Raw genomic sequence first — 47943 nt, 5'->3', positions numbered from 1 at the left:
CGCCCGCGGGGGGGCTCGCCCCCCGGTGGGGAGCCGGGGGGCCGCGCGGCCCCCCCGTGCCGGGTGTCGGCCCCCGCCCGGCCACGGGGTCGCGAAACGGGGATCAGCCCTTCACCGCGCCGGTGATCACGCCCTTGGTGAAGTGCCGCTGCACGAACGGATAGATGATCACCGCCGGGATGACCGTCACCACCACCACCGCCATCTTGACCGCGAGCGTCGGGGGGTACGCGGTGACCCCGGGCAGGCTCACCGACGCGCCGGAGACGTTAGGTGACTGCCCGGCCAGGATGTAACTCTGCAGCACCCGCTGGATCGGGAACTTGTCGTTGGAGTCGATGTAGAGCACCGCGTTGAAGTACACGTTCCAGTAGCCGACCGCGTAGAAGAGCCCGACCACGGCGATCACCGCCTTGGACAGCGGCAGCACGATCCGGGTGAGGATGCGCAACTCCCCCGCGCCGTCGATGCGGGCGCTGTCGAGCAGTTCCGCCGGCACGTTCATGAAGAACGCGCGGATCACCACCAGGTTGAACACGCTTATCGCGCTGGGCAGGATCAGTGCCCAGATGCTGTCCTTGAGCCCCAGCCCGGTCACCACCAGGTAGCTCGGCACCAGCCCCGGGAAGATCAGGAACGTCAGCAGGAAGTAGAACAGCAGCCCCCGGTGGGCCACCGAGCCCGGTCGGAACAGCCCGTACGCGGCCAGCACGGTGAGCACCAGGCTGACCGTGGTGCCGAGCACCGTGACCAGGGTGCTGATCCACACCGCCCGGGTGACGTCGCCGCCGCTGAAGATGGTGATGTACGCCGACGGGTCGAACTCCCGAGGGATCATCACCATGCCCCCCGCCTCGTCGATGGTGCCCCGCGAGGCGAGGCTGGTGACCAGCACCGCCCAGAGCGGCACCAGCACCGCCGCCACCAGCAGCGTGAGCACGACCCCCTTGCCGATGGTCAGCGACGTCGACGGGCGGCCCGCCCACACCGGACGACCGGGGTGGCGTCGCCGCGGCGGTGGCGTCGGTGGCCCTGCCGTGGTCGGTGCCGCCGGCACCGGCCCGGCACCACTGAGTTGTGCGGTCATGATTTCGCGTACACCCCCTGCTCACCGAGCCGATGGGCGATCTTGTTCGCGGTGAGGATCAGCACCAGCCCGACCACCGCCTTGAACAGGCCCGCCGCGGCACCGAGCCCCCACTGCTGGGTACTGATCGCCTGGTAGTAGACGAACGTGTCGAGCACCTCGGCGGCCTCCCGGCCGACCGCCTCCCGTTGCAGGATGAACTGTTCGAACCCGACCGAGAGCGCGTCGCCGAGCCGCATGATGAGCAGCAGCACGATCACCGGACGCAGGCCGGGCAGGGTGATGTGCCACAACCGTCGCCACCGGCCGGCTCCGTCGGCCGCCGCCGCCTCGTACAGGTTCTGGTCGATGGCGGACAGCGCGGCCAGGAAGACGATCGCGCCCCACCCGAGGTCCTTCCAGACCGCCTCGGCGGTGACCAGCACGATGAACGTGTCCGGGTTGGTCATGATCCCCCAGGGTTCCAGCCCGGCCTGGCGCATCTCCTGGGCCAGCAGTCCGGCCCCGCCGAACATCTGCACGAAGAACGTCACCACCAGCACCCAGCTGAAGAAGTGCGGTAGGTAGACGACGCTCTGCACGAAGCCACGCAGCCGCCCGGAGACGACGCTGCTGAGGATGAGCGCCAGCAGGATCGGCAGCGGGAAGAAGAACACCAGCTGGAAGGCGGTGATGCTCAGGGTGTTGCGGACCGCGTCCCAGAACAGCGGGTCGCGGAAGAGTGCCTCGAAGTTGCCGAAGCCGATCCACTCGCTGTTGAGGAACGCGTCCAGCGGGTCGTCGCCGACGAACGGGTTGTAGTCCTGGAAGGCGATGATGTTGCCCAGCGTGGGCAGGTAGTGGAAGACCAGCAGCAGCGCCGCCGCCGGCGCGGCCATCGCCAGCAGCGGCCAGTCGCGGCGCAGCCGGACCCGCAGGCTGCGCCGCCGGGGACGCCGCGGTGACGGCGTACGCCCGGCGGGTGGCCGCGTGTCCACGGCGCCGGGGGCACTCACGATCGCACCCCGGCACCGGTCGGCGGCGCACTCACCCGCCCGCTCATCGGCCGTTGTCGGCGAGCGCCTTCTCGTGGAACGCGCGGCCCTCCTCGCCACCGGTGTCGAGGAACTCCTTACGAACCTGGGCCAGGTCGCTGACCGGGCGACGGCCGCGCAGGATGTCGCGGAGCTTGTCGTCGGTCGGCTGGATGATCTTCGACCAGTTCGCCGGCAGCTCCAGCTTGATCCCGGCGAACAGGTCCGGCTCCATCTGGCCGATGTGGTTGCGGTAGTACCCGATGTAGTCCTGCACGTAGTTCGGGGTGTCGCCGCTGCGCACCTTGACCGGCACCCGACCACCGATGTGGGTGTACTGCGCGCCGAGTTCCTTACGGCCCAGCTCGGTGAGCGCCGGCGTACCGTCGGCGCCCCGGGTGAAGTGTTGTCCCTCCACGCCGTACTCGCGCAGCTCGAACTCCCGGCTGCCGAACGGGGCGGCACACCAGTTGAGCACCCGCAGCACCTCGTCGACCCGCTCTGCGGGCAGGTCCTTCTTGAGGAAGGTGTAGAAGATCGGCTTCTCGCTGCCCCAGATGACCGGTTGGGCGCCCTGCGCGCCGAAGACCGGCAGCGGCTGCATGTCGAAGGTGGGCAGCTCCTTGACCCGTTCGCTCTGCATGCCCTGCCAGGCGCCGAGGCCGTCGCGGTACATGAGGATCTTGCCGGAGTTGAACAGCTGTTTCTCGTCGGCACCCTTGCTGGCCACCGTGTCCGGGTGTACGAGGCCCTCGGTGAAAAGCCGGGCGGTGAACGCCAGCGCCGCCTCGAACGCCGGGTCCTCGAACTTGTGCTGCAGACCGCCGTCGGGCTTCTTGCGCCAGGTCTGGTGGCAGCCGAAGTACTGCTGGACCATTTCGAAGACGCTGCCGAAGGCCCACACGCCCTTGGCCGGGTCGGTGGCCTTCTTGCCGAACTCGTACAGCTCGTCGGGGCTGGTGGGGGTGGCCAGCCCGGCGGCGCCGAGCAGATCCTTGCGGTAGAACATGGCCCAGGCGAACGGACCGTCGGTGGGGAACGGCACGGCGTAGAGCCGCCCGCCCCAGACCGAGTACTCCCAGGCACCGCTGGGCAGTGCCGCCAGGTACGGGTACTTCGCCGCGTTGTCGCCCTGAAGGTGGTCGGTCAGGTCGGTGAACAACGCCTTGACCGCGTCGGAGAACCGGGCGACCTTGTCCACCTCCCAGTTCGGCGCGGACAGCAGCTCCGGCACGTCGCGGGCACCGAGCATGGCGTTGAGTTTGTCGGCGTAGGTCAGGCCGTCCTGCAGGCTCGGGTTGACCTCCACGCCGAGCTTGCCGTTCACCGCACCCAGGTAGGAGTTGCGGCCCAACGGCGGTGGGGTCGGACCCCACCAGGGGCTCATCGTCTGGATCGGCGGGCCACCCCGCCCGGGCGGCTCGGTGACCGCGTCGACGAGTTCACGCGGATAGCTGAGGTAGCCGTGCGGGATCGGGCCCTCGCCGGGGATGTCCGGCTTGAGCAGCTCGGCCGGCTTGTAGGTGGGCAGCACCGCCTTGATGGCGTCGGCGTTCGTGGCGCTGCCCTGGCTGCCGGCTTCCTTGCTGCAACCGGCCAGCGCGCCGCCGCCCACGGTCGCGGCGGCACCGAGGCCGATCAGCCGCAGCATGGTCCGGCGGTCGGTGGACGTGCGCGCAGAAGGCGTCACGGCGCGCTCCCTTCGTCGTCGATAACGGTTTGCGGAGCGGGGGACTCCGGCTAGGATTAGTTGGGGTTCTAGCCGAACAAACTAATCGACGGCAATGCGTCCCACAAGACAGCGCGGGCGGCCTGGTCGGTCCCGCCAGCGCGGTACGCGATGATGGACGCGCGCCACGACACCGGCGCAGGGAGCGGGCAGAGCGTGATCAGCATCCACAACGAACCGCAGCCGACCGACCTCGGTGACGTCCGCGTCGCCAACCGGGCGGTGGTGCTGCGGCACGTACGCCTGCACGCCCCCTGCTCCCGCGCCGACATCGCCGCGCGCACCGGCCTGAACAAGGCCACCGTCTCCAGCCTGGTGACCGAGCTGATCGACCAGCGGCTGGTCCGCGAGACCGGGCTCACCGAGAACCGGGTCGGTCGCCCGGCCACGATGCTGGTCCTCGACGGTGAGCCGTACGCCGCGCTGGGTTTGCAGATCGGCGCCGACGAGCTGGTGGCCGTCGCCGTCGACCTCGGCGGCAACCGGCTGCTGACCTGGCGCCGGGCCTTCGCCGCCAGCACCGTCACCCCCACCGAGACACTGCGCGCCCTGACCGCGCTCGCCCGGCGAGCGATCGGGCGGGTCACCGCCCAGGGCCGCACCGTCCTGGGCCTCACCGTCGGCGTACCCGGCCTTGTCGACCCGTCCGGCGCGGTACCCCTGGCCAGCGCCCTGGACTGGCGTGATGTACCACTCGCGGCGGAACTGCGCGCCGCCCTGCGGGATCCGGAGTTCGCCGTAGGGGTCGACAGCGTCGCCAACCTCGCCGTCCTCGCCGAGCAACGGCACGGCGGATACGCGGCCACGAGCGACCTGGTGCACCTGACCGGCGGGCTCACCGTCGGCGCGGGCATCATCGCCGCCGGACGACTGCTGCGGGGCGGGCGCGGCTTCGCCGGCGAGATCGGACACCTGACGGTGGATCCCGCCGGGCCGCCCTGCCGCTGCGGCACCCAGGGCTGCCTGACCGCACTGGTCGGCCTGCCCGCCGTGGTACGCCGGCTGCTGCCCGACGTCGAGGCCGACGGCCCGGTCGTCGACTACCTGCCGGAACTGACGCGGATCGTGGCGCTCGCCCAGCAGGACGACCCCGGCGTGTGCAGCGGCCTGGCGGAGACCGGCCGGCACCTCGGTCGTGGTGTCGCCGTCCTGGCCGACCTGCTGAACCCGGAGACCGTCGTGCTCGGTGACCACTTCGCCACCCTGGCACCCTGGCTGCTGCCGGCGGCCCGGTCGGAACTGGCCGCCCGGGCGCACGCCCCGGGTGCCGGCGGGTGCCGACTGGAAGCCTCCACCCTGGACACCGCAGGCGCGCTCGGCGGCGCCACCGCCGCCCTGGCCACCATCGAGGCCGGGCGGCTACCCGCCCGCTGAACGACGGCAAAGCTGCCGGTCGATGCGTGCCCAGCCGGTCGGAGTCTTGACCCGACCCGCCGAGGGTGCCAACCTCGAAGCGAGCCGCTCCGCACGGGCACCCGGGGCGGCTTGTTCTCCACGGTTTGTCGAAGCGCTTCGCCAGCGTCCGGGCCGACGACCGTCACCCCACCATGACCTGCGAGGCCGCTCGGCCATCCGCCGTCGAAGCGCTTCGACCTCCGGCGCGCCGGGCACTGGAAGGCGATCCACCATGACCGACCGCACCACACCCCCGATCCGGGACCGGGTCGAGGACCTGCTGACCCGGCTCACCGTGCCGGAGAAGATCGGACTGCTGCACCAGTGGCAGGCCCCCGTCCCCCGGCTCGGCCTGCCCGGCTTCCGCACCGGCACCGAGGCGCTGCACGGCGTCGCCTGGCTCGGCCCGGCGACCGTCTTCCCCCAGGCCGTCGGCCTGGCCAGCACCTGGAACCCCGACCTGGTACGCGCCGTCGGTGACGCCGTCGGCGACGAGGTACGCGCCAAGCACCACGCCGACCCGCAGCACGTCGGCCTCAACGTGTGGGCGCCGGTGGTCAACCCGCTGCGCGACCCGCGCTGGGGACGCAACGAGGAAGGCTGGTCGGAGGACCCGTGGCTGACCGGTCGACTCGCCACCGCCTACGCGTGGGGGCTGCGCGGCGGGCATCCCGAGCGGCTGCGTACCGCCCCGACGGTCAAACACTTTCTCGGCTACAACAACGAGACCGACCGGGCCACCACCTCCAGCGACCTGCCACCCCGGGTGCTGCACGAGTACGAGCTGCCGGCGTTCCGCGCCCCGCTCGCCGCCGACGCGGCGGTCGCCGCGATGGCCAGCTACAACCTGGTCGACGGGGTGCCGGCGCACCTGAGCCCGCTGATCGACGGTGAGCTGCGCCGGTGGGCACCCGGCGAGGTCCTGGTCGTCGGCGACGCGGGGGCGGTGAGCAACATCGCCGGGGTGCAGGGCCACCTGCCCGACCACGTCGAGGGGTTCGCCGCGGCGCTGCGCGCCGGCATCGACAGCTTCACCGAGGACGACGCCGACAGCGCACCGACCCGGCGGTATCTCACCGAGGCCCTGAACCGTGGGCTGATCACCGAGTCCGACCTGGACCGGGCGGTCCGTCGGGTGCTCACCGTCCGGCTGCGGCTGGGCGATCTCGATCCACCGCACACCGACCCGTACGCCGGGACCGGACCGGAGGTGATCGACTGCCCGGCGCACCGGGACCTGGCCCGGGAGGCCGCCCGGCAGTCGGTCGTGCTGCTGCGCAACCGTGGCCTGCTGCCACTGTCGCCCGGCCTGCGGATCGCGGTGCTCGGTCCGCTCGCCGACGCCGTGCACACCGACTGGTACAGCGGCACGCTGCCCTACGCGACAAGCACCGTCCAGGGGTTGGCGCGGCGGCTGCCGGAGCTCACCAGCGACCCCGGAACCGACCGGATCACCCTGCGGGTGGGTGACCGTTACGTGGGATGCACCGACGGGGCCGACGGTGGTCCGTTGACCGTCGGCGCCGACCCGGCCGCGTTCGACGTGTTCGACTGGGGTCGGGACACGGTCGCGTTGCGGGCCGTCGGCAACGGCCGTCACGTCGGCGTCGACGACGACGGCGGGCTGGTCAACGACCGGTCCGGGCCCGGCGGCTGGGTGGTGCGGGAGACCTTCCAGTTCGATCCGCTGCCCGACGGCAGCGTGCTGCTGCGGCACCTGGCCACCGACCGCTACGTCACCGTCGACGAGCACGGCCGGTTGCGGGTCGACGGCGACGACCGGGCCGGCACCGGCTTCGGCATCGACGTGGTCACCGACGGCGCCGCGCGGGCCGCCGAGCTGGCCGCCGCCGCCGACGTGGCGGTGGTGACGGTGGGCAACCATCCGATGGTCAACGGACGCGAGACCGAGGACCGCCTCGACCTGGCCCTGCCGGCCCGGCAGGAGGCGATGCTGCGCGCCGTGCACGCCGCCAACCCGCGCACCGTGCTGGTGGTCACCAGCAGTTACCCGTACGCGCTGGGCTGGGCCGGGCGCCACCTGCCGGCGGTGCTCTGGTCGGCGCACGGCGGGCAGGAGCACGGCAACGCCCTCGCCGACGTGCTCCTCGGCGACGCCGACCCGGGCGGTCGGCTCACCCAGACCTGGTACGCCGACACCGCCGAGCTGCCCGACCTGCTCGACTACGACGTGATCGGCGCGGACTTCACCTACCTGTACTACCGGGGTGAACCGCTGTACCCGTTCGGGCACGGGTTGTCCTACGCCGAGTTCGACTACCGTGATCTGCGGCTGAGCGCCACGACGGTCGACGTCGGCGACGATGTCGAGGTGAGCGTGGACGTCACCAACACCAGCGACCGACCCGGGGTGGAGGTGGTGCAGCTCTACACCCGGCAACGGCGCTCCCGGGTGAAGCAGCCACTGCGGCAACTGCGCGACTTCGCCCGGGTCGTGCTCGCGCCGGGTGAACGGCGTACCGTCACGCTGCGGCTGCGCAGCGACGAGCTGAGCTGGTGGGACACCGACCGGGAGGGCTTCGTGGTGGAGGATGCCACCCATACCGTGCTGGTCGGCCGGTCGGCCACCGACGTGCGGCTGGTCGGCGCGGTGGCCGTACGCGGTGAGCCGCCGGCCCGGCCGGCCCGGCCACACGCCGCCAGCGGGGTCCGGTGAGCGGGCGGGGCCGGGTGCCGTCCGGTCAACCCACCATCGCCGACGTGGCCCGGCACGCCGGTGTCGCGGTGAGCACCGTGTCGTATGTGCTCAGCGGCAAGCGGGCCATCTCGGAGCTGACCCGCAACCGGGTGCTGGCCAGCGTTCGGCTGCTCAACTACCACCCGAACGCGGGCGCCCGGGCCCTGGCCAGCCGACGCGCCAACGTCATCGCGTTGGTGCTGCCGCTGCGCTCGGGCATCCAGGTGCCGGTGGTGATGCAGTTCGCCACGGCGGTGGTGACCGCCGCCCGCGGTCACGACCACGACGTGCTGCTGCTGACCTCCGACGAGGGCCCGCAGGGGTTGCACCGCATCGCCGCCGGCGCCCTGGTCGACGGGGTGCTGGTGATGGACGTGGAACTGCACGACGCCCGGGTGCCGCTGCTGCGCGCGCTGGGCCGGCCCAGCGTGCTGATCGGGCTGCCCGCCGACACCGACGGCCTGACCTGTGTGGACCTGGACTTCCACCGTGCCGGGCAGGTCTGCGTGGAGCATCTGGCGGGGCTCGGACACCGCCGCGTCGCGCTGCTCGGCGCGCCGGCCGCCGTCTACGAACGCGGCACCGGGTTCGCCCACCGCACCCGCGCGGGCGTGGTCGAGGCGGCGGCCCGGCACGGCGTCGAGGCGGTCACCTTGCCCTGTGAGGAGAACGCCGCGCAGGTGCACGCCCGGGTGGTCGAGCTGTTCGCCCGGCAGCCGGAACTGTCCGGTCTGGTGGTGCAGAACGAGGCGGCGGTGGGCCCGGTGCAGGCGGCGCTGGCCGCGCTGGGGCGACGGGTGCCCGACGACGTGTCGGTGGTGGCCGTCTGCCCGGACCAGTTCGCCGAGCACGCCAGCCCGCGCCTGACCTCGGTGCCGGTACCCGCCGAGGAGATCGGTCGACAGGCCGTGTCGCTGCTCATGCGTCACCTGCGGGACGAGCCGACCCCGCAGGTGACGCTGCTGGAACCCCGGCTGACCGTGCGGGACAGCACGGCCGCGGCGACCGGCGCGACGGCGTCGTACGTCGACCGGGCGGCGGCCCGGTGACCGGTCCGGTTCACCGGATCTGGGACACCGCACCGGCGGACGACTGGCCGGACGCCCTGCTCGCCGGCAACGGCGAGTACGGGATCATGGTGCACGGCCGGCCGTGGGCGGAACGCATCGTGGTCAACCATCACCGGTTCGTGCTGCCCAACGGCACCCACGACGCCCGCCCGCCGCGGCTGGCCGCGCTGCTGCCCCGGATCCGGCGGTTGATCCTGGCCGACCGCCGCGCGGAGGCGAGCCGGCTGCTGGCCGGTGACGGCGAGCTGCGCTGGACGCAGTCGTTCCATCCCGGCTTCGTGTTGACCGTCGACGCCGACGCCGGGCCGGTGGAGGACTACCGCCGGTACGTCGACTTCGCCACCGGCGAGGTCGTGGTGCGGTGGGCCGGTGGGAGCCGCCGGTCGTTCGTCTCGCGCACCGACCGGCTGATCGTCACCCGGCTGGACATGGGCGCCTGTCGGATCGGCGTGACCGGCGACCTGCCCGGCCGCCCCGCGGGGCTGCGCTACACGGTGTCGGCGTACCGCCACGACGGGTTGGTCTTCCTGCGGGCGCGGGCCCGCTACCCGACGGCCGGCACCGCGTACGGCTTCGAGGGGTTGACGTTGCTGCGTGGCGCGGTCGAGATCGACGGCGACGGAGTGCGGGTCGACGGGCCCGCCCTGCTGGTGACGGTGCTCGACCGCCCGCACGGCCGGTGGCGTACCGGGGGGTTGCAGCGTCGACTGACCGGCCACCGTGACGCCCGCTACGGCGATCTGCTGGCCCGGCACACGGCCCGGCACACCCCGGCGTACCGGCGGGTGGAGCTGGACCTGGCGGTGCCGGCGGCGCAGCGGGAGTTGCCCGTCGGTGAGCTGCTGGCCCGGCAGGCCGCCGCCCCGCACACGCTGGACGCGGCGCTGCTGGAGCGGCTGTTCCACGCCGGGCGTTACCTGCTGCTCAGCGCCAGCGGCGTGCTGCCGCCCCGGCTGACCGGGTTGTGGCTCGGTTCGTGGGACGCCGCCTGGGCCGGCGACTTCACCACCGACGCCAACCTGAACCTGCAACTGGCCTCGGCCAACCTGGCCGCCCTGCCGGAGGTCACGCAGGCGCACGCCCGGCTGGTCCGCGCCCAGGTCGGACACTGGCGGCGCAACGCCCACGCCATCTACGGGGCGCGCGGGCTGTTGGCCCCGAGCCGCACCGACGGGGAGCACGGTCACCTGTTCCACCTGCATCCGGACTGGCCGTTCGCGGCCTGGTTGCCGGGCGCGCACTGGCTGCTGTTCCCGCTGTACGAACGGCATCTGGTGACCGGGGAGCCGTTGGGTGAGGTGGCGGGTTGGCTGGTGGAGGCGGCCGAGTTCCTCGCCGACGTGCTGACCACCACCGGCGACGACGGGACGTGCGGGTTCGTGCCGTCGTACTCGGCGGAGACCGGGCCGCTCGACGCCTCGGGTACGGCGGTGCACGTGGCGGTGAACGCCACGATGGACATCGCCGCGGCGCGGCACGCGTTCACCGTCGCCGCCGCGCTGACCGGCGACCGGCGGTGGACGCGGTTGGCGGCGCGGCTGCCGCCGTACCGGGTCGACGCCGACGGGGCGTTGACCGAGTGGGCCTGGTCCGGTTACCGGACCGACGACAACCACCGCCACGTCAGCCACCTGTATCCGGTGTGGCCGCTCGATGAGATCAACCCCGAGGACACCCCGGAGCTGGCCACCGCCGCGCACCGGGCGCTGCGCCGCCGGGGCGACGAGAACCTTTCCGCGCACGGCAGCCTGCACCGGGCGCTGGCCGCCGCCCGGCTGCACGACGGGTCGCTGGTCGAGGCGAACCTACTCAAGATCGTCGGCAACGACATGTTCTTCCGGTCGCTGATGAGCGCCCACAACCCGGGTCGGGTCACCTACAACGCCGATGCCGCGCACGCGCTGCCGGCGGTGCTGATCGAGTCACTGGTGCGGGGACGACCCGGTCGGCTGCGGCTGCTGCCGGCACCGCTGCCGGGGCTGCCGCGCGGCAGCCTGCGTGGGGTGCGCTGTCCCGGGCGGGTCACCGTCGAGGAGTTGACCTGGCGGCCGGGTGCGGTGCGGGCCCGGCTGGTCTCGGCGGTCCCCCGACGGCTGCGGGTCCGCAGCCCGTACGGCGAGACGGTCCGGCAGGTGGCCGCCGGCGTACCGGTCGAGGTGTCGTTCACCGGGTAGCCGGCATCACCGCGACCCGGTTGGCGGCGCTGGCCGGGCACTAGACTGCCCGCTCGATGGACGTTGAGTCGACTTCAGCCGCCGAGACCCGCGCCTGCGCCCACTGTGGGCGCGACGTGCCGCAGCGGGCCGGTGCCGGCCGCCCGTTCCGGTACTGCCGGGACAACGACGGTGCCTGCCAGCGGGCCTCCCGCAACAACCGGATGCGGCACCGCAACGCCCCGGGCCTGCCCGGGCAGGTGGCCCGGACCTGGGAGGCGGTTGACCGGCTCGACCAGATCGTGGCCACCCTGACCGAGGCGCTGCACGCCGAGTTGTCTCCCGCCGGGGTGCAGCGGCAGTTGTCACAGCTGCGTGCGGAGACCGCCGGGGAGATCGCGGCGGCGCAGACCGAACGCGACGAGGCGCTGCGGGCCGCCGAGGACGCCGCCGCCCAGGCCGAGCGGCAGCGTCGGCAGGCCCAGGCGGCGACCGTCGAGCGCGACAGCGCCCGCGACGAGGCCGCCCGCGCGGCCGAGCAGGCCGAATCGGCGGTGAACCGGGCGCAGGATGCGCAGACCGCCCGGGACGAGGCGCGGCGGGAGGCCGCCGCCGCGCAGGCGTTGCGGGCCCAGGCCGAGGCGGACCGGGACGCCGCCCGCGCCCAGGTGACCTCGGTACGGGCCGACCTGGCCGCCGAACGCCGCCGCAGCGGCGACCTGACCGCGGAACGCGACGCCGCCCGTACCGACGCGCAGCGGGCCGTCGACAGCGCCGCGGCGGCCCTCGCCGAGGTCGACCGGCTGCGGGCCGAGACGGACCAGGCGCGGGCCGCGGCCGAGCGAGCCCACGCGCAGGCCGAGCAGGCCCGGACGGAGACCGAGCAGGTTCGGGTCGAGGCTGCGCAGGCTCGGGCGGAGGCGGAGCGGGCGCGGACGGAGGCGGCCTCGGCCCGAACGGAGGCCGAGCGGGCGGAGCAGGCCCGGACGCGGGCCGACGCCGACCGGGAGCACGCCCAGGAGCAGGCCCGGCAGGCCGGTGAGCAGCGGGCCGCGCTGGCCGCCCGCGTCGAGGAGTTGGGTGCGGAGCTGACCGGCCTGCGGGCGACGCTCGGCGCCGCCGAGAGCCGGGTGAGTGAGCTCACGGTACGCCTTCGCGCCACCGAGGCCGACCGCGACGACGCCCGCGAGCGGGTGGCCCAACTCGCCGCCCAGGTAGCCGACCTGGCCACCGCCCTCACCCGCCCCACCCGCTGACCTCCGGCCCTCCCCCGTCCCGCGCCGATCATGCAGTTGTGGTGCCCCAGAAAGCGCTCAGTTCGGACAAATCGACCGCCATAACTGCCTGATCGGCGGGCCTGGATGCGGGAGGATGGCGGCATGGGTAGGACGCATGAGCGCATCGAAGGGCGGCTACGGGAGTTCATCGAGGCACAGCCGATGTTCTTCACCGCGACCGCGCCGCTGGCCGGCGACGGCACCGTCAACCTCTCCCCGAAGGGCCTGCGCGGCTGTCTCGCCGTCCTCGACGAGCAGACGGTGGCCTATCTGGACTTCGCCGGCAGCAACGCCGAGACCATCGCCCACCTGCGCGAGAACGGCAGGATCACCCTGATGTGGTGCGCCTTCGCCGGCCCGCCGAACATCGTGCGGATACACGGCCAGGGTGAACCGGTCTTCCGCGACGACCCCCGCTTCCCCGACCTGCTGACGCACTTCCCGGACATCGACACCACTCAACACGGCCTGCGGGCGGTCATCGTGGTGCGCGCCCGGCTGATCCGCGACACCTGCGGCTACGCGGTGCCGTTCATGACCTACGACAATGACCGGGACCTGCACGCCCGCCGTTTCGCCCGAGAGGACGACACGTCGCTGGACGCCTACTTCGCCGGCAAGGACGACATCGCCACCAGCATCGACGGCCTGCCGGGCCTGCCGTTGCCGCTGCCGCCGACGCCGCGGACCGGCTGACCGCACCGGGTGCACCACGACACCGGCGCAGCCCTGCCCGGCGCGTCGACCCGCCGCGTCGCCGCACCGAGACCTGGGCCGGTTACCATTCCCGCTGGCGGTGACAGTCCGCCGAGACGACCCGGCCGGGACGACCCCCGCCGGGCGTACGTGATGGCCGGCTACCCTGGACTGCGCACCCGGCTGTACGGGTTGTCGAGGCCCGGGATCGGGAATGACCCGGCGGAGACGGACCGTTACACCGTTAGGACCTGCACCACCGAAGAGGGGAAGTCGATCATGGGCGAGCGTATGCTGCGCGGAAGCCGGCTGGGCGCGGTCAGCTACGAATCCGACCGCAACACGGAGCTCGCGCCGCGGCAGACCCGCGAGTACCTGTGCGCCAAGGGTCACCAGTTCGAGGTGCCGTTCGCCGTCGACGCCGAGGTGCCGACCACCTGGGAGTGCAAGTTCGACGGCAGCGTGGCCCGGCTGGTCGACGGCAGCGAGCCGGAGCAGAAGAAGGCCAAGCCGCCGCGTACCCACTGGGACATGCTGCTGGAGCGACGTTCGATCGCCGAGCTGGAGGACATCCTGGCCGAACGGCTGCAGGAGGTCCGTACCCGTCGCGGTCGCGCCTGACCCGATACGTCGACGGTGCCCCCGGGATTCCCGGGGGCACCGTTTCGTTGTGCGTCAGCGTGGTTCGACGATCTCACCCTCGATGGCCTCGCCCTCCGCCGGACGCGTCCCGGTGGCAGACGTCAGCGGCGACGTCGTCGGTGCCTGCGGCGGCGGAGCCTGCCCCGGCTGCTGCGGCCCGCCCCGGTACACCCGCACCCGCCGGGGGCCGAACAGGTCACCGGCGGTCATCGACGACACCCGGCGCTCCGCGGCCCGCTGCACCCCACCCCGGGCCAACCGGCGCACCGGCGGCACCAGCAGCAGCACCCCGACCAGGCCGCTGACCAGACCCGGGGTCGCCAGCAGCAGCGCACCGAGCAGCCCCACCAGCCCGTCGGTCACCTGCCGACCGGGCGGCCGACCCGACTGCGCGGCCTCCCGGAAGCCCCGCCACGCCCGTACGCCCTCCCGGCGCAGCAACACCAGGCCCAGCATCGAGGCCGCGAACACCAGCAGCGTCGCCGCACCGAACCCGAGCGCCCGACCCACCACCACGAACACGGCGATCTCCACGGCCGCGGACACCAGCAGAGCCAACGGTACGAACCTCAGTGCTCGGCGCATCTCACCCCAACCGCCTCACGGCGCCTCGTCATCTCGGCCCCGCCCCGGCGGGCGCAGCCGTCCCGTCCGTCCAGCATGACACGCCGCCGCTCAGCGCAGGTTCGCGGAGCCGCGCCGGCAGCGTCGCCGCCGACCCGGCCGGGTCGCTCTCAGGGCCACCGCGCCTGCCCGGCCGTGGCCGCCCGCATTCCACGCCGCACCGCCGTACGACGGTCGCGCACCGCCCAGCCGGTGATGCGCCACAACGCCTCCACGACGATCAGCGGACTCATCTTGCTGGCGCCACGCTCCCGCTCGGCGAAGGTGATCGGCACCTCCACGATCCGCGCTCCCGCCCGGTGCGCCAGCCGCGACAACTCCACCTGGAACGAGTACCCCTGCGAACACACCGAGTCCAGGTCCAGGGCGTCCAGCACCCCGGCCCGGTAGACCCGGTAGCCGCCGGTGGCGTCGGCGACCGGCATCCCCAACGCCAGCCGCGCGTACAGGTTGCCGCACCGCGACAGCAGCAGCCGCCGCAGCGGCCAGTTCACCACCCGGGCACCCCGGGTCCACCGCGATCCGATCACCACGTCGGCGTCCCGGGCCGCGGCCAGCAACGCCGGCAGGTCCTCCGGGGCGTGCGAGCCGTCGGCGTCCATCTCGACCACCGCGTCGAAGCCACGCCGCCGCGCCCACGCGAACCCCGCCAGGTACGCCGCACCGAGTCCCTGCTTCCCCTCCCGGTGCAGCACGTGCACCCGCTGGTCGGCGCGGGCGATGCCCTCGACGATCGCACCCGTGCCGTCGGGGCTGTTGTCGTCGGCGACGAGAATCTCCACCTGCGGCGCGGCCCGCCGGACCCGCCGCACGATCGCCGTGACGTTGTCGGCTTCGTTGTAGGTGGGAATCACCACCAGCACCCGACCCACACCGGGCACCCCGGTCGTCACCGGACGGATGTCGGTTCCGCGTACCACCGTTGCCCCCTCACCCCGGGTGGGCGGCCCCCGGTTCGGGCCGGCCGTCCCGCCGGCGCCGCAGCACCGCCGCGCCGACCACCGCGGCCACGGCCAGCCCCGCCAGCACCACCTCCGGCAGCACCCCGACCCGGGTGGCCAGCGTGCGTCCCTCGGTCAGCCGCAGCTGCCGCACCACGACCGCGCGGGTGTTGAACCCGGTGGCGTCGCTTACCCGCCCGTCCGGGGTGACGAACCCGGACACCCCGACCGTGGAGGCCATCAACGCCGCACGCCCGTGCTCGACCGCCCGCAGCCGCACCATGGCCAACTGCTGACGCGCCTCGGCCTCGTCGAAGGTGGCGTTGTTCGTCTGCACCACCAGCAGCTGCGCCCCACCGACGACGGTGTCGCGGACCAGCCCGTCGTAGGCGACCTCGAAGCAGATCACGTCCCCGAGCACCGCCGGGCCGCTGTCGATCACTCCCGGCTCGGCGCCGGCCACGAAGTCGGCCCGCACCCGGTCCACCTGGTCGCTGACCATCCGGGCGATCCGGCGCAGCGGCACGTACTCGGCGAACGGCACCGGATGACGCTTGACGTACAGCTGCTCCAGGTCGGCGCCGCTGCCCGGACGCCACAGCACCCCGGCGTTGCGCACCTGTCCCCGCTCCGGCCCGCGCAGCACGGCCCCGACCAGGATCGGCACCCCGACGGCGTCCGCGGCGGCGGAGATCCGCGCCCCGGCCGAGGGGTTGCGCAGCGGGTCGATGTCGCTGGAGTTCTCCGGCCACACCACCAGGTCCGGTCGGGGCCGGGTGCCGGCGGCGACCTCACCGGCCAGCGCGATGGTGGCCTCGACGTGGTTGTCGAGCACGGCCTGCCGCTGGGCGTTGAAGTCCAACCCGAGTCGCGGCACGTTGCCCTGCACGATCGCCACCGTCACACCCGCCGCGTCACGGGTGGTGGACACCGGCACCAGCAGCCCACCGGCGAGCAGCAGCAGCACCGCCGCGGCGCACCCGGCCGCCGGCGCCCACCGCCGGGCACCGCCGCCGCGGCGCGCCCGGACCGTCCACCACGCCCCGGCGACCAGCGCCCCACCGGCCAGCGCCACCGCGAACGTCACAAGTGGCGCACCGCCGAGCGCGGCCAGCCGCAGCAACGGCGAATCGTCCTGACCGAACGCCAACCGGCCCCACGGGAACCCGCCGAACGGTGTCCGGTCGCGCAGCGCCTCCTGCCCCACCCACAACACGCCGGTCACCGCCGGCCACATCGCCGGGAACCGGTCGACCAGCGGCGACACCCACGCCGAGGCCAGCCCCAGCACCGCCAGGTAGCCGGCCTGCAGCAGTGACAGCAGCACCCACGGCAGGTAGCCGGTGTGCAGGTTCGTCCAGGCCAGCAGCGGTGCGAACAGGGTCAGACCGGTCAGGAAACCCAGACCGGCGCCGGCCCGCAGCCGCCGCCGGTGGGTCGCGGCGGCCAGCAGCGCCACCCCGACCGGCGCCAGCGGCCACCACCCGTACGGCGGAAAGGCCAGCAGCAACGCGAGGCCGGCGACCACCGCCATGGCGACGGCCACCGGCAGGCGCACCAGGCCCGCCGGCACCTCACCGGGCGGCGGCGGTTCGGGCCCGGCGGCGCGGTCCACGGTCGTCACGGGCGGGTCGGACGCGATCACGCGCCGAAGGCTACCCGCCCGCCGGCACCACCCGCCCGCCCGCCTGCCCGGATGGCCGGTCGGCGGCAGGCGGCCGTCACCGGCGGCCGGCCTGCGTCACAGCCCCGACCAGCCGCGACAATCGACAAGTAATGTTGCTGATGTGGCAAATGAGGAGGCGGCGGTGCTGGCAGCGGTCGGACCCCGACTGCGAGCCCTCCGCAAACAACGCGGCACCACCCTGAACGACCTCGCCGACACCACCGGCATCTCGGTGAGCACCCTGTCCCGGCTCGAATCCGGGCAGCGCCGCCCCACCCTGGAACTGCTGCTGCCACTGGCCCGCGCCCACCAGGTGCCCCTGGACGAACTGGTCGGCACCCCCGCCGTCGGCGACCCCCGGGTCCGCCCCCGCCCCATCGTCCGCAACGGCATGACGTTCCTGCCGCTGACCCGCCGCACCGGCGGCCTGCAGGCGTTCAAACAGATCCTGCCGCCACACACCCCCGCCGACGCGCGACCACAGTCCCACGAGGGCTACGAGTGGCTGTACGTGCTCTCCGGCCAGCTACGCCTGCGCCTCGGCGACCACGACCTGCTCCTCAACCCCGGCGAGGTCGCCGAGTTCGACACCCGGGTGCCACACTGCGTCGCCAACCCCGGCCCCGAACCCACCGAAGTGCTCAACCTGTTCGGCCCGCAGGGCGAACACCTGCACGTACGTGCCCGCCCCGCCAGCGGCGGCACCAGCGGCCACGACGAAGTCGGGGCGCGGCATACGCCGCGCCCCGATGCTCCCAGGCCCCTCCCGGCCGGTGCGGCGGAATGCGGCACGCCGACCTTCGGACCGACCCGACGGTGACTGGCTGTCCCCGCCTGGCCGTTGTCTACTGGCCGTGCACCCCATCCTGCCCGTACACCGGTAACCGCGGCCGGTTCGCGCCGCCCCGCCGACCCCCGCCCGCTGGACCTGGCCGCCGCGACTGAACATGCACCGTGTCGCTCGGCCAGCGGACGAAGGGACGAAGCGAACAACAGCCGCTTCCCGTGGTAGGACTCAAAGACGGTACGTGGCCCACCCCCGACCTTGTCAACCCACCCCCGACGAGTCGTCGCCCCGATCCGGCGTGTCGGGGCGGCCACCACCTCGCCGACACCCCGGCCACCGCAACCATCCACCCCGGTCAACCGAGCAGCGAGCGCAGCAACCCCCGGGCCGCCACCTGATGCTCCTCGGCCAGCATCCCGGCCGCGGCCAGCACATAGTCGGTGTCCACCACCGACCGGGCCGCCCTCGGCAACGCCCACCCACCGGCATGGTCGGTCAACACCGCGTCCAACACCCCGGCCGCGTCGTTGTCCGAGGCGTGCCGCAGCACCCCACCCGAGCCGACAAGCAGCCGCACGTCCCGCAGATCCCGACCGGCCCGCTCACCGGTGCCCACCCCACGGGCATGGCGACGCAACGCCACCGTCGCCGCCAACGCCGCGATCCGCGCGTCGACCACCCGACCGGCGGCATCCGCCGGCAGGAACCCGGGATCGGCTGCCCGCACCGCGGCCTTCGCCGCCAACCCGTCGGCCTCGGTCACCGCGACCAGCCGTTCCTCGACGGCCGCCCGCACCACCCCCGGCGCGCTCCACCGCACACCCAGATCCCCCTCGACCGTCCGGGCCCGCCACAGCTCACCAGCCACCTCCCGACCCGGCCCGGCGGCCCGCTCGTCCGGAGTGAGCACCGAGTACACATCCGTGGTCGCGCCACCCACGTCGACGACCACCAGGTCACCGCCGGCCACGTCGGCGAGCACCTCCACCCCCGACAACACCGCGTCCGGCGTCGCCGCCCGCACCAACCGGGTGAACCGGCCACCCCGCGACAACCCCTTACCACCGATCACGTGCCGCAGGAACACCTGCCGGATCGCCGAACGCGCCGACACCGGCGCCAACACCCCGATGCGGGGCAGCACATTGTCGGCCACCGTCACCGGCACCCCCGCCCCAACCAACAACCCGTGCAGGTCGTCGCGGACGTCACCGTTGCCGGCGAGCACCACCGGCACCCGCCACCGGGCCCGCGCCAGCCGCGTCGCATTGTGCGTGAGCGTCTCCGCGTCCCCGCCGTCGGTGCCACCGACCAGCAGCACCACGTCCGGACGGGCCGCCCGCAACGCCGCCAGCTCCGCCCGGCCCAACCGCCCCGCCGCCACGTGCACCACGTCCGCACCCGCCGACAGGCCGACCCGCCGACCCGCCTGCGCGGTCACCAGCGGCTCGTAACCGATGACCGCCAGCCGCAACCCACCACCCGCCGACGAGCACACCAACCACGGCACCTCACCCGAGGTGAGCCCGACCGTCGCCGCACCCACCGCCGCGTCCAGGCCGTGCAGCACATCCGACCCCACCGTGGTCGGCGCCGCCGCCGCCGACACCAGCCCACCACCGTCGAGGTCGACCACCGCCACCTTCGTGTACGTCGAACCGACGTCGGCGCAGACCGCGACGTTCACACCGCAGCGGGCACGACCACCGTGCCGGTCGCCGTCACCGCCACCAACGGCTCAGCCAACACCTCCGCCGCCGACCCGCCCCGATCCGGCCGACCCCGGCACACCACCCGGGCCTCGAAGTCGATGGTGCGACTACGGGTACCCACCCGGGTCACCGTCGCCACCACCTCCACCACGTCACCGGCCCGCACCGGCGCCCGGAACTGCACATCCGAGTACGACGCGAACAACCCCTCGTCACCGTCGGTACGGATACACACCTCGGTGGCCACATCCCCGAACAGCCCCAACGCGTACGCCCCGTCGACGAGATCGCCCGCATAGTGCGCGTGCGCGTACGGCACATACCGCCGATGCGTCACCGTCACACCCAACCGACGGTCAGTCATGCCACCCTCGCCCTCCTACCCGTGATCAACGCGTGGACCAGATAGGACGCCACCTCACCCGGGGTCGTACCCCGACCGAAGATCCGATCCACCCCCAGCTCCGCGGCCTGCGACTCGTCGAACCGCGGCCCACCCACGATCAACAACGGTCGCCGGGCCGCCGGCAACGCCTCCCGGAACGCCGCCGACATCTCCCGCGTGTTGTGCAGATGGGCATCCCGCTGCGTCACCACCTGCGACACCAGTACCGCGTCCGCCCGCGCCACCCGCGCTGCCTCCACCAACTCCGGCACACTCACCTGCGCACCCAGGTTCGTCACCGACAACTCCCGGTAGTACTCCAGGCCCTTCTCCCCCGCGATCCCCTTCACATTCAAGATCGCGTCGATGCCCACCGTGTGCGCGTCCGTACCGATACAGGCACCCACCACCGACAACTTGCGCCGCAACCGCCGCTTGACAACCGCGTTGACCTCCTTGGCGCTCAGCAACGGAAAGTCCCGCTCCACCACCCGCACCGCCGACAGGTCCACCAGATGGTTCACCCGCCCGTACACCACGAAGAACGTGAACCCGTCACCGATCGGCTTCGCGTGCACCAGCAACGCCGGATCGATACCCATCCTGTTCGCCAACTGCACCGCCGCACCCTCGGCCCGCTTGTCATGCGGCACCGGCAACGTGAACGACACCTGCACCATGCCGTCACCGGTGGTGTCCCCGTACGGCCGCACGACACTACCGCCCGTCATGCCGGCTGCTCCAGGATCTCCGTGGCCGGGTTGAAGTAACCCACCTCGTGCCGCGCCACACCGCCCAGACCCTTACCCCGATCCGCCGGCCGCTTCATGATCCCGAACGTGCCCTCGGCGATCGCCGTCAACAACGACTGCTCACCGATGCGCTCCAACAACTCCACCGCCTCGGCCAGCACCCGGTTCGCCCGCTGCTGAATGAACCCACCCGGCGCCGGCACGAAATCCTCGTGCAACCCGCCCGCCGCGCCGAGCACGTACCGCACGTTCTGCAGGGCGATGTCCCGATCCGACAACCACGGCGTCACCACCGCCTCCGTCATCATCCCCACCAGCAGGATCCCCTGCCCGGTCATCGTGCCCACCAGATTGAAGAACCCGTCCAGCAGATTCCCCCGGAACACGTCCCCCGTCATGTGCTTCGTCGGCGGCATCCACTTCAACGGCGCATCCGGGAACAACTCCCGCGCCAGCAACGCGTGCGCCAACTCCAGACGGAACGACTCCGGCACCTCAGGGTTGATCTCGAAAGCGTGCCCCAGCCCCAACTGCCAGTCCGCCAACCCCGCCTCATGCGCGAAATACTCGTTGAGCAACTGCGACACCGTCACCGTGTGCGCCTCGTCCACCGCATCCGCGGTGGTCAGATAGTTGTCCTCACCGGTGTTGATGATGATCCCCGCCCGCGCGTGCACCTGCCGCGAGAACCGCTGGTCGACGAACGTACGCACCGGATTGATGTCCCGGAACAAGATCCCGTACATCGAGTCGTTGAGCATCATGTCCAACCGCTCCAGGCCCGCCAGGGTCGCCATCTCCGGCATGCACAACCCCGACGCGTAGTTCGTCAGCCGCACATACCGCCCCAACTCCTTCGACGACACGTCCAACGCCGCCCGCATCAACCGGAAGTTCTCCTGCGTCGCATACGTGCCCGCGAACCCCTCCCGGGTAGCGCCCTCCGGCACGTAGTCCAGCAGCGACTGCCCCGTCGACCGGATCACCGCGATCACATCCGCACCCGCCCGCGCCGCCGCCTGCGCCTGCGGAATGTCCTCGTAGATGTCCCCCGTCGCCACGATCAGATAGATCCACGGCCGCCGCGGCGGATCACCGAACCGCTGCACCAGACGGTCCCGCTCGACCCGACGCCGATCGATGCGCCGAATCCCCGCACCAACCGCCCGCCGAGCCGCCCGCCGAGCCGCGGTAGCCGCCCGGCCAGCGGGAACGGTGAACCGCACCGAACCGGCGGCAGCCTTCTGCGCCAGCAGCGTCACGTCACCGACCTGCTCACGCGCCAGAGCGTCGAACACCGGCAACGCCACCCCGTGCCCCAGACCGACATCCGCCACCACCGCGTCCACCAGCCGGTTCACCCACGGAATGCCGTCCGGATCCGCACCGGCCACCCCGGCCAGCCGCAACACCGCCCGCTCCACCGACACCGTGGTGTGGCCACGCGCCAACTCCACCACCGGTCGGCCGGCCCGCCGCGCCAACTCCCGCGCCCGCGCCACCAGCACCGGATCCAGATCAAGCTTTCCCGTCACGCGGACCCTTCCTCATAGATCACCTCACCGCGCAGCACCGTGCGCCGGCACACCGGCAACGGCGTCGGATCATCCGCACCACGCGCCTCCGGATCCGCGGCCTGCAACACCGGCAACCCCCGCTCCACCCCCGCCGGCGTGGACCACACCGCGAACGTCGCCGGCGCACCCAACGCCAGCACCCCCTCGCTGTCCAGATGCACCGCCCGCCAACCACCCCGGGTGTGCGCCGCGAACGCCGCCCGCACACTCATCCGCTGAACCGGATTGTGATGCGCCACCGCCGCCCGCACCGAACCCCACGGATCCAACGGCGTCACCGGCGAATCCGACCCGAACGCCAACGCCACCCCGACACCGTGCATCGCACCCATCGGATTCGACGCCAACGACCGCGCCAACCCCAACCGCGTCTCGTACATCCGTCCCGCGCCACCCCACAACCGGTCGAACGCCGGCTGCATCGACGCCACCACCCCGTACTCCACGAAACCCGCGATCAACCGCCGATCCACGATCTCCGCGTGCTCCACCCGATGCCGCGCCGCCCGCAACCGGTCCGTGCCCAGGTGCCGCGCCGCGCCCGCGAAACCCTCAAGCACCGTCGACACGGCCGCGTCACCGATCGCATGGAACCCGCCCTGCATCCCGTGCGCCGCACAGTCCAACAAATGATCACGAACCTGGTCCGCGCTCAGATAACCGTGACCACACCCGTCACCATCGGCGTACGGCTGCGACAGATGCGCCGTCCGAGACCCCAACGCGCCATCGGCGAACAGATCACCACCGGCACCGACCGCCCCCAGCTCCCGCGCCCGCGCCGCACCACCCAACTCACCCCAGTACCCGTACACCTCCGGCACCCCCGCACCGGAGATCGCCAACAGGCCGGTGAAGTCCTCCTCGTCGGAGATCTCCGGCCCACCGCACTCGTGCACCGCCGCGATCCCCACCGACGCCGCGTGCCCCAACGCCACCCGCTGCGCCGCCACCCGCTGCGCCCGCGTCACCGACGCCCGCGCCACCGCCCGCACCACATGATGCGCGTCCCGACGCAGCCAACCCGACTCGTCGTAGCCCGGCGCGGTCACCGCCTCCGGACACGCCGCCAGCAACGCCTCCGACACCAACGCCGAATGGATCGACGCCTGCGACAGGTACACCCGCCGACCGTCCGCCGCCCGACCCAGCTGCGCCGCCGACGGCGGCTGCGCCACCGGCCACGTCGACTCGTCCCACCCGTGCCCCAGCACCACCGCGTCCACCGGCAGCCCCGCCGCGTACGCCGACACCGCCTCCAACAGCTCACCGGCCGAACGCACCCCGGACAGATCCAGCCCGGACAACACCAACCCGGTGTCGCTGACATGCACGTGCGCGTCCACGAAAGCCGGCGTCACCAACGCACCGTCCAGCTCCACCACCCGATCGGCCGGCGGCGCGTCGGCATCCGAACCCAGCCACACGATCCGCCCGTCACGAACCAGCAACGCCGTAGCGGACGGATCCGCCGGGCAGTGCAGCACACCGGCGCGGTACAACGTCGAGGGGATGTTCGTCATGGCCTCAGTCTGCCGCCAGCCGCGCCTCGAACAGCCCACGCACCCCCGGCTCGCCCCGCAACAACCCCAACGCCAACTCCGCGTGCCCCGGCACGTACCCGTTGCCGACGAGCATCGTCACGTCCGCCGCCAGACCCTCCGCACCCAACGCCGCCGCCGCGAAACTCGTCGCCATCGAGAAAAAGATCACCGTGCCGCCGTCCGCCGTCGCCAACACCGCGCCGTGCTCACAACCCGGCACGTCCACGCACAGCACCGTCACGTCCGCCGGCACCCCCAACGCAGAGGTCACCGCCGTCGACAACGCCACCGGATCACGGGCATCGGCCACCACCACCGCATCGGCCAGGCCCGCCGCCACCAGCGCGTCACGCTCCGCGGCCACCGGCACCACCCCGACCGTACGGCCCGCACCCGCCCGCCGCGCCGCCGCCAGCGACAACGAACCGCTCTTGCCCGCGCCGCCGACCACCGCCACCGTCACCGGCCGGGCGTCCCCCTCGGCCGCCCGCTCCGCCACGTGTCGGGACACCACCCGCGACGTCAACGCCGGCGCACCGCACACGTCCAGCACCGCCAGGGACAGCTGCGGGTCCAGGTCCTCCGGCAGCACCGCCGCGACCGATCGGGCGAACAGGATCGCCCACCCCGCACACGGCACCTGCTCACTGCGCCCGTCCCAGCCGGCCAACCCGTCGGTGACCACCAGCGGGGTCAACGTCAACGACACGAGCGTGGCCACCCGCTCGCCCGCCTTGAGCCCCAACGGTGAACGCCGACCCGCCTCCTCGACCGTGCCGATCAGCATGCCGCCCGACCCGGTCACCGGGTTCTGCATCTTTCCCCGGGTCGCGATGATGTCGAGCACCTCGGCCCGGATCGCGGCGCCGTCCCCGTCGTGCTTGACGGACAACTGCCGGAAACTCGCCGCGTCCAGGTTCAAGCGCTCCACCCGGATCCGCACCTCGTTCGGCGCGATCTCCGGACGCGTGTCGAGCCGCCAGGCGGCCTGTGGCAACACGCCCGCAGGCTCCACGACACGGTGCAGTCCCACCGGTGACGTCACACCCACCTCCCCTGTCCGGCCGCCTGAAGCCTCGCCTTGGACTCGCATGGCGGGAAAACTTACGGCAGAATAATTTCTCTACCGAAATTTTTCCAGTAGCCTTCGGGTCGCTGATCATCCAGGCAGACCAGAGGAGGGGCCGTGACCCAGACCCGACCGCCGGTGCAGACCATCCCGGCACCCCCGCCGGCCCCCACCACCCGCACCGGCCAGCCCTACGAATACCGCCGCAGCCCCCTCGTCGAACCCGACTGGACCCGCTTCCCCGGCTGGCGCGAGGTCACCCGCGACCAGTGGGAGAGCGCCCAGTGGCAACGGGTCAACTGCGTCAAGAACATCAAGCAACTGCGCACCGTGCTCGGTGACACGGTCGACGACACCTTCTACGCCGACCTCGAAGCCGACCAGCGCGCCCTGGCCACCATGTCCATGCTGGTGACCCCACAGATGATCAACACAATGGCGCCGTACGGCCCACCCACCACCGAGACGCTGCTCGCCGACCCCATCCGGCGCTACATGATCCCGGTCGCCTCCGACCGCCGCACCGACTGGCCGTCCCACCCCTACGCCACCCGCGACTCACTGCACGAACACGACATGTGGGTCGCCGAAGGCCTCACCCACCGCTACCCCACGAAGGTCCTCGCCGAACTGCTCTCCACCTGCCCGCAGTACTGCGGGCACTGCACCCGCATGGACCTGGTCGGCAACTCCACCCCCACGGTGGACAAGCTCAAGCTCAGCCTCAAGCCCGTCGACCGCTACGACGCCCACATCAGCTACCTCAAGGCCCACCCCGGTGTGCGGGACGTCGTCGTCTCCGGCGGCGACGTGGCCAACGTGCCCTGGCGCAACCTCGAGTCCTACCTGATGCGGCTGCTGGAGATCGAAACCATCCGGGACATCCGGCTCGCCACCAAGGCCCTGATGGGTCTGCCCCAGCACTGGCTGCAACCCGACGTCGTCGAGGGCCTGGAACGAGTCGCCCGCACCGCCGCCCGCCGCGGGGTCAACCTCGCCATCCACACCCACGTCAACCACGCCCAGTCGCTCACCCCGCTGGTCGCCAGGGCCGCCCAGACCGCCCTCGACATCGGCGTGCGCGACGTACGCAACCAGGGCGTCCTGATGCGCGGCGTCAACGCGACAAGCACCGACCTGCTCGACCTCTGCTTCGCTCTGCAGGGCGAGGCGGGCATCCTGCCGTACTACTTCTACATGTGCGACATGATCCCCAACGCCGAGCACTGGCGGGTTCCGGTCTGGCACGCCCAGCAGCTCCAGCACGACATCATGGGCTACCTGCCCGGCTACGCCACCCCACGGATCGTCTGCGACGTGCCCTTCGTCGGTAAGCGCTGGGTACACATGGTCACCGAGTACGACCGCGAGCGCGGCATCTCCTACTGGACGAAGAACTACCGCACCTCCATCGAGTCCGCCGACCTGGAGGCGCTCAGCAAGCGCTACGCCTACTACGACCCGATCGACACCCTCCCCGAGGCCGGTCAGCAGTGGTGGCGCGTCCACCGCGACGACTGAACCCGACCGGGCGGCGCCTCTTCGCCGACCTGTGCCACACCGCGAAACGGGCCGCCGGATCATTCCGGCGGCCCGCTCGCGTACCGGCCGATCACTTCGTGAAGGCGTCCTTCGTGTTACGACCGGCCTCCTTGACGTTCTCACCGGCCTGCCGGGTCCGGGCATCGCTCTGCTGGCTGGCGCCCTCGGCCCGCATGCGCTCGTTGTCGGTCATGTCGCCGATCCGCTCCCTGGCGGCGCCGCTCAGTTCCTCGACCTTGTTCTTCGCCTTGTCGGTGAAGCTCATGTCGCCTCCCTGCCTACCTCGGCGGTTGGCGGAGCGGACCGCTCCGCTCTCCTTGGTGTCCCCCCGTCCTGAGACCTGAAACGGCTCGTCGGACGACGTTTGTGGTGCTCGGCGGAGCGTCCTGCCCTGGTGTGCGAGACACACCCGCTAAGGCGTCCTAGGACACTAGGTATGGCCGCCGGGTTGTCCCGTCGGTCCGGCCAGATCGAGCGGGAGGGTCGGCCCCGAAAGTCCACCCCCGGCCATCGGGACAGCGGCGACGACAACGCCCGGCCGCGGCCGATCCCGTCGCCGCCCGGCAGCGGGCGCAGCGGCCTGGTTGACTGGGGGCATGCGCGAGCACGTCAGGGTCGGCACGGTGGGCACGCACCGTGCCGCGGAGCGGAGCGGTACGGCGACGTGAACGAGATCCTGCTCATCCGGCACGGCGAGACCACGTGGAGCGCCAGCCGCCGCCACACCTCGTACACCGACCTGTCGCTCACCCCCGACGGTGAGCGACAGGCCCGGGCGCTCCAGCCGGCCCTCGCCGGGCGTCGGTTCGTCGCGGTGCTGACCAGCCCACGCACGCGGGCACTGCGCACCGCGCAGCTGGCCGGGCTGACCGTGACCCGCTGCGACGACGATCTCGCCGAATGGCACTACGGCGACTACGAGGGCCGTACCACCGCCGAGATCCAGGACGAACACTCCGGCTGGAGCGTCTGGACCGACGGCTGCCCGGGCGGCGAGTCGCCCAGCGAGGTCGGTGAGCGCCTGGACCGACTGCTCGCCAAACTGCATCCCCTGCTCGACCGCGGCCCGGTCGCATTGGTCGGTCACGCGCACGCGCTGCGCGTGCTGGGCGCCCGGTGGATCGGCCTGCCGCCCTCCGCCGGCGGGCTGCTCCGGCTGGACACCGCCACCCTCAGCCTGCTCGGCCACGAACACGGCCGGCGGGTGATCCTCCGCTGGAACCAACCCGTCACCCAGCCCTCCGGGCCCGCGCGGGAGCCGACGGCCCGGCACTGACCGGCCGGCAAGCGGTTCCGGGCGGCGTCGAGCCGGTAGGTGGAGCCTCAGAGGTGGCGCGACGCCTCGTCCAGGAAGTGCTGGGCGTACCGCTCCGGCGGGATGTCGCCGAGGTAGTACTTCTTGAGGTCGTGCCGGATGGGAGCCAGGGGGTCGGCACCGAGGAAGTCGTCGAGGATCACGTCGAGTCCCTGCACCCGGCCACTGTGCGCGTCGATGATGTAGCCGGCCCGTCCCAACGGGAACTCGTCGGTGAACGTCACCGCCGACGTCGAGACGGCCACCATCGCGAAGGGCTTCTCCGAGTACAGATAGTCGGCCACCACACTCGACACGTCCGACACCATCGCGTCCGAGGCGTTGAAGCAGTCGACCACCGACATCTTCACCTCGGCCTGGTTGCCGAAGACGTGCTGCCGCCCGTTGACCCGGCGGTCCTCGTCCAGCAGCGCCTGGATCCGGTCACACTCACGGGCCAGCGCCGGGGACCGGCGGCTGTACGGGTGGGGCCGGAAGACGATGCTGCAACCGCGCGCGACCAGGGCCTTGACCATGTCGTAGCCGACGTGCAGCGAGGAGTAGTTCGAGTCGGCGTAGAAACCCGCCCAGGTCGGTGCGTACAGCACCCGGGGGTTGGCGATCGAGGCGATCGGCTTGGCCGCCACCGCCACGTTCTCCACCTGGGGCCGCCCGACGACGGTGAACATCTCCATCGGCATGCTCACCCCGTTGGCCGCGAACCGGTCGATGGCGGCCTGGCCGGCGACGAAGTTCTTGTCGTACATCCGGAAGACCGGGTTGTGACTCGGCACCTTGTCGCTGTCGCCGTGGTTGAGCTGGATGTGCGTCAGCTTCGTGTACCGGATGAGGTGGTTGTTCCTCGTCGCGGTGTTCACATAGAAGGCGACCCGCAGGGACGGGGTGACGACGGCGTCCAGGTCCTCCAGGGCGGTCCGGAGCACCACCGGGGCCTTGGTGAGCGCCGCGACCTCGTTGAAGTTGGCCTCGCTGCGGACCAGCACGAAGAACCTCCGACCGAGGCGCTCCAGGTACGGCAGCCACATCGCGATCTGGTACGCGGTGCCGGCGGGTGCGTTCCAGTGCACGACGAACGCCGGCTCGTAGGCGGACAGCGCGGTGAAGAGGTTCTGCTCGCTGGTCCGCCTGGCCCGTACCCTGGTCAGCGCCTGCCACGAGGTGAACAGCGCCAGGCCGAGCGCGGCCGCCGACACCGCCGCGGAGATCACCCCGAGGGCGCCGGTGAACGCGCAGCCGAGTGCCACCAGCACCGCGGCACCGTTGACCAGCACGACGCGGCTGGTGTTCGGGCGTCGGTAGGGTCGTGCCCCGATCCCCGGCAGGTTGGCGGTGACCGGGTAGGCGGCACGGGACATGAGCCCCAGCGGCGCCTCGCCGAGCACCGCCAGACCGGCCAGGGCAACGCCGACGGCGAGCGCGGGATCGACGCCGCCGTGCACCACGCCGAGCAGGTACGCGCAGGCGAGCAGGAGTACCCGCGGCACGACCGCCTTCGCGGTGGGCACCGCGCCCCCGCGCAACGCACCACGCCACGTCCAGGCCAGCAGGACGGCCGCGAGCAGGGCCGGCGGCAGTGCCCAGAGCCGGGAGCCGCCCACCGCCGCCAACAGCAGCGCGACGAGGGCCGACACCTCGATCGTGGTGGAGACGAATCGCGCTCCCGCCTTCGAGGTCAGCAAGACCCTCAACCCGGACTTCTCCGGATCAGCCATCGTCACCGTCGGCCCCCGATGGACAACGGGTTGATCCGCAGGACACGCCCCATCCGACCCCGCCAGTTCGCCAGCGATGCCTGCTGCACCTTGAGTTCCTTCTCCAACTCGGTTACCCGCTCCTCGAGCGACTTCTTTCCGCGCGGTTCGCGGAAGGGTGGTTCGAATTCGTAGGCCGGACGTTCCAGATCACCTTCGTGCCCCTGGCGCAGCCAACGCAGCCGGGACATCACCTGGCGCCGCCCGACGACGTCCGAGGCCATCAGCGTGTGCACCGGGCCGGGGAACTTGGCGGCGGCGAGCGCCTTGTCGTAGGCAGGGTTCTCCTTGCCCGGCTGGAACACGTGCTCAAGGTCGTTGTGCTCGAGGAATCGCACGTAGGTGTCGAAGGTCTCGGCCTGACGCGGCCCGAAGGCGTCGAAATCCGCCTCCTCGTAGAGCCGCTGCGCGTCGACGTCCGGCGGCAGCTCCGAGTAGAGGCGGTACGGAATGCCGTGGTACTCGGAAAGCTCGACGGTGCGGGAGTCGTGGGCCAGCACCACCGACGGTGTGCCCGCCAGCACGCCCGCGACGTTGCCGTGGATGCGGGTACCGAAGGCGAAGTGCTGCTCGGCCATGAACTCGACCCAGGTCGACGCGTCCACGAAGAAGCGCATCCGGTCGTTCTCGTACAGCGGATGGTCGGTGTGGATGGGCATCCGCTTGTTGGGAACCTTGGCCGGGTTCTCGCCCCACAGCATCAGCGCCAACCGGTGATGCTGCTGCGGCACGATGACGCTGTTGGGGTAACGGTTGGTGTTCGCCTCGACCAGCCGGTCCACCCCCTTGACCTTCGGGGTGTACGAGATGGCCATCGGGCTGTCGTAGGCCAGCCGATCCACCTTGCGCACCAGGGGCCCCAGCGGCCCGTTGCCGAACATCGACGGGCAGCCGATCACCCGCACGTGCTCGTCACCGAAGCCCAGGTACTTCAGCAGGCGGGCCGTGTACTCGCCGCGTACGCCGATGGACGCCGACCGGTCGAGCACGGCCCGGGTGAACCGGGTGACGATCTTCTTGTAGTCGTCGGGTAGCGAGCTGAACTCGGTGCCGTACGGCAGCTGCGCGCCGATACCGACCACCGTGACCGGAATCGTCAGCCGTTCGATGACCTTGGCGAGACGTTCCAGGTGCGGCAGGAAGGTGTCCCGGTACGAGTTCGCCATCGGCAGGACGAACCGGTCGAACTCCTCGTTGGTCCGGTTGATGTAGGTGCCCAGGTGAACCGGGCGTTCATGCACGTAGGAGTTCGCGACCACCTCGGCGTCGGGCACGCTCAGCACCCGGAACACCGCGCTGTAGAACAGCATGTTCCCAGAGTTCGACCCGAAGACACCCAACCGAGAGGTTGACAGGCTTTGCTCATGGGACAGCACTGTCAACGGACTCTTGCCGGCGCGGATGAGGATGCGTGTCATGGGCGGACCCCGGACGCCGTCTGGCTGGAGCGCGATCGCATCGATCGATTCACCTCATCCTCCCCTTCGAGACACGCGACGTGACCGGGACGGGGCGGCACGAATCGGCCCGGCGTCCGGTCATAATCCGGGTCTCACTTTCCGCTGAATCAGGGATGGATCCTAGCCGCGTCTCCGGCGCCGCGGCAGCACGGGGTGTCCCGGGTCAGCCCGCCTGCCGGCTCGCCACCTCGGGCGACACGTCTCAGGGGCGGTGGTGGTTTGCCGGGTGGCCGACGACCTTGGGTGGCCGGTGCTCGTACGGGGTGGACAGCACCACGGTGGTGCGGGTGGTGACGTTCGCCGACGTCCTGATCTCCTGGAGCACCCGTTCCAGGTCGACCGGGCTGGCCACCCGGACCAGCAGCAGGTAGAAGTCCTCCCCCGCCACCGAGTAGCAGGAGTCGATCTCCGGTAAGTGCGCCAGCCGCTCCGGCGCGTCGTCCGGCTGCGACGGATCGAACGGCCGGATCGCCACGAACGCCGTCAAGGGCAGGTTCAGCGCCTCGAACGAGACCCGGGCGGCGTAACCCTTGATCACCCCGCGCTGCTCCAGCCGCCGTACCCGCTGATGCACCGCGGAGACCGACAGGCCGACCTTCTCCGCCAGATCCGTGTACGACAGTCGGCCGTCCGCGGTCAGCGCCACCACGATGGCGCGGTCGATCTCCTCCACGGCGTGCAACCTACCGGGTACGGCCGGTCGACGCGACCGACAAGCCCGCCCGCCGTCGCGGTCGGTCGGCGGGTGCTCGCGTACGGTCAGCCCTTCGCCAGCGCCCGGGAGATCACCAGCCGTTGGATCTGGTTGGTCCCCTCCACGATCTGCAGCACCTTCGCCTCCCGCAGGTACCGCTCGACCGGATGGTCGGCGACGTAACCGGCACCGCCGAGCACCTGCACCGCGTCGAGGGTCACCCGCATCGCCACGTCCGTGGCGAACAGCTTCGCCTTGGCCGCCTCGACCGAGTACGGCCGACCGGCGTCGCGGAGCCGGGCCGCGGCCAGGGTCAACGCCCGGGCGGCGGAGATCTGGGTGGCGAGGTCGGCCAGGGTGAACCCGAGCCCCTGGAAGTCGATGATCGACCGGCCGAACTGCTCGCGCTGCCGGGCGTAGTCCACCGCGTAGTCCAGCGCCGCCTGGGCCAACCCGACCGCGCAGGCCGCGATGCCCAGGCGACCGGAGTCCAGGGCCGACATGGCGATGGTGAACCCCGCCCCGTCGCCGCCGATCAGCCGGTCGGCCGGCACCCGGGCCTCGTCGAAGACGATCTGCGCCACCGGGGAGGAGCGCAGCCCCATGGTGCGCTCGGCGGCCTGCGGGTGCAGACCCGGTGTGGCGCGGTCGGCGAGCAGGCAGGAGATGCCCTTCGGGCCCGGGCCGCCGGTGCGGCAGAAGACGTTGTAGAAGTCGGCCACCCGGGCGTGGGTGATCCACGCCTTGGTGCCGGTGACCAGATAACCGTCGCCGTCGCGCACCGCCCTGGTGGTCAGCGCCGCGGCGTCCGAACCACCCTGCGGCTCGGACAGGCAGTACGCCCCGAGCAACTCGCCGCCGATCATGTCGGGCAGCAGCTTGCGCTGTTCCTCGCTGCCGAAGGCGGCGACCGGGTAGCAGGACAGGGTGTGCACGCTCACCGCCTCGGCGACCGCGAGCCAGCGGCCGGCGAGGATCTCCAGCACCTGGAGATAGACCTCGTACGGCTGGGCGGCGCCGCCGTACTCCTCCGGGTACGGCAGGCCGAGCAGACCCGCCCGGCCCAGCGTGCGCAGCACCTCCCGGGGGAACTCGGCCCGCTGCTCGTGCTCGACCACCTTCGGCGCGAGTTCCCGGTCGGCCAGTTCGGTGGTCAACTCCAGCAGGTCGCGAGCCTCGTCGGTGGGCAGGATCCGGTCGACAGTCATAGCGCGATGAGCTCCGTGGGGATGGTGTTCAGCCGTCGTACGCCGTCCGTCGTGCAGACGACGATGTCCTCGATCCGGGCGCCGTGCCGCCCGGCCAGGTAGATGCCCGGTTCGACGGAGAAGGTCATCCCCGCCGCCAACGCGCGGTCGTTGCCGGCCACCACGTACGGCTCCTCGTGGCCGTCCAGACCGATGCCGTGGCCGGTGCGGTGCAGGAACGCGTCGCCGTAACCGGCCGCCGTGATCGGTGCGCGGGCGGCGGCGTCGACGGCCTCGGCGCTCACCCCGGGGCGGACCGCCGCCACGGCGGCGCGGTGCGCCTCGTGCAGCACCGCGTAGTAGTCGACGAACGCGGCGGGTGCCGGCCCACCGCTGACATAGGTGCGGGTGCAGTCGGAGCGGTAGCCCGAGGGCATGGTGCCGCCGATGTCCACCACGACCGGCTCGCCCGCGCCGATCGGCCGGTCGGCGGTGCCGTGATGCGGGCTGGCGGCGTTCGGGCCGGCTGCCACGATGACGAAGTCGACAGTGACATGGCCGGCCGCCCGGATCGCGGCGGCGATGTCGGCGGCCACCTCCACCTCGGTCCGTCCCGGTCGCAGCCACCGCCCCATCCGGGCGTGCACCGCGTCGATCGCCGCGCCGGCCTCGGCGAGCGCCGCCACCTCCGCGGGCGACTTGTGGACGCGCAGCTCCCGCAGGACCGTCGAGGCGAGCCGCTGCCGGGCGTCGGGCAGCAGCGCACGCAGTGCCAGCACCTGCTCGGCCCACATCCGGTCGGCCAGCCCGACCGCGCCGACCGGCCCGCCGAGCGCGGCGGTCACCAGTGGGTACGGGTCCGTGCCGTCCGCGTGGTCGACGATGCGTACCCCGGTGGCCGGCGCCGGCGACGCCTCGGCCGCCGGCCGTTCCAGGGTCGGCACGATCAGCGTCGGCTCGCCCTCGGCGGGCAGCACCAGCAGGGTCAGCCGCTCACCGGCGTGCGCGTCGTAACCGGTCAGGTAGCGCAGGTCGGAGCCGGGGCTGAGCAGCAGCGCGTCCATCCCGGCGGCGGCCACGGCACGCTGCGCGGCGGCCAGCCGCCCCGGCGGATACAGCTCCTCGAACCCCACTCCGCTAGCTTAACGGTCGTTTGGGCCAACCGGCGCTGGCGGTGCCGGGCCGCCACGACGCACCGGTCAGGAATCGAGAAGCACCGACCAGCCGGACGTCACTAGCTTGACCAGGGTAGATACCCGGCCGGGCAGCCGCTCGGGCCGGTGCGCAGTGTCACCCGGGAGGTTCGTGATGAGTGGAAGCAACTGGATCCGGCAGACCCATCGGTGGCTGGCGATCGCGTTCACGGTGACCGTCGCCGTCACCTTCGTCGCGCTCGCACAGGAGGATCCGGTCGAGTGGCTCGCCTACCTGCCGCTGCTGCCGCTGGCCCTGCTGATGCTCACCGGCCTGTACCTGTTCGTGCTGCCGTACGTCACCAAGCGGCGCCGTCGGCGGGCCACGGCCGGCGCGAGCTGAGGACGCCGCGGGGTCAGTCCGTCAGCCAGAGGCAGAACGGGTGGCCGTCCGGGTCCAGGCAGACCCGGACGTCCTCCTGAGGCTGGAAAGCGGCGAGCGTCGCCCCGCAGGCCAGCGCGTGCTCCAGCGCGGCCGGCAGGTCCTGCACCCCGATCTCCAGGTGCATCATCATCTGCTGCCGGCCGGGCTGCGCCGGCCAGCTCGGCCGCACGTACGCGCGTTCCCGCTGGAAGGACAGCCCGACCCCACCGTCGGCGGCCCGCAGGATCACGTCGTCGGCCTCCTCGACCGCGATGTCCCAGCCGAGCAGGCGCGCGTAGAAGCGGGCCAGGGCCGCCGGGTCCGGGGTGTCGAGATTCACCGTGGTCAGCGTCAGCCGGGTCGGTACGGTCATCGGGCCCTCCCTCGTCGCGCCGACGGAACGCACCGCCGACCTGCCGTACGTCGTGAACGTCGGTGCGGTGTGCCAGGCTGTCGGGCGTGACAGCGCAGACCCCGATCATGCTCATCGACGCGCCCAGTCTCTACTTCCGGGCATACTTCGGCATCCCCGAGGCCGCCGCGAAGACCGCCGACGGCCAGCCGGTGAACGCGGTGCGCGGTTTCCTGGACATGCTCGCCCACCTGGTGCGCACCCGCCGGCCGGGGCGGATGGTGTGCGCGATGGACCACGACTGGCGGCCCGACTGGCGGGTCGCGCTGCTGCCGTCGTACAAGGCGCACCGGGTGGCTCCGGAGGGTGGCGAGGTGGTGCCGGACACCCTCTCCCCGCAGGTGCCGATGATCCTGGAGGTGCTCGACGCGCTGGGGGTGACCGTGGTCGGCGCGACCGGCTACGAGGCCGACGACGTGCTGGGCACCCTCTCGGTCACCGAGCCCGGTCCGGTGGAGGTGGTCTCCGGTGACCGCGACCTGTTCCAGCTGATCGACGACGCCCGGGGCGTGCGGCTGCTCTACGTCGGGCGAGGAGTGGCCAAGCTGGAGGACTGCGACGACGCCGCCGTGCGCGCCCGCTACGGGGTACCGGCCGACCGGTACGCCGAGTTCGCCGCGTTGCGCGGCGACCCGTCCGACGGGCTGCCCGGGGTGGCCGGCGTCGGCGAGAAGACCGCCGCCCGGCTGGTCGACAAGTACGGCGACATCGCCGGCATCCTCGCCGCCCTGGACGACCCGGCCGCCGGTTTCGCACCCGGGCTGCGCACCAAGCTCGCCGCGGCCCGGGACTACCTGGCCGTGGCGCCGAAGGTGGTCCGGGTCGCCCTGGACGTGCCGCTGCCACCGCTGTCCACCGAGCTGCCGGTGTCGCCGGCCGACCCGCAACGGTTGCTCGACCTGGCCGAGCGGTGGAACCTCGCCGGCTCGACCCGGCGCCTGGTCGACGCGCTCGCCACCCGCACCGCGACGAGCTGACCCGCGCCGGGCCAGCAGGTAGCCCGGGGGCGACGGCGACCGTGGACCGGTAGCGGTGGTCCCGTCCGGTGCGGTGACGGTGAACAGCAGTTCCCCTGCTGGCCCGGCTGCGCGCCGGCAGCCGCCGTCACGGCCAGGCTGAGCAGCTCCGAACCCCAGTCGCTGTCGATGGTCAGCTCGCAGGTGATGACCGCGACGCCCCCGGGCTCAGGTGACCTCGCGCAGGTAGCCGTCGATGGCGGCGGCCAGGATCCGCTCGCCGGGACGCGCCCAGACCTCGGCGTTGAAGACCTCCACCTCGATCGGGCCGGTGTAGCCGGCCGCGTCGACCGCCTCGCGCAGCCGGCGCAGCTCGATGCAGCCGTCGCCGGGCAGCGCCCGGCCGAGCAGCACCCCCTCCGGCAGCGGGGTGACCCAGTCGCAGACCTGGAACGCGGCGATCCACTCCCCCGCGCGGGCGATCTGGTCGTACACGGTGTCGTCCCACCACACGTGGTACGCGTCCACCACCACACCGACCACGCCCGGATCGAACCGTTCGGCGATGTCCAACGCCTGACCGAGGGTGGCGATGACGCACCGGTCGGCGGCGAACATCGGGTGCAGCGGTTCGATGGCCAGGGTCACCCCGGCGGCGTCGGCGTGCGGCGCGAGTTCGGTGATCGCGTCCGCGACCCGGGCGCGGGCGCCGTCGATGTCCCGGCTGCCGGGGGGCAGGCCGCCGGAGACCAGGACCAGCACCGGGGCGCCGAGGGTGGCCGCCTCGTCGATGGCCCGCAGGTTCTGCTCCCGCCAGTCGTCGGCGGTGAAGAACCCGCCCCGGCACAGGGTGGTGACCGTCAGCCCGGCGTCACGGACCAGCTTCGCGGTGCGGCCGAGACCGTACCCCGTCACCGGTTCCCGCCACAGGCCGATGCCCGGTACCCCGGCGGCGACACAACCGGCGACCACGTCGGGCAGCGGCCAGTGCTGGGCGGTGGCCTGGTTGAACGAGAACCGGCGCAGGGCCGCCCGGCTCGCCGGGCCGGTCACCGGGTCACCCCGGCCACGGTGAAGAAGGCCCGGGCGCGGGCGGCGGCCAGCTCGGCGTCGGGCAGCAGGCCGGCGGCGTCGGCGAGGGTGAGCAGGGTGCCCAGGTGCTCGGGTGTCCGGCCGGACTGCAACCCACCGACCATCGTGAAGTGCTCCTGGTGCCCGGCGAGCCAGGCGAGGAAGACGATCCCCGTCTTGTAGTACCAGGTGGGTGCGGCGAACAGGTGCCGGGCCAGCGGCACGGTCGGGGCGAAGATCTCGTCGTACCGGTCCAGGTCACCGCGGTCGAGGGCGGCGAGCGCGGCCGACGCGGCCGGCGCGATGGCGGCGAAGACCCCGAGCAGCGCGTCGGAGTGGCCGGTCCCGTCGCCCCGGATCAGCTCCGGGTAGTGGAAGTCGTCGCCGGTGTAGAGGCGTACGCCCGCCGGCAGCCGGCGGCGCAACGCCACCTCGCGCCCGGCGTCGAGCAGCGACACCTTGATGCCGTCCACCCGGGCCGCGTGGGCCTTGAGCAGCTCGACGACGGTGTCGGCGGCCAGGTCCAGGTCGGTGGTGCCCCAGTAGCCGGACAGGGCCGGGTCGAACATCGGACCGAGCCAGTGCAGCACCACCGGCTGGTCGGCGGCGTGCAACAGTTCGTCGTACACCCGCAGGTAGTCCTCCGGGCCACGGGCGGCGGCGGCCAGGTGCCGACTGCACATCAGCACCGGCACCGCCCCGGCGGCCCGCACGTCGTCGAGCTGTTCCCGGTAGGCGGCGGTGACCTCGGCGAGCGTCGCCGGGCCGGGCGGCAACTGATCGGTGGCGGCTCCGGCGACGATCCGACCACCGACGGACCGCGCCTCGGCCGCGCTGCGGCGGATCAGCTCCCGGGTCGCCGGGTAGTCCAGACCCATGCCGCGCTGCGCGGTGTCCATCGCCTCGGCCACCCCCAGGCCGTAGGACCACAGGTGGCGGCGGAAGGCGAGGGTGCGGTCCCAGTCCAGCACCGCCGGGGCGCCGGGGGTGTTGTCGCCGGCCGGGTCGGCCACCACGTGGGCGGCGGCGTACGCGACGCGGGTGCGCGGCGGGGCCTCGGGGCGCGGATGCCCGCTGCCGCCGGACAACCGGATCCGCCGGCCGCCGGGCAGGGTCACCTCGGTGCCGCTCACGCCGCCGCCTCGCTCCGCTCGCCGGCGGCGCGAGGCGCCGCGCTACCGAGCCTGCTGGTTCGCTCGCTTCGCTCGCTCACAGGGTCAGCTCCGGCACCTCGACACGGCGGCCCTCGCGGGCCGACAGCAGGCCAAGCTCGGCCAGCTGCACGCCCCGGGCACCGGCCAGGAAGTCCCACGGGAACGGCTCGCCGGTGGCCACGTGCCGCAGGAACGCCTCCCACTGCACCTTGAAGCCGTTGTCGAAGTCCTCGTTGTCCGGCACCTCCGTCCACTGCGACCGGAAGTCCTCGGTGGCGGGCAGGTCCGGGTTCCAGACCGGCTTGGGGGTGACCGCCCGGTGTTGCACCCGACAGCGCCGCAGCCCGGCGACCGCGCTGCCCTCGGTGCCGTCGACCTGGAACTCGACGAGCTCGTCGCGGTGCACCCGGACGCACCAGGACGAGTTGAGCTGGGCGATGACGCCGCCCGCCAGCTCGAAGACGCCGTAGGCGGCATCATCGGCGGTGGCCTCGTAGGGCCGCCCGGCCTCGTCGACCCGACGGGGGATGTGCGTGGCGACGGTGGCGGACACGGCGCGTACCTCACCGAACAGTTCCGCGAGCACGTAGTGCCAGTGCGGGAACATGTCCACCACGATGCCGCCGCCGTCGGCGGCCCGGTAGTTCCACGAGGGGCGTTGGGCGGGTTGCCAGTCGCCCTCGAAGACCCAGTAGCCGAACTCGCCGCGAACCGAGAGCACCCGGCCGAAGAAGCCAGCGTCGAGCAGCCGCTTGAGCTTGCGCAGCCCCGGCAGGAAGAGCTTGTCCTGCACCACGCCGGTGCGTACGCCGGCCGCCCGGGCGGCACGCGCCAGGTCGAGAGCGGCCGCAATGTCCTCGGCGAGGGGCTTCTCGGTGTAGATGTGCTTGCCGGCGTCGATGGCCTGCCGGATCGCCTTCTCCCGCTGCTGGGTCACCTGCGCGTCGAAGTAGACCTCGGTGTCGTCGCGGGCCAGGGCGGCGCTCAGGTCGGTGGTCCAGTCGTCCAGGCCGTGGCGCTCGGCGATCTCGCGCAGCTTGGCCTCGCTGCGGCCGACGAGGACGAGGTGCGGCCAGACGGTGGTGCCGTCGGCCAGCGGCACCCCACCGGCGGACCGGATGGCCAGCAGGGAGCGCACCAGATGCTGCCGGTATCCCATCCGGCCGGTGACGCCGTTCACGATGATGCCGATCGACCTGCGGGTCATGGGGGTCCTTCCGTCGTAGGCGCTCGGACCGGGTGAGGTAAGCGCTTTCCCGCCCAGATTAGGCCGCCCCTCCGAGGCCAGGCAAGGGCTTACCCGACGACGGCGCGTCCGGCCTCGGCGGCCGATGGCGGGCCGAACAAAGCGCTGGCCACCTCGCCACCGCAACGAGGACCATCAGTGGATGGATCGCCAGTCCGACGAGATCGTCGCGTACTACACCGAGCGGTACCGCGAGGACCTGCGGCTCGCCGCACGGCCGCAGGCTCGGCTGGAGCGGGCCCGCACGCTGGAACTGCTGCGCGAGTACCTGCCCGCGCCACCTGCCCGGATCCTGGACGTCGGCGGAGGGACCGGCGAGTACGCCCGGGCCCTCGTCGCCCTCGGCTACCGGGTACGCCTGCTCGACCTGGTGCCCGCGCACGTCGCCCAGGCCCGCGCCGGCCACCCCACCGTCGACGCGGACGTCGCCGACGCCCGCACGCTGCCCGAGCCCGACGACGGCTACGACGCCACCCTGCTGCTCGGGCCGCTCTACCACCTGCCCCGGCGCGCCGACCGGTGCCGGGCCCTGGCGGAGGCGGTCCGGGTCACGCGGCCCGGCGGTCGCGTCCTCGCCGCCGCGATCTCGCGATTCGCCGGGCCGCTGGACTTCGCCGCCACCGGTCGGCTGGACGACCGGATGGTCGAGGAAGCCGCGGTGCTGCTCACCGACGGCCGGAACGACGCGCGTCTCGGTTTCACCCACGCCTACTTCCACCGGGTCGAGGAACTGCTCGACGAATGCCGGACCGCCGGCCTGGTCGACCTGGTCGTCGACGGTATCGAGGGGCCGGCCTGGATCGCCGCCGAGGCGGCCGCGCACGGGCCGATGGCGGAGACCGTGTTCGCCGCCGCGTTGCGGCTCGCCCGCGTCTATGGGCGGGAGCCCGCTCTGGTCACGGCGAGTGCCCATCTGCTCGCCCGGGGCACCGTCCGCGATCCGTCGGACATCGGGCGGGACCGGCCGGACCTGCGGGCTTGACCTGCGCTAACCACGCCCCGATGCGGGCCCCCGCCCTGGGGTACGGTGTCGCTGGTCGCCGCTACAGCGGCCGGCGCGACGCGTGAGGGGGCGGGTGTGGCGACGCTGTCCGATGTGGCCCGACGGGCCGGTGTCTCACCCGCCACCGCCTCGCGCGTGATCAACGGCAGCAGCAAGCCGGTCACCGAGGAACTGCGCGAACGGGTGCTGCGCGCCGTCGCCGAGCTGCAGTACGTGCCCAACGCCCACGCCCAACTGCTGGCCCGGTCGCATCGCGGCGCCGTCGGGGTGATCGTGCACGACGTCTCCGATCCGTACTTCGCGGAGATCACCCGGGGCCTGCAACGCGTCGCGACCGACCAGGGCCGGTTGTTGATGATCTGCAACAGCTACCGCGACCCGGAGCGGGAACTGGAGTACGTCGAGCTGCTGCGGGGCCAGCAGGTCGCCGCCATCATCCTGGCCGGTTCCGGGTACCACGACGCCGACTTCACCCGGCTGCTCAACGGCAAGCTCGCCGCGTACGAGGCCACCGGCGGTCGGGTCGCGGTGATCGGCCGCCACGAACACTCCGGTGACGCGGTGATGCCGGACAACCGGGGCGGCGGCGAACTCCTCGGTCGGGAACTGTGCCGCCTCGGCCACGAACGCATCGGTGTGGTGGCCGGTCCCCGGGTGTTGACCACCATCACCGACCGACTCGCCGGGTTGCGCGCGGCGCTCGCCGAGCACGGCCGGGAGCTGCCGGAACACCGCGTCCGGTACGCCGACTTCGACCGCGACGGCGGCGCCGAGGCCACCGCCGCGCTGCTCGACGCCGAGCCCGGGCTGACCGCGATCGCGGCGCTCAACGACTCGATGGCCATCGGCGCGCTGGCGCTGCTACGCGCCCGTGCGGTGCCGGTGCCGCAGCAGGTGAGCGTGTTCGGTTTCGACGACATGCCGGTGGCCCGGGACGTCACCCCGGCGCTGACCACTGTCCGCCTGCCGCTTGTCGAGATGGGCGCCCGCGCGATGGCCCTGGCCCTGGACCCGGGAGCCGCAGGTCCCCGGATCGAGTCGCTCGCCGCCGACCTGGTCCGTCGGGACAGCGCCGGTCCCGCCCCGGGCTGAGCCGGCGGGCCGCTGGCCGACCGGTGCGTACCCGCGCGACGCCGACGACCTGCCGAGGGCTCGTCCACCGGCACCGAAAACGTTATCGTAGGTGATCATCGTAAGGAGTCTCATGCCCCGCGCGCACCTCACCATCAACCCGGCGTTCACCATCGGGCCGGTCCGTCGACGACTCTTCGGCGGCTTCGTCGAGCACCTCGGCCGGCACATCTACGACGGCATCCACGAGCCCGAGCATCCCAGCGCCGGGCCGGACGGATTCCGGCGTGACGTCATCGAGCTGGTCAAGGAACTGGGCGTCAGCACGGTCCGGTACCCGGGCGGCAACTTCGTCTCCGGCTACAACTGGGAGGACGGGGTCGGGCCGGTGGCCGAGCGACCGCGTCGGCTCGACCTCGCCTGGCACTCCACCGAGACCAACCAGGTCGGCCTGCACGAGTTCCAGCACTGGCTCGACCTGGTGGGCAGCGAGCTGATGCTGGCGGTGAACCTCGGCACCCGCGGCCCGAAGGAGGCCGTCGAGCTGCTGGAGTACACGAACCTGCCGGCCGGCACCGCCCGCGCCGCGCAACGGGCCGCCAACGGACGGGAGAAGCCGTTCGGCATCGCGATGTGGTGCCTCGGCAACGAGATGGACGGCCCCTGGCAGCTCGGCCACCGCGACGCCACCGACTACGGCAAGCTCGCGTCGATGACGGCCAAGGCGATGCGCCAGGTGGATCAGAACCTGGAGCTGGTCGCCTGCGGGTCGTCCGGCCGGGGCATGCCGACCTTCGGCGAGTGGGAACGCGTCGTGCTGAACCACGCCTACGACGACGTCGACTACATCTCCTGCCACGCCTACTACCAGGAACACGACGGTGATCTCGCGAGCTTCCTCGCCTCCGGCGTCGACATGGACACCTACATCGAGGCGGTGGTCGCGACCGTCGACCACGTACGCACGGTCAAACGGTCGTCCAAGCGGGTGGATCTCGCGTTCGACGAGTGGAACATCTGGTACATGAGCCGGTGGCAGGAAAAGGCACGTACCTTCACCATCGACGAGTGGCCGGTCGCACCACGCCTGCTCGAGGACCGCTACACCGTCGCGGACGCCGTCGTCCTCGGCGGTCTGCTGATCTCCCTGCTCAACCACGCCGACCGGGTCACCTCGGCGAACCTCGCGCAACTCGTCAACGTGATCGCACCGATCATGACCGAGCCCGGCGGTCCGGCCTGGCGGCAGACGACGTTCTTCCCGTTCTCGGTGACCTCGCACGCCGCCCGGGGCGACGCGCTGCGGGTGCTGGCCGACGCCGACGAGACGACCACCGCGACCTTCGGCTCGGTGCCGGTGGTGTCCGCGGCCTCGACCAGCGACGGCACCGGGCTGTCGGTCTTCCTGCAGAACCGGCACCTCACCGAGGCGACGACGGTGACGATCGACCTGCGCGCCTTCCAGCCGACCGGTGCGGTCTCGGCCCGGGGCATCTGGGACACCGACGTGCGCGCGGCCAACGACCTGCGCGACCCGCACCGGGTCGGGCTGCGGAACAACGACACCGCGCGGCTCTCCGACGGCCTGCTCACCGTCGAACTGCCGCCCGTGTCGTGGACCGCGCTGACGATCCCGCAGGCAACCCCGTCCGGCGAGTCCTGACCGTACCCACGGTCGGCCGTATCCTTTCGCAGTGACCTCGGCGCTCGGGAAGCTGACCCGGCAGCAGCAGACGCTGCTGGCGCGGTGGCTTCCCGGGGCGAGCGTCGAGGCCGATCACAGCTGGGGGTTGGTGGCCACCACCGTCCTTGAGGTGACCTGCGCGGGTGCGCGATTCATCGTCAAGGCCAGCGCAGAGGACGACCACGGCATCCGGCGCGAACTGGACGCCCATGCCAACTGGTTGCGGCCCTGGACCGATCGGAATCGCGCGCCGACCCTCTTGCACGGCGACGCCGACGCGAAGCTGCTCGTCACCCGTCACCTGCCCGGCCGGTTGGTGCTGGGCAGCGAGCACGCCGGGGATCCCCGCCTCTACCGGCAGGCCGGCGAGTTGCTGGCGCTGCTGCACGCCCAACTCGCCGTCACCGACGACGACCACGAGAGACGCGAGAAGGAGAGGTCGTTGGCCTGGCTGGGCCGACCACATCGGATCGCCCCGCACACCGTGCGGCGGCTCCGGGCCGAAATCGCCTCCTGGCCGACCCCGTCCGCGTCCCTGGTACCCACCCACGGTGACTGGCAGCCCCGGAACTGGCTGGTCCACGACGGCGTGCTCGGTGTGATCGATTTCGGTCGCGCCGCGCTGCGTCCCGCGTACACGGACCTCGGTCGACTGGCCGCCCGGGAGTTCCGTGGTGATCCGACGCTCGAGGCGGCCTTCCTCGACGGGTACGGACCCGACCCTCGTGAGCCGCACGCGTGGCACCGCAACCAGATCCGCGAGGCGATCGGCACCGCGGCGTGGGCGTACCGGGTGGGCGACGAGGCGTTCGAGGCCCAGGGCCACCGCATGATCGCCGAGGCGCTCGGGGATGCCCGGGGCTGATGGCCACGCGATGCGATCATCATGGCCATGCGCAAGATTGTCGTGACGACGGCCGCTGTCCTGCTGGTGTCGGGTTGCACCGGCGGATCGGCGGGCACGGGCACCTCGGCCCCCTCCGACGGACCACCCGACGCCGTCGCCGCCGACGCGCCGGCACCGGGTTGGCGGCTGGCCACGCTGCCGGAGCTGGCCGGGCCCACGAGCGTGCTGTGGGACGTGGTGTCGGTGGACGCGAGGCACGCCTGGGCCGTCGGTAGCGAGGCTTACTCGCCCGACCAGCCGAACGACACCGGCACCCCGTTGGTCCTTCGGTGGGACGGAACGAACTGGACACGAGCGGTCGTGCCGGCGACCTCCTGGCACGGCCGGCTCGACCTCGTCGCGGCCGACTCGCCGGCGAATGTCTGGGCGGTCGGCAGCACGGCCGCCGCCACCCCGGAGGAGCAGGTGACGCACGTCCTGCGCTACGACGGCAGCACCTGGCGCGAGGTGCCGTTCGCGCGCGGCGACGGCGAGACCCACGCACTGATCACCGGACTTGCCGTCCTCGGAGAACAGACCTGGTTGGTGGGCAACGACGGCAGCAATGTGATCATCAAGCAGTGGGACGGACGATCCTGGCGGTCACACCAGCCGCCCGCCGAGTGCCGCACCGGCGGCACGTCCTTCGGTGGAATGCCGAACTTCTGCACCGTCACCACGATCAAGGCCATCGGGCCGAATGACGTCTGGGCCGCCGGCAACGGCGCGTGGCAAGGCTTCAAGGGCCCGTTGCTCTTCCACTGGAACGGCTCGGGCTGGCGTACGGTCCAGGTGGGCGTCAACAACGACGAGTCCTCGTTCCGAGCGCTCGCTGGTCGATCCTCCAGCGAGCTGTGGGCGGTCGGCGACGGTGGGTTGGCCGTGCGCGGGGGCGGTGGATCGTTCGAACTGCTCAGGTACGCGCCGGGTGGCGCGATGCCCGACGTGGTCACCGACCACGCCGGACAGCCGTGGCTGATCGACAACTCGTCGGCGCCGAGCGCTTCGCTTGTCACGTACCGGACGGGCGGATGGGCCGGCGTTGCGGCGCCGCAGCCGCCGGACGCGGTCGGCCTGAGCCTGCACGGCATCGCCGGGACCCCGGGCAGTTCCCTGATGTTCGCGGTGGGCGCGGCAGATCTCCCCACCACCCCGCGCTACCTGCGGGGGGTCGTGCTCGAGTACGTACCGGACGCGTCGACCGGATCACGCCACTGACGTCTTCGTGGAACCACCTCGGTCGGCGGTCGGCGCAGCCAGCGTCCCGCCGGAGAGCCAGGCGCTGGACACATCGCGGAAACCCGGCAGGCCACGGCATGTTGCACTGATCGGATAGACGTAGCCGCATGCGTAGATTTCTGTTGGCGGCCGCGCTGACCGTGGCTCTGGTGGCTGGGGCTGCCGGGCCGGCGACGGCCGCCCCGCCCGCGAGCCCCACGCCGGGGTCGGTGAGCGAGGGCTGGTCGATGGCCGGCGGGGAGTTGACCTGGCGCTCGGGCGAACGGGTGCCGATCGGTGACGCCGCGGTCGAGTTCTGGTCCGGCGACCGGCGTCTCGGTCGCGCCCGCCCGCACCCGGACGGCCGGACCTTCAGCCTCGCCCTGGAGGCTCCCGCCCAACTCGGCGAACTGACGGTGCGCGCGGGCGGCAGGAGGATGGACGAGGAGGTCCCGCCCGCCACCCGCCGAGCCGCGCCGCCGGTCGTCGCGCCGCCGGGCCGACAGCCGGTCGCTGCCGTGGATCCCGGCATCCCCGGCCCCTACCGGCAGGTGACCGGGGAGTACGCCCTGCCCGACGTGAAGCTGCCGGAGTTCCCGGAGCAGGTCGAGATGCGCGCCGTCGTGGTCGCGCCGGTGGGCGCTTCCGGGGTACGGCCGCTCGCGTTGTTCCTGCACGGTCGGCACGCCTTCTGCTATCGCGGTGACGAGTACGGGCCGCAGGTCTGGCCCTGCCCGGCCGGCGCCGAGCCGATCCCGAGTCACCGTGGTTACCTACAGGCTCAGCGGCTGCTCGCCTCCCAGGGCTATCTGACCGTGTCGATCTCGGCGAACGGGATCAACGGCCAGGACTGGGCGTCCGAGGATGGTGGTGCCCAGGCCCGCTCCGACCTGGTCCAGCTGCATCTGGCGAAGTGGGCCGACTGGGCCGGCACCGGTCGGGCCGGCGCGCCGGAGGTGGTCCGTGCCGCGCCCCGCGCCGACCTGTCCCGGGTGTTCCTGGTGGGTCACTCCCGCGGCGGTGAGGGCGTCAGCCGGGCGGCGATGGACTCGCTGACCCCGCCACCGTCCGGCCAGGACGGCTATCCGGGCCGGGTCCGCTGGACCATCCGGGGCATGCTGCTGATCGGCCCGACCCTGTTCGGGCACAATCCGGTGCCGGACGTACCGTCGGTGACGATCCTGCCCGGCTGCGACGGCGACGTCTACGACCACCAGGGCCAGCTTTTCGTGGACGAGACCCGCGACATCGGCGGTAGTCGGGCGCTGCGCAGCGCGCTGTACATGCTCGGCGCGAACCACAACTTCTTCAACACGGAGTGGACGCCCGGTCAGTCGGTGGCCCCGTCGAACGACGACTTCGCCACGGTCGGCGATCCCGATCCGATCTGCTCACCGGGCACCGCGACCCGGCTCACCGCGACGCAGCAGCAGACCGCGGGCGCGACGTACATCGCCGCCGCCGCGCGGCTGTTCGTCGGCGGTGACGACCGGGTCCGGCCGCTGCTCGACGGTAGCGGCCGGCGCGCGCCGTCGGCCGACCCGGCCCGGGTGCTCAGTCACGCTCTCGGCGGAAACCGCACGCCGTTGCTCACGCCGGACCCGTCGACCAGGCTGTCCGACGGGGCCCGGATCTGTGACCAGGTGAGTGACGACCCGCAGCGGTCCTGCCTCGATCCGGAGGATCCCAACGCGCTGCTGGCCCACTTCGTGCCGTTCCTCTGGACCGTGCCCGAGCCCGACCGGTACGCGGCGGCGCTGAACTGGTCCGCCGCCGGCCGTCCGATCCGGCTGTCACCGGCCCGCCCGGTCGCCGTCACCGGTGCCCGGGACCTCGCCCTGCGCGTGATCGTCCCGCCGAACACCACCGACACCCGGTTCGACGTCGCCGTGATCGACCCGGACGGCCGGCGCAGCCGGTTGGGCGCGGTCCGGATCGACGGGCTGCCCGGGACGGAGTACACGACCTCCTACTGGGCGCAGGAGGTGCGGGTGCCGCTCAAGGGCGGACCGGCACGGGTCGCCGCCATCGAGATCACCCCGCGTACCGCTGACGGTCGGGCGTGGCTGCTCGACGCGTGGGCCTGGCGACCGGGCACGCCGCGCGGCGATGCTTCCGCTCCGTCCCGGTTGGACATCGGCACCGTGGACGTGCGGGAGGGCGACTCGGGCACGAAGACGTACGAGGCTCCGGTGTCGGTGACCGGCGGTGGCGGTGGCACGGTGCGGCTGTACGTCACCGACGAGCTGGGCAACAGCCGCTCCTGGCTGGCCACCATCCGACCCGGCCAGCGCAGCATCCGGATCCCCGTCGAGGTCGTCGGCGACACGCTGTGGAACTACACCGAGCAGCACACGTTGGCGGCCAAGGCGGAGCGGGGCCTCGTGGTCGGCAGCTACGTCGGAGGAGTGGCCGTGCTCAACGACGATCCGGTGCCGGCGGTCGACATCGAGTCCACGTCGGCCCGGGCCGCCGAGGGTGAGCAGCTCACCTGGCGGTTCACCGCGTCCGCGCCGACCGAGGCCGGCATCTTCGCGTACGCCCTGGCGCAGGTTCCCGCCGACCGGGTCGAGCTGTCCACCACCGACGTCGACCCGGAGTGGTTCGCCATCTTCGCGGCCGAGCCGGTGGAGCCGGCCCGACCGCTGTCGCAGACCTGGCTCGCGCCGGTCCTGTCGATCCCGCCGGACGGCCCCGGCGGTGAGCTGACCGTGCCGACGATCACCGACTCGGTCGACGAGCCCGACGAGTGGGTCGAGCTGGGGGTCTTCAACCCCGTCGTCGGGCCGGTGCCGGAGGTGGTGCTGACCGGGGTGGTGACCGACGGCTGACCCGTACCGCCCGCCGGCCGCCCCACCGGGGGGGCCGGCGGGGGGGGGGCGGGACGGGGGCCGCGCGCCCCCGACGCGGGGGGGGGGG

Annotated in this window: 39 protein-coding genes and 1 pseudogene; 18 read left to right on the top strand and 22 right to left on the bottom strand. The window is 72.4% G+C overall.

The features are described from left to right. Positions 1–103: 103 nt before the first annotated feature. From V5O40_RS19485 to V5O40_RS19475, 3 genes are read right to left on the bottom strand one after another with little or no spacing between them, the layout of a single operon-like run. A complete protein-coding gene (locus tag V5O40_RS19485; RefSeq protein WP_332906797.1) occupies positions 104–1087 on the bottom strand; it encodes a carbohydrate ABC transporter permease in 984 nt (327 codons plus the stop codon). After that, positions 1084–2082: an ABC transporter permease gene (locus V5O40_RS19480; protein WP_332906796.1), complete on the bottom strand. Its 999-nt coding sequence runs from the start codon at positions 2080–2082 to the stop codon at positions 1084–1086. The genes V5O40_RS19485 and V5O40_RS19480 overlap by 4 nt, the downstream gene beginning before the upstream one ends. 43 nt (positions 2083–2125) lie before the next feature. Then, on the bottom strand, positions 2126–3790 hold the full coding sequence (locus V5O40_RS19475) for an extracellular solute-binding protein (protein ID WP_332906795.1): 1665 nt from the start codon (positions 3788–3790) through the stop codon (positions 2126–2128). Between the two features lie 195 nt (positions 3791–3985). Between V5O40_RS19475 and V5O40_RS19470 the strand changes: the two genes are divergently transcribed. The 7 genes from V5O40_RS19470 (at position 3986) to V5O40_RS19440 (ending at position 13739) form a co-directional block, all read left to right on the top strand. After that, entirely contained in the window at positions 3986–5203 is a 1218-nt protein-coding gene (locus V5O40_RS19470) for an ROK family transcriptional regulator (protein WP_332906794.1), read from the top strand. 253 nt (positions 5204–5456) lie between these two features. Beyond that, positions 5457–7901 (top strand): glycoside hydrolase family 3 C-terminal domain-containing protein, encoded by a 2445-nt coding sequence (locus V5O40_RS19465; RefSeq protein ID WP_332906793.1) that lies wholly within the window; start codon positions 5457–5459, stop codon positions 7899–7901. After that, positions 7898–8971 carry a LacI family DNA-binding transcriptional regulator gene (locus tag V5O40_RS19460; protein WP_332906792.1) on the top strand — a complete coding sequence of 358 codons (1074 nt, stop codon included), beginning with the start codon at positions 7898–7900 and terminating at the stop codon, positions 8969–8971. The genes V5O40_RS19465 and V5O40_RS19460 overlap by 4 nt, the downstream gene beginning before the upstream one ends. Further along, positions 8968–11166 (top strand): glycosyl hydrolase family 95 catalytic domain-containing protein, encoded by a 2199-nt coding sequence (locus tag V5O40_RS19455; protein ID WP_332906791.1) that lies wholly within the window; start codon positions 8968–8970, stop codon positions 11164–11166. The genes V5O40_RS19460 and V5O40_RS19455 overlap by 4 nt, the downstream gene beginning before the upstream one ends. A 56-nt stretch (positions 11167–11222) precedes the next feature. Beyond that, positions 11223–12401 carry a coiled-coil domain-containing protein gene (locus V5O40_RS19450; RefSeq protein WP_332906790.1) on the top strand — a complete coding sequence of 393 codons (1179 nt, stop codon included), beginning with the start codon at positions 11223–11225 and terminating at the stop codon, positions 12399–12401. A gap of 123 nt (positions 12402–12524) precedes the next feature. After that, positions 12525–13118 carry a pyridoxamine 5'-phosphate oxidase family protein gene (locus V5O40_RS19445; RefSeq protein WP_332906789.1) on the top strand — a complete coding sequence of 198 codons (594 nt, stop codon included), beginning with the start codon at positions 12525–12527 and terminating at the stop codon, positions 13116–13118. 279 nt (positions 13119–13397) lie between these two features. Next, the gene (locus V5O40_RS19440) at positions 13398–13739 is read left to right on the top strand and encodes an RNA polymerase-binding protein RbpA (RefSeq protein WP_046564157.1); all 342 of its coding nucleotides are present in this window, start codon (positions 13398–13400) and stop codon (positions 13737–13739) included. A 54-nt stretch (positions 13740–13793) separates the two neighbouring features. Here the strand turns inward: V5O40_RS19440 and V5O40_RS19435 are convergent, their stop codons facing one another. The 3 genes and pseudogenes from V5O40_RS19435 to lnt form a co-directional block, all read right to left on the bottom strand. Then, complete coding sequence (locus V5O40_RS19435; RefSeq protein ID WP_332906788.1) at positions 13794–14345, bottom strand: FxsA family protein; 552 nt, start codon at positions 14343–14345, stop codon at positions 13794–13796. 149 nt (positions 14346–14494) lie between these two features. Then, positions 14495–15304: a polyprenol monophosphomannose synthase gene (locus V5O40_RS19430; protein WP_332906787.1), complete on the bottom strand. Its 810-nt coding sequence runs from the start codon at positions 15302–15304 to the stop codon at positions 14495–14497. A gap of 12 nt (positions 15305–15316) precedes the next feature. Then, positions 15317–17039: pseudogene (gene lnt, locus V5O40_RS19425) on the bottom strand (apolipoprotein N-acyltransferase); the annotation flags it as partial. Between the two features lie 73 nt (positions 17040–17112). Here lnt and V5O40_RS19420 point away from each other — a divergent pair. Continuing rightward, positions 17113–17811 carry a helix-turn-helix domain-containing protein gene (locus tag V5O40_RS19420; protein WP_332906786.1) on the top strand — a complete coding sequence of 233 codons (699 nt, stop codon included), beginning with the start codon at positions 17113–17115 and terminating at the stop codon, positions 17809–17811. A 322-nt stretch (positions 17812–18133) separates the two neighbouring features. On the opposite strand, the gene V5O40_RS19415 is transcribed toward V5O40_RS19420, so the two are convergent. Genes V5O40_RS19415 through kdd form a run of 6 tightly spaced genes read right to left on the bottom strand, consistent with a single transcriptional unit; the run spans position 18134 to position 24841 of the window. Beyond that, complete coding sequence (locus V5O40_RS19415) at positions 18134–19465, bottom strand: glutamate mutase L (RefSeq protein ID WP_332906785.1); 1332 nt, start codon at positions 19463–19465, stop codon at positions 18134–18136. Beyond that, on the bottom strand, positions 19462–19854 hold the full coding sequence (kal, locus tag V5O40_RS19410) for a 3-aminobutyryl-CoA ammonia lyase (RefSeq protein WP_332906784.1): 393 nt from the start codon (positions 19852–19854) through the stop codon (positions 19462–19464). The genes V5O40_RS19415 and kal overlap by 4 nt, the downstream gene beginning before the upstream one ends. Next, on the bottom strand, positions 19851–20606 hold the full coding sequence (gene kamE / locus V5O40_RS19405; protein WP_269741766.1) for a lysine 5,6-aminomutase subunit beta: 756 nt from the start codon (positions 20604–20606) through the stop codon (positions 19851–19853). The genes kal and kamE overlap by 4 nt, the downstream gene beginning before the upstream one ends. Continuing rightward, positions 20603–22162: a lysine 5,6-aminomutase subunit alpha gene (gene kamD / locus V5O40_RS19400; RefSeq protein ID WP_332906783.1), complete on the bottom strand. Its 1560-nt coding sequence runs from the start codon at positions 22160–22162 to the stop codon at positions 20603–20605. Before kamD ends, kamE begins: the two co-directional genes overlap by 4 nt. Further along, positions 22159–23727 carry an amidohydrolase gene (locus V5O40_RS19395; RefSeq protein WP_332906782.1) on the bottom strand — a complete coding sequence of 523 codons (1569 nt, stop codon included), beginning with the start codon at positions 23725–23727 and terminating at the stop codon, positions 22159–22161. The genes kamD and V5O40_RS19395 overlap by 4 nt, the downstream gene beginning before the upstream one ends. Positions 23728–23731: 4 nt before the next feature. Next, entirely contained in the window at positions 23732–24841 is a 1110-nt protein-coding gene (kdd, locus tag V5O40_RS19390; protein WP_332906781.1) for an L-erythro-3,5-diaminohexanoate dehydrogenase, read from the bottom strand. A 93-nt stretch (positions 24842–24934) separates the two neighbouring features. Here kdd and V5O40_RS19385 point away from each other — a divergent pair, with 93 nt between their 5' ends. Continuing rightward, positions 24935–26338 (top strand): KamA family radical SAM protein, encoded by a 1404-nt coding sequence (locus tag V5O40_RS19385; RefSeq protein ID WP_281581270.1) that lies wholly within the window; start codon positions 24935–24937, stop codon positions 26336–26338. Between the two features lie 91 nt (positions 26339–26429). Here the strand turns inward: V5O40_RS19385 and V5O40_RS19380 are convergent, their stop codons facing one another. After that, positions 26430–26624 carry a CsbD family protein gene (locus tag V5O40_RS19380; protein ID WP_332906780.1) on the bottom strand — a complete coding sequence of 65 codons (195 nt, stop codon included), beginning with the start codon at positions 26622–26624 and terminating at the stop codon, positions 26430–26432. 399 nt (positions 26625–27023) lie between these two features. Between V5O40_RS19380 and V5O40_RS19375 the strand changes: the two genes are divergently transcribed. Continuing rightward, a complete protein-coding gene (locus V5O40_RS19375) occupies positions 27024–27635 on the top strand; it encodes a histidine phosphatase family protein (protein ID WP_332906779.1) in 612 nt (203 codons plus the stop codon). 47 nt (positions 27636–27682) lie between these two features. On the opposite strand, the gene V5O40_RS19370 is transcribed toward V5O40_RS19375, so the two are convergent. The 5 genes from V5O40_RS19370 to V5O40_RS19350 form a co-directional block, all read right to left on the bottom strand. After that, positions 27683–29362, bottom strand: coding sequence for a CDP-glycerol glycerophosphotransferase family protein (locus V5O40_RS19370; protein ID WP_332906778.1), 1680 nt, complete (start codon positions 29360–29362; stop codon positions 27683–27685). A gap of 26 nt (positions 29363–29388) precedes the next feature. Continuing rightward, on the bottom strand, positions 29389–30735 hold the full coding sequence (locus V5O40_RS19365; protein ID WP_332906777.1) for a polysaccharide pyruvyl transferase family protein: 1347 nt from the start codon (positions 30733–30735) through the stop codon (positions 29389–29391). Between the two features lie 352 nt (positions 30736–31087). Further along, complete coding sequence (locus V5O40_RS19360; RefSeq protein WP_332906776.1) at positions 31088–31558, bottom strand: Lrp/AsnC family transcriptional regulator; 471 nt, start codon at positions 31556–31558, stop codon at positions 31088–31090. A gap of 86 nt (positions 31559–31644) precedes the next feature. After that, positions 31645–32787, bottom strand: a complete 1143-nt coding sequence (locus V5O40_RS19355) for an acyl-CoA dehydrogenase family protein (protein WP_332906775.1) — start codon at positions 32785–32787, stop codon at positions 31645–31647. After that, positions 32784–33899, bottom strand: coding sequence for a M24 family metallopeptidase (locus V5O40_RS19350; RefSeq protein WP_332906774.1), 1116 nt, complete (start codon positions 33897–33899; stop codon positions 32784–32786). Before V5O40_RS19350 ends, V5O40_RS19355 begins: the two co-directional genes overlap by 4 nt. A 175-nt stretch (positions 33900–34074) precedes the next feature. Here V5O40_RS19350 and V5O40_RS19345 point away from each other — a divergent pair, with 175 nt between their 5' ends. Beyond that, positions 34075–34302: a hypothetical protein gene (locus V5O40_RS19345; RefSeq protein ID WP_332906773.1), complete on the top strand. Its 228-nt coding sequence runs from the start codon at positions 34075–34077 to the stop codon at positions 34300–34302. Positions 34303–34315: 13 nt separating this feature from the next. Here the strand turns inward: V5O40_RS19345 and V5O40_RS19340 are convergent, their stop codons facing one another. Next, positions 34316–34696: a VOC family protein gene (locus V5O40_RS19340; RefSeq protein WP_332906772.1), complete on the bottom strand. Its 381-nt coding sequence runs from the start codon at positions 34694–34696 to the stop codon at positions 34316–34318. A 107-nt stretch (positions 34697–34803) separates the two neighbouring features. Here V5O40_RS19340 and V5O40_RS19335 point away from each other — a divergent pair, with 107 nt between their 5' ends. Next, entirely contained in the window at positions 34804–35712 is a 909-nt protein-coding gene (locus V5O40_RS19335; RefSeq protein ID WP_332906798.1) for a 5'-3' exonuclease, read from the top strand. A 207-nt stretch (positions 35713–35919) separates the two neighbouring features. On the opposite strand, the gene V5O40_RS19330 is transcribed toward V5O40_RS19335, so the two are convergent. The 3 genes from V5O40_RS19330 to V5O40_RS19320 form a co-directional block, all read right to left on the bottom strand. Then, positions 35920–36744, bottom strand: a complete 825-nt coding sequence (locus tag V5O40_RS19330) for a sugar phosphate isomerase/epimerase family protein (protein WP_332906771.1) — start codon at positions 36742–36744, stop codon at positions 35920–35922. Next, a complete protein-coding gene (locus tag V5O40_RS19325) occupies positions 36741–37895 on the bottom strand; it encodes a dihydrodipicolinate synthase family protein (protein WP_332906770.1) in 1155 nt (384 codons plus the stop codon). The genes V5O40_RS19330 and V5O40_RS19325 overlap by 4 nt, the downstream gene beginning before the upstream one ends. Positions 37896–37971: 76 nt before the next feature. Next, positions 37972–39123 (bottom strand): Gfo/Idh/MocA family protein, encoded by a 1152-nt coding sequence (locus tag V5O40_RS19320; protein ID WP_332906769.1) that lies wholly within the window; start codon positions 39121–39123, stop codon positions 37972–37974. Positions 39124–39304: 181 nt separating this feature from the next. On the opposite strand from V5O40_RS19320, the gene V5O40_RS19315 reads away from it, so the two are divergent. The 6 genes from V5O40_RS19315 to V5O40_RS19290 all read left to right on the top strand — a co-directional run bounded on the left by V5O40_RS19315 (position 39305) and on the right by V5O40_RS19290 (position 47855). Then, a complete protein-coding gene (locus V5O40_RS19315) occupies positions 39305–40144 on the top strand; it encodes a class I SAM-dependent methyltransferase (protein WP_332906768.1) in 840 nt (279 codons plus the stop codon). Between the two features lie 96 nt (positions 40145–40240). Beyond that, the gene (locus V5O40_RS19310) at positions 40241–41257 is read left to right on the top strand and encodes a LacI family DNA-binding transcriptional regulator (protein WP_332906767.1); all 1017 of its coding nucleotides are present in this window, start codon (positions 40241–40243) and stop codon (positions 41255–41257) included. A gap of 112 nt (positions 41258–41369) precedes the next feature. After that, positions 41370–42899 (top strand): arabinosylfuranosidase ArfA, encoded by a 1530-nt coding sequence (arfA, locus tag V5O40_RS19305; RefSeq protein ID WP_332906766.1) that lies wholly within the window; start codon positions 41370–41372, stop codon positions 42897–42899. A 31-nt stretch (positions 42900–42930) separates the two neighbouring features. Next, positions 42931–43785, top strand: coding sequence for a phosphotransferase (locus tag V5O40_RS19300; RefSeq protein ID WP_332906765.1), 855 nt, complete (start codon positions 42931–42933; stop codon positions 43783–43785). Positions 43786–43812: 27 nt separating this feature from the next. Further along, positions 43813–45024 carry a hypothetical protein gene (locus tag V5O40_RS19295; protein WP_332906764.1) on the top strand — a complete coding sequence of 404 codons (1212 nt, stop codon included), beginning with the start codon at positions 43813–43815 and terminating at the stop codon, positions 45022–45024. A gap of 128 nt (positions 45025–45152) precedes the next feature. After that, positions 45153–47855: a S9 family peptidase gene (locus V5O40_RS19290; protein ID WP_332906763.1), complete on the top strand. Its 2703-nt coding sequence runs from the start codon at positions 45153–45155 to the stop codon at positions 47853–47855. Positions 47856–47943 lie beyond the last annotated feature (88 nt).

Origin of the sequence: Micromonospora palythoicola (assembly GCF_036689795.1) — a bacterium.
In the GTDB taxonomy this organism is placed as follows: domain Bacteria; phylum Actinomycetota; class Actinomycetes; order Mycobacteriales; family Micromonosporaceae; genus Micromonospora; species Micromonospora palythoicola.
This window is presented reverse-complemented; position numbering and strand designations above follow the sequence as displayed.

Coding starts and splice junctions, on each gene's coding strand:
- V5O40_RS19485 (WP_332906797.1), bottom strand. CDS start 1,087: ATGACCGCACAACTCAGTGGTGCCGGGCCGGTGCCGGCGGCACCGACC.
- V5O40_RS19465 (WP_332906793.1), top strand. CDS start 5,457: ATGACCGACCGCACCACACCCCCGATCCGGGACCGGGTCGAGGACCTG.
- V5O40_RS19450 (WP_332906790.1), top strand. CDS start 11,223: ATGGACGTTGAGTCGACTTCAGCCGCCGAGACCCGCGCCTGCGCCCAC.
- V5O40_RS19445 (WP_332906789.1), top strand. CDS start 12,525: ATGGGTAGGACGCATGAGCGCATCGAAGGGCGGCTACGGGAGTTCATC.
- V5O40_RS19440 (WP_046564157.1), top strand. CDS start 13,398: ATGGGCGAGCGTATGCTGCGCGGAAGCCGGCTGGGCGCGGTCAGCTAC.
- V5O40_RS19435 (WP_332906788.1), bottom strand. CDS start 14,345: ATGCGCCGAGCACTGAGGTTCGTACCGTTGGCTCTGCTGGTGTCCGCG.
- kal (WP_332906784.1), bottom strand. CDS start 19,854: ATGACTGACCGTCGGTTGGGTGTGACGGTGACGCATCGGCGGTATGTG.
- kamE (WP_269741766.1), bottom strand. CDS start 20,606: ATGACGGGCGGTAGTGTCGTGCGGCCGTACGGGGACACCACCGGTGAC.
- V5O40_RS19395 (WP_332906782.1), bottom strand. CDS start 23,727: ATGACGAACATCCCCTCGACGTTGTACCGCGCCGGTGTGCTGCACTGC.
- kdd (WP_332906781.1), bottom strand. CDS start 24,841: ATGCGAGTCCAAGGCGAGGCTTCAGGCGGCCGGACAGGGGAGGTGGGT.
- V5O40_RS19380 (WP_332906780.1), bottom strand. CDS start 26,624: ATGAGCTTCACCGACAAGGCGAAGAACAAGGTCGAGGAACTGAGCGGC.
- V5O40_RS19365 (WP_332906777.1), bottom strand. CDS start 30,735: ATGCTGTTCTACAGCGCGGTGTTCCGGGTGCTGAGCGTGCCCGACGCC.
- V5O40_RS19355 (WP_332906775.1), bottom strand. CDS start 32,787: ATGACTGTCGACCGGATCCTGCCCACCGACGAGGCTCGCGACCTGCTG.
- V5O40_RS19345 (WP_332906773.1), top strand. CDS start 34,075: ATGAGTGGAAGCAACTGGATCCGGCAGACCCATCGGTGGCTGGCGATC.
- V5O40_RS19340 (WP_332906772.1), bottom strand. CDS start 34,696: ATGACCGTACCGACCCGGCTGACGCTGACCACGGTGAATCTCGACACC.
- V5O40_RS19335 (WP_332906798.1), top strand. CDS start 34,804: ATGCTCATCGACGCGCCCAGTCTCTACTTCCGGGCATACTTCGGCATC.
- V5O40_RS19320 (WP_332906769.1), bottom strand. CDS start 39,123: ATGACCCGCAGGTCGATCGGCATCATCGTGAACGGCGTCACCGGCCGG.
- V5O40_RS19315 (WP_332906768.1), top strand. CDS start 39,305: ATGGATCGCCAGTCCGACGAGATCGTCGCGTACTACACCGAGCGGTAC.
- arfA (WP_332906766.1), top strand. CDS start 41,370: ATGCCCCGCGCGCACCTCACCATCAACCCGGCGTTCACCATCGGGCCG.
- V5O40_RS19295 (WP_332906764.1), top strand. CDS start 43,813: ATGCGCAAGATTGTCGTGACGACGGCCGCTGTCCTGCTGGTGTCGGGT.
- V5O40_RS19290 (WP_332906763.1), top strand. CDS start 45,153: ATGCGTAGATTTCTGTTGGCGGCCGCGCTGACCGTGGCTCTGGTGGCT.